The sequence below is a fragment of the Paenibacillus sp. FSL R7-269 genome (genome assembly GCF_000517865.1).
In the GTDB taxonomy this organism is placed as follows: domain Bacteria; phylum Bacillota; class Bacilli; order Paenibacillales; family Paenibacillaceae; genus Paenibacillus_AQ.
Genome location: NZ_ASPS01000028.1, coordinates 57672 through 115342, shown reverse-complemented (window position 1 = coordinate 115342; position 57671 = coordinate 57672). Strand labels below are relative to the sequence as shown.

Sequence of the window (57671 nt, the reverse complement as noted above, 5' to 3'; positions counted from 1 at the left end):
GGCGGAACCATTATTACAGCGGACAAAAAATCAGGCTACGATGATCCCAAGACCATTGAAGCGCTTGATTTCTATATCGGCCTGGTACGTGAAGGATTGTCACCTGAGGTCTACGGCGATGCCGAGCGTGCCGATCTGCTGAAGAACGGTAAGGCGGCCATGGGTCTGTTCGGCTCCTGGAACCTGAGCGGCTTCACGGAGAATGAGTATATGGCGAAGAATTTCGATGTGGCGGTGCTGCCGAAGAAGGAGAAGCAGGCCTCGATCTATAACGGCCTCGGCAATGCCATTGATGCCAAGACCAAGCATCCTGAAGAAGCTTGGAAGTTCGTTGAATACCTGAGCTCCAAGGCAGGGCAGGAGCGGCAGGCAGAGCTTGGCGTAGCGATCTCCGCATACACAGGCGCAGCCGACAAGTGGGTGGATTCCAACAAGACCTTCAACATCAAAGCCTTCGTGGATATGGTCAGCTATGGCGTGATCCGTCCATATTCCAATACAACGGCGGTCTGGGAAGACAAGGCGTACGAAGCACTCAAGCCTGCATTCTCCGGCAAGGTGCCGGTAGAGGAAGCCGCGAAGAATGCGGCTAAGGTGATGAATGAGAGCTTAGCGGAAGAGAAATAAGCTTGAGACATAGGATCGCGGCGACCTGAGGGTGGCCGCGGGTTTGACTGGAAATATAACGATGCGTCCCCTACAAGGACTGCAAATCCTTTTCTGCTTGAGAGGTGAGTCCATGAATCAACCCGTGAAAAGAAGAATAGGAGCTGCTACCCGGAACGAATGGTACTGGGGCTGGCTGCTGATCGCACCCACCATGCTTGGTCTGCTGGTGCTGAATTTTATTCCGATTATCCAGACCGCGTACCTGAGCTTCTTCAAGAGCGGGGATTTCGGCAAAGGCAACATCTACATCGGGTGGGACAATTACAACAAGCTGATTCATGATCCGCAGGTGTGGCATGCTGTAGGCAATACCCTGCTGTATACCCTGCTGGTCGTGCCTGCTAGTGTGGCTATCGCTATGCTGGTGGCCGTGCTGCTGAACGGCAAGCTGGCCGGCCGCTCGCTGTACCGTACGATCTACTTCATTCCGATGGTCGCTGCGCCCGCAGCGGTCACCATGGTCTGGCGGTGGATGTACAACCAGCATTATGGTCTGATGAATTATGGACTGTCCAGAGTGGGCCTTCCGGCTGTCAATTGGACGACTGATCCGCGTTTTGCGCTGATGTCCATCGCCATTATCGGCATCTGGAGCGTGATCGGCTACAATATGGTGCTGCTGCTCGCCGGTCTGCAGGAGATCCCGAAGGACTTTTATGAAGCGTCTGATATTGACGGGGCCAGCAGAGTGCGGCAATTCTTCATGATTACCCTGCCGCTGGTCTCGCCAACCCTATTCTTCGTGGTGGTGACCTCGGTCATTCAGGCGATGCAGGTCTTCGATGTGATCTACATGATGATCGATGTGACCAACCCGGCTTATGATCATACCGTATCGCTGGTGTATCTGTTCTATAATAATTCGTTCAAATACTCGAACAAGGGCTATGGCTCGGCGGTTGTACTGGTGCTGCTCACACTGATTATGATCATTACGTTCTTTCAGATGCGCGCGCAGAAAAAATGGGTCAACTACATGTAGGAGGGTACAACATGGATAATCCGAAGCGTTATAACCGTATTCTGTCCCACACTGTGCTCCTCCTGGGAGCGGCCGCAATGATTCTGCCCTTCGCCTGGATGCTGCTCACCTCATTCAAGACAGCGACGGAATCGACCTCCATGAATCCTTTCGTATTCATTCCAAGGACCTGGAGATGGGAGAATTACATAGAGGTGTGGCGGCAGAACAACTTTTTGATGCTGTACTGGAATACGTTTGCGATGATGGCTCTGCGGGTGCTGTGCGCGGTGATGTTCAGCGCGATGGCAGCGTATGCTTTTGCCAGACTAAGATTTCCGGGGCGTGACTTCTGCTTCAGTCTGGTGCTGTTCCAGATGATGGTGCCGACCCAGATCTTCATCATTCCGCAATATCTGATGGTGGATGCGCTGGGGATGCGCAATACGATCTTCGCTCTGCTGTTCCCCGGGCTGGTCAGCGCCTTCGGCACGTTCCTGCTGCGGCAGTTCTTCATGGGGCTGCCGAAGGAGCTGGAGGAGGCGGCGAAGATCGACGGCTGCAATATCGGCCAGACCTTCGCCAGAATCATGCTCCCGCTGGTCCGCTCCGGGCTGGTTGCGCTGGGCATCTTCACTGCGCTCTTCTCTTTCAAAGATCTGATGTGGCCAATGATCGTCAACACCAGCTCGGATGCAGCGACTCTCTCTTCGGCTCTGGCGAAGATTCAGAGCGCCTTTGCCGTAGACTATCCGGAGCTGATGGCGGCTTCCGTGCTGGCGATTTGGCCAATGCTGCTCATCTACATCTTGTTCCAGCGGCAATTTATCGAAGGCATTGCCACCTCAGGCGGCAAGCTCTGATGACCCGTTGACGGGAAGCAGCGGTATCCGTCAGAATAGAGGGAGAACGGCTGAAGGAGGGAGGGAAGCCCATGATGGCAAGAAGAATCGGAAGACTGTGCGCCGCTGCAATGCTGCTCTTCGCGCTGGCTGGCTGTGATGCACAGGAGCGCACGGACGCCTCCCTTCTGTCCAGCCAGCTGCCCGGTGAAGATGAACCTGTCACCCTCCGCTACTCCAGCTATCTGCTGGATACGGCCCAGGCGGGCAAGGTGTATTTCGATGCGATTGCCGAATTCGAACGGCTGCATCCCGGGATTAAGATTGAAGCCGACTTCATTCAGAACAACAATTACACAGCCGGAATCAAGATCAGGCTGTTGGGCGGCGAGAGGGTGGATGTATTCGATACGTGGTCGCCCAGCCTGTTCGAGGAATTCCGCGCCTTGCGGAGCGATATGTACCTGGACCTGACGGGAGCTGAATTTCTTAAGGAGTTCTACCCCAATTCCCTGCTCCCGGTCACCATTAATGGCAGGGTATACGGTGCTCCTGAAGTCATGCACAGTGACGGGCTGCTCTACAACAAGACCCTATTCGATGAGCTGGGACTGGCTGTCCCTCGCACCTGGGACGAGTTCCTTGCGCTCTGCCTGAAGCTGAAGGAGGCCGGGGTGATCCCCGTGGCGATGGATGCGGAATGGTCTACGGCCCAGTTCTTCTGGGGTTCAATCATGTCGGACAACGGGGCGGATGCCGCCTGGACAAAGAAGCTGGAGAGCGGGGAGGTCACAATCAGTGATCCGGTGTTTGTCGATGCGATCAAGAAGCACCGGGAGATTATTGACCAGGGGCTGGTGCCGCCGAACTGGAAGAGTCTGAAGCATGAGCAGGCGAAGGATTTGGTGGGCACAGGCCGGGCAGCTATGATCATTACCGGAACCTGGGATATTCCCAGCATCAAGGAGCGGAATCCGGCGCAGGATATCCGCTTCATGATGGTGCCGGGCAGTGTGCGGACGGTGCCGAACATCAATGTCGGCACGTACCGGGTGATCAGCTCCCGGACGGAGCATCCCGAGGAGGCCAAACAGTTCGTGGCGTTCATGAACGGCAGGGACACGCAGGAGAAGCTGGCCGCAGGCGCTCTGGCTGTGCCATCCGTCATCTCAGCGCCGACGGACCGGAGCGATTCGGTCTCGTCCATTGCCGCTGCGGTGACGCGCGAGGATGCAACGCTCTATTGGCCGCATACGGTATCGACCGAATCACTCCAGGTGAAGATTCTGGAGGGGGTCAATCAATATTTGGCCGGACAGCCGCTGGAGACCGCTCTAGCTGGCATCCAGCGGGCGATTGATGAAGCCGCTGCGAGGCGGCAGGCCGCCAGGTGACCGGCAGGAGGATATCGGGTATGCTTCGCAGAATACAATCAATAACGCAATTAAATATATAGACTGGAAGGATTGGACCCATGGTTAACTATAGAACAGCAGCTCCGCATGAGCGCGAGGCGTACATAGATTTGGCCAATTATGCATTCCGCCTGGATTTTGAGACATTGATGCCTAAGGCGTACGACAAAGGGCTGGATACTTCAGCGCTGCATAAGGTGGCGGTGGATGAGGCGGGCAGGCTGCGCGCACAGGTGGCCGTTTTTCCAGAGTTTGTGACAATATGTGATCATACCCTGCGAACCGGTTATTTGGGTACCGTCTCGGTTCATCCGCGGGCTCGCGGCGAAGGGCATATGAAGGCACTGATGAACCTGTGGCTGGAAGAACTTCGGGGTACATGTGATATGGTTGTCCTATACGGACAGCGCCAGCGTTACGAATATTTCGGCTTTACGCTGGGCGGTGTGAAGTTCAAGTATTCCATTGGAGAGGCCAATGTGCGTCATGGCTGGAGGGAAGTGGACGCGGCTGGAATCACCTTCAGCCCGTTATTCAAGATTGAAGGCGGAGCAGAATTTGCGTACAGCATGAACACCTCGCGGCTGGCTTATGTAGAACGTGAGATGGAGCAATTGCCGCTTATATTCAGCTCACTTCATCAGAATGCCTTAGGCGTTCTGGATCAGGATAAGCTGATCGGGTATCTGGTTGTCAACGAAGCAGGTGATGAAGTATCTGAATTCGCGGTGGAGCAGCCTGGCGATATTGCACGGACTCTCAAGGCTTACCGGGAGTATAGCGGGGTGGAAAGGATAACTGTAGATACGCCGGAATATGATCTTCCGCTGAATACGGTGCTTGGCAGCATTGCCGAAGACTTCGTAATCGAGAATTCGGATATGTATCATATTCTGGATTTCGCTAACGTCCTGAAGGCGTACCTTACGCTGAAGTTCAAGACCACAGGCATTGCCTGGGGGGAATTCTCAGCAGTGATGGACGGACAGCCGGTGACGGCGCGGGTGGACGCGGAGGGGGTTACAGTTGAGCGGTCAGCCCGGCCGGATGCCGTGATTCTTGACCGGCCGGATGCCCAGGCGCTGCTGCTTACGCAGCACAGCCGTTATATGGCCGTACCTGCACCCGCAGGCTGGTTCCCGCTCCCCCTGTTCTGGTACAAGATTGATAAATACTGAGCCATCGCTCTGTGATAATCCCGACCCGTTTCCCCCTACAGTGACTTGCGGAATTCCGCCGGAGTGATGCCGGAGAAGTTACGGAACAGCTTGATGAAGTAGCTGACGTTGTCATAGCCCAGCTGCTCCGCGATCTCCACAATGGTCAGGTTCGTCTGATTCAGGAGATCGCGGGCCTGTTCCATTTTCACCCTCGTTACATACTCAATGAAGGTCAGTCCGGTCTCCAGACGGAATAACCGGCTGAAATGGGTGGGGTTCAGACCCAGGCGCTTCGCCATCTCCTCCATTCCAACCTTCTCGCTGATATGATTCATTACATAACGTTTGGCTTCGGCTACCTCTTTGCGCACATTCTGCTTCCACATGGAGCTTAACATGAGTATCTTATCCTTCAGGAATTCCTCCAGCCATTCCATGAGCTGCTCCAGCGTCTCGAACTCCTGGATCGAGCGCTGAAGCCGCTCACTGTTGAAGTTGTTGACGAAGTTCTGCATGACTACATATTTCAATTCCAGCTCCATCACCATCTTGAGCAGCCAGCTCTTCACACTCTCCACCGGATATTTCCGGTCCCCGATATACTGCTTGATCTCCCTGACCTTGGCCGCAATCTGCAAGCTGTCCTCCTGCTGAATGCAGTCCCTTAGCTGCTGGAGAATCTCCGAATAATGCACGAACAGGTCCTCGCCGCTGGTCTGGACAGGCGCATACTTCATAATCGCTCCCTCGGCAGTATAGAAGCGGAGAGCATGGGAATCCAGCAGCGCCTGAATCTGCTTCTTGATGTCGATCAGACTTGGAGTAGCCTCCCCGTAAAAGAAGGAAATCCCCATCCGCAAATGCAGCTTCGCCATTCTCTGGACATGCCGGAATTTATCACGGAACTCCTCATAAAGATTGCGGACGAGGATATGCGGCAAAGGAATGAACAGGATGAACTGCCGTTCCGTCAGCGCGAACTGGATAATGCCGTCAATCTCCAGGAATTCCTGCAGGACATTATCCATCACGAACTGCAGGTTCACCACTCCGCCGAACCGCCGTTCCAGCTCATAGGAGCGCTCCGGGACGGCCAGTACGGGCAGATACGGGGTGCCTTGGTGCAGGCTGATGCCCATCGCTTCGGCTTGTCCGAACCACTCGGCTTCATCCCAGACCGGCTGCTCCACGAACATGCGGATGAACCTGGTCCGGATGGCGGCGTGGTTCTGGCTGACCAGCTTCTCCATCTGGAGATAGTGGTTACGGGATTTCAATTTCACCTCCAGCCGGGTCACCGCCTCCGTCAATACAGCAATCACCTGATCGATCTGCAGGCTCTCCTTCAATATATATTCGGCTACATTCAGCTTCACAGCCTGCTGGGCGTATTCGAATTCCCCGTGGCAGGACAGGATAATCGTCTGCAGCTGAGGGTTCATCTCCCGCGCCTTCTGGATTAATTCCAGTCCATTCATCGCCGGCATGCCGATATCCGTAAGGAGAATATCCGGCTGATGCAGCTGGCAGGCTTCCCAGGCCTGTCTGCCGTCCGAGCAGCAAGCCGACAATTCAAGGCCGAGGGTGTCCCAGGGAATCGCAGCGCTTAAATACTCCAGGACAGGATAATGATCGTCTGCTAGTACTACTTTATAGGTCATGAATATCTGCTCCTATCCGCTTCACGGGCATGATTAACTGTACGGCGGTGCGCTGCCCGTGAATGCTCTCAATGTTCATCTCGAAGCGCTCCCCGTAGATTAGCTTGAGCCGCTGGTAGACGTTGATTAACCCGATGCCGTGAGCGGACTCTGCCACGGGCGTCCCGTCAGCACTCAAGGCGCCTATCTCCGCATCCTTCTGCCTGATGTGCTGAAGCAGGGCGGCGAGCGTATGCTCCTCCATGCCCGTGCCGTTGTCCTCGATGTGAATGGTCAGTCTGGACTGAACGAGTCCGATGGTGATCACCACCCGTCCTCCGCCCAGCAGGAACCCGTGTTTGTAAGCATTCTCAATAATAGGCTGCAGGATGAACCTTGGCACCGTCTCCAGCAGCAGCTCTTTGTCCACATGCACCTCATATTCCGTAGGATATCTCATCGTGAACCGCATTAACTCCATATACTGCTTGGTGAAATCAAGCTCACTGGCAATGGAGACGAATTCCTCCCGGCTGGAAAAGCTGGCCCGCAGCATCGCGGAGAGGGAGCCGACAATTGCAGCATTCTCCTCATCCTGTTTCATTAGCAGCTTCAACCGGATCGAGCTAAGAACGTTGAATAGAAAATGCGGGTTAATCTGGGCCTGCAGCATCGCAATCTCCGCCTGGCGCTTCAATTCCTGCTCCGTCTCCACCTGCCTGAGCATCAGCTGCACCCGGTCCAGCATGTTATCGAAGGAGTGCCCGAGGCTGCCGATCTCATCGGTTCCCCGGATACCCGAGCGCACCATGAGATCTCCGTCCTCCACCCGGCGCGCCGCCTTGCCCAGGACAAGCACAGGTTTGGTGAATCTCCGCAGCAGAACAGTAAGCGCGAACAAGAAGCTGACCGCAAACACCGTCTGAATAATCAGGCCGGTCCGGTTCATCCCGTTCAACCGTTCCGTAAGCTGCTCATAGGGAGCGACACTGATCAACCTCCACTTGGCATATTTCAGCGGCAGCGAGAGGAGGAGCTGGTTCTCCCCCTTGAACTTGACGATGTCAGGGAAGGCCAGCTCTTCTACTGGCAGCAGATTGTCAAAGCTAGTGCCTATCAGCTCCTGGTTCCTGTTCGACAGAATGTTCTCCTCTTCATCCAGCAGATACACATCCTCTTCCAGTGAAGCAAACCGCTCACGGATCGAAGCCTCGCTGCGGCTGACAATCAGGTAAGCGTAGGGGGCGGCAGTCGTTTCTTCTCTTAAGGCACGCGCTGTCATGAAGATATGCGGCTGCTCAGCCTTCAGGGAGGTCAGATAATTGTCCTCTGCTCCCATAAATAAGGTGTCATACGGCGGGAGCTGCTCCAGGATAGAGAACCAGCGCCGCTTCAGAAATTGCCGGGGATCATAATCATAGAAGGAATAATCGGAGTAGGCATGTCCTTCCTTGTCCAGCAGGGTGATCCGCAGATCAATCGTGTCTCCGGCCACCTGCTCCAGGCGGCTGGTCAGGGTCCGCGCAGCTACGGGATTGGTCTTGGCATCCTCCAGCAGGGTCTTGATCTCCGGATCGAAATGGACGAAGTTCGACACCGACACCATCTCTTCGAAGATCACATCAATCTGCGACTGGACAATTCTCAGGGACTGCGTGGATTTCTCCAGGGAATGTTCCCGGATAATCAGCTTGGAATAGACATTGGTAATATAGAGCATCCCCAGTGCCGGAATGACCAGGCAGGCGATGGAGGTAAGGATTAGCTTTTGCCGGAAGGAGAGCTGACTGAGCCTGTGCTTTTCTTTCATTAATATCCCTCCCGTAGTAGACCTTCACAGACTTATGGTACTTGATTCTGCGGTTCGGCTCATCCAATAATTTTTTCAATTTAGAAAAAATAATGCTATACAAAGTTTTCGCCACAGATAAATTCGTTGCATGTGCTATGAAATTTGCCCTTCTATAATAAAGCTACAAACATAAAAAGAGGTGGATAAAGTGGAGGTTATTACTGAAGAGGGAACGGCAAAACGGTCCGGCAGCCCCGGGATAAGCAAGATGCGCAAGCAATCCTTTTACGACAATATTGCAGGGTATTTATTCATTGCCCCCATGCTCATTCTGACCGTAACGCTGGTAATTATTCCGATTCTCCTATCCGGTGTGATCAGCTTCTCGAACTGGAACTTTGTATCCGGGCTGGACGGGTTTCAATTTGTCGGTCTGGATAACTACAGCCGGCTGGTGCAGGACGAGTCCTTTCACCGCTCGCTCTACAACAACCTGATCATGATCGGCGTCGTTCCGGTTGCGATGTTCCTGGCGCTGGTGCTGGCGGTGCTGATCAACAAGGCAACGTATTTCAAAACCTTTTTCAAAGTGATCTACTTCATGCCCTTCATCTCAAGCTTCGTGGCGATTGCCCTGCTCTGGAGAGTGCTCTATCACCCGAACAACGGGCCGATCAACGGCTTCCTCAGATCTATAGGGTTCGAGCATCCGCCCATGTGGCTGGCTGATCCCAAGTACGCCCTGATCTCGGTCATGATTATTATGGTGTGGACTTCACTCGGCTTCAATATGGTAATCTATCTGGCAGGCCTGCAGAATATCTCACGGGATCTGTATGAAGCCGCCGATGTGGACGGGGCCTCACCGCTCAGACAATTCTTCAGAATTACACTGCCGATGCTGTCGCCTACGTCCTTCTTCCTGCTTATCACAGGAGTTGTCGGGTCCTTCAAGGTCTTCGATCTGATTATGGTGTTAACCGGCGGCGGTCCGGCAGGCTCAACCTCAGTTATTGTTTACTATCTATACGAGGTGGCGTTCGTGAATCTGGAGTCGGGCTATGCTTCGGCGATGGGCATTATTCTGCTGATCCTCATCCTGCTGGTGACCTTGTTTCAATGGGTCGGACAAAAGAAATGGGTCAACTACTAGGAGGTATACACATGCGATCGATCAAGCTTAACCGTGTTATTGTCACCGTCTTCATGGCGGTTGCGGGAATTCTGTTCATTATGCCATTCTTATGGATGCTCTCCGCTTCCTTCAAGCCCGAGCTGGATGTCATGAAATATCCGATAGAGTGGATTCCGGCGAAATGGAATGCGGTGGAGAACTATAAGCAGGTATGGGCGGGAGCCGTGCCGTTCACACTCTACTACTGGAACACGACGAAGGTTACCCTGATGTCTACAGCACTGTCGCTGATAATCTCCGCTATGGCGGCTTACGGCTTCTCCAAAATCATTTTCAAAGGGCGGGATATTCTCTTCCTGGTTGTCCTGGCCACCTTCATGATTCCAACGCAGGCCATTCTGGTTCCGCAGTTCATGATGTACCGCTGGCTTGGACTGTTCGACAGCCATTTCGGGCTGGTGCTGCTTGCCGCCTCCGGGGTGCTTGGAACCTTCCTGCTGAGACAGTTCTTCCTGGGAATCCATGATGAAATTATTGAATCGGCGCGGATTGATGCAGCGGGCCACTGGACGATCTTCATGCGGATTGCCATGCCACTGGTGCAGCCAGCCCTTGCTACCTATATGATTCTCCGCTTTATCTGGACCTGGAATGATTACCAGAATCCGCTGATCTTCCTTCGTTCCGATTCATTGTTTACCCTGCAGCTGGGCATCAGGAAATTCGCTGATTTCAGCGGCGAGTTCTACTCGTTGATGATGGCAGGCGCTGTATCGGCCATTCTGCCGTTGTTAATTATTTTCATGATCGGCCAGAAGCAGGTGATTGAGGGAGTTGCGATGGGCAGTGTCAAAGGCTAGACTAATTACATTACAGGGGGTCGTATCATGTCAAAAGTAAAACGCAATCTATTCATCGCTGTACCGCTGTTATCCCTGCTGGTATCCGGGTGCGGAGGCGCCGGCAAAGCAGAGAAGGAGCCGGCGGCAACGGGTGCCGGAGCAGGTGCAGAACAAGCGGTGACCATTAAGCTGAGTAACTGGTATGCCAAAAAAATGGACAACTGGGATGTCGTGATTGCCGAGTTCGAGAAGCAGCATCCGAATATCAAGGTGGAATTCGCCTCTGCGGAGGATAACAACTCCAACGAATATTATAAGAAGCTTGACCTGGCGGTGGCCGGCGGCGACGATCTGGATATCCTCATGTTCAGTAACATGACCTTCCTGTCCCAGCGGGCAGGGCTCGGCATGATCCAGCCGCTGGATGATTATCTGGCTAAGGACGGCATTAATTTCAAGGATGAATATACAGCGGATACCAGCATTGACGGCAAGGTCTATGGACTGCCCGGCAAGTCCTCACAGGGTCTGGTGATCATCAACGAGGAACATCTGAAAGAGGCTGGACTTGAGCTGCCTAAGGATTGGACCTGGGATCAGTACATGGATTACGCCAAGGCGATGACGAAGAAGACGGGCGATAAGACCCGGTATGGAACCTACTTCCACAGCTGGATTCAATATGGATATGTGGCGCAGACCTTCGGCCAGGCGGTGAATGCGAATCTGACTACCGATGATGGCAAGACCGCCAATATTGACAATCCATTCATGCGCAAGTCGCTTGAGCTGCGGCTTCGGGGAGAAACGGAAGGCTCCGCTACCCCTTATTCCGAAGTGGTCAGCCAGAAGCTGAACTACAGACCGCAATATTTCAACCAAGATACCAGTATGCTTGTCACCGGCTCCTTCCTGATCCCGGAGACTGGCGGAACAGAGACGATTCCGGCCAGCTTCAAGACCGTGTTCGCTCCGCTGCCGAAGATGAAGATCGAAGATCCGATGTCCTCGAACGTGAGCGGGGATGTCCTGAGCATCTACAGCAAGTCCAAGCATAAAGACGAAGCCTACACCTTCATCCGCTGGTTCTCCACCGAGGGGATTGTGCTGCAAGGGAAGAATATTCCGTCCTGGAAAAAAGCTGACTTAAAAGATGTGGTGGACCGGATTATCGCAGGCAGCAAAACCCCGGAAATGATCGACAAGGCTTCGCTGCTCTATGTTCTGGAGAATACTATACCGACTACGGCAGCTACAGCGGTGCCTTATCACGCTGAGCTGGAGAAGGTGCTGCTGGAGGAATTCGATAAAATGATGCTGTCCGGTCAAAGCATCGATGATACTATCGAGCACGCACAGACCAAAATACAGAAGATTATCGATTCCAAATCCTAAGCAGCAGATATTACAGATTAGATAGGAGTGCTGACCGTGCTGTATCCAATAATGACGGAAACCCGCAGTCTGTACGATCTGGGCGGGATATGGAATTTCAAGCTGGACGATGGCTCCGGCTGGGAGGAGAACTGGCAGGCCTCCAAGCTGACAGATACAATCCCTATGGCGGTGCCTTCGGCTTATAATGATCTGGGCGTAAGCCCGGAGATTCGCAATCATGTCGGCTGGGTGTGGTACGAGCGGGAGCTGACGCTCCCTTCGAGCATCCTGAATGAGCGGCTGGTGCTGCGCTTCGGCTCGGCCACCCATAAGGCCAAGGTATATATCAACGGAAGCTTGGTCATGGAGCATTCCGGCGGATTCCTGCCCTTCGAGGGCGTGATTAACGGCTATATCCGGCCGGGAACGAACCGGTTGACGGTAGCTGTTCATAACGTCGTGGATTACACCACATTACCTGTTGGCCTGTACACGGAGACCGAGGGGCCGGACGGGAAGATCAAGGTGAAGAACCAGCCGAACTTCGATTTCTTCAACTTTGCCGGACTCCAGCGGCCGGTGAGAATCTACTCCACCCCGCAGATCTTCGTTCAAGATGTCACTGTCGTAACTGACTATGCGGGTGAGCAGGGGATCGTCCGGTATAGTGTAGACATTACGGGCGAAGCCGATATCCGGGTTACGGTACAGGATGAAGAGGGGAACACGGTCTGCTCAGGGACGGAGCGGTCCAGTACACTGGATATTCCCTCTGTTAGACTATGGCAGCCGTTGAACGCTTACTTGTATATCCTGAGAATCGAACTGCTGCAATCCGGGCAATTGGTAGATGTCTATGAGCTGCCGTTCGGTGTGCGGACGGTAGAAGTGAAGGACGGGCAGTTCCTGATTAATGGCGAGCCCTTCTACTTCAAGGGCTACGGCAGACATGAGGATACTCCGTTCCATGGACGGGGCCTGGATGAAGCGGCGAACATTATAGATTTCAATCTGATGAAATGGTCCGGGGCCAACTCCTTCCGTACGGCGCATTATCCGTATGCCGAGGAAGTGATGCGGCTGGCCGACCGTGAAGGCTTCGTCGTGATCAATGAGACCCCGGCAGTAGGCCTGGACCTTAATTTCCTCGTGATGTTCTCAGGGGGTTCGAAGAAGGATACCTGGGCAGAGGTCCAGACCTTCGGGCATCACCAGCAGGTGATCCGGGAGCTGATCAACCGGGATAAGAACCATGCCTGTGTGGTGATGTGGAATGTAGCCAACGAACCGGCATCTTATGAGGACGGAGCGTACGAATACTTCAAACCGCTGATCGAGCAGCTGCGGGAGGAAGATCCGCAGCACCGTCCGGTGACCCTGGTGACGCATATCGAAGCCTCACCGGCTAACGATAGAATCTCTGAGCTGATCGATGTCCTTGCCTTCAACCGGTATTACGGCTGGTATGTGGACGGGGGAGACCTGGAGTCTGCGAAGGTTAAGCTGCGGCAGGAGCTGGAAGCGTGGAGCCAGCGGTGCCCGGGCAAGCCAATGATGATGACTGAATACGGAACCGATACCGTGGCCGGACTCCATGATGTGGAGCCGATCATGTTCACGGAAGAATATCAGGTGGCGTTCTACCGGGCGAATCATGAAGTCTTCGATGAGTTCCGTGAGTTTGTGGGCGAGCAGGTATGGAATTTCGCCGACTTTGCCACCAGCCAGGGCATCATCCGTGTGCAAGGGAACAAGAAGGGCATCTTTACCCGTGACCGCAAGCCCAAGGCGGCAGCCCACGAGCTGCGCCGGAGATGGACGGAGATCCCGGATTTTGGCTATAAGAAGTAATTTGAACCGCCATGTACAAGCAAGCCTGCAAGCCTTCTGTTAGGGGAGGCTTGCTTTTTTATATGTCCTCCTAGTAGACCGGCAAGCCTTTTGATGCAGAGTTGAATGATTTTAGTGATATATTATAATGCAGAGGGTGGCATAATAATCTTCTACTCTAAATGAGGTGTACAATGAATCGGATTTTACTGGTCGAAGATGATGAGAACTTGGCATTCGGTATTGAATATACGATAACAAGTGAAGGATATACAGTTATTGCAGCAGTTAGTATGGAAGAAGCCAGAAGAGCATTAAAAACAAATACAGTCGATTTAATCTTGTTGGATGTCAATCTGCCTGACGGTTCAGGGTATGACCTGTGCAGAGAGATCCGGGCAACCTCCCAGATTCCCATTATATTCTTGACTGCTCTGGATGAGGAAGCCAACGTTGTTGCCGGTCTTGATTTGGGGGCAGATGATTATATGACTAAACCGATTCGAACCAAAGAACTGATCTCCAGAATGAAGGCTGTATTGAGGCGCAACCATAGGTCTAAGGATGAGGTAAGGGAATGGAGATCCGGTGATATTGAAGTTCGAGTCTTTGAAAGAGCTGTTCTTAAGCATAATCAAGAGCTGTTGCTGACAGGAATGGAGTATCGCTTGGTATTGATGTTAATGACACACCCTAAGAGAATTTGCAGCAGAAGCAGCCTTCTGAATCACCTGTGGGATATGTCAGGTGAATTCGTTGATGACAATACCCTTTCGGTTCATATTAGAAGATTAAGAGAGAAGATTGAAGATAATCCTGCAATACCGAAATATATAATTACTGTTCGAGGGGTTGGATATAAATGGAATGCAGAAGTCATCGGACGATAACTCATGATTGAATTATTCCGTAATCCAGAGTGGAAGTCCATCGCCGTTAAAGTCATCGTGCTCCAAGTTTTGTTTGCGGTTTTCATGTTCTTTTTTATGAGTGATCAAGTCAACCATATCCATAAGGCTTTGGTTAATCAAAATGCCGCACTGATTGGATATGTGTTGAAGCAAGACCCACAGTTAGAGGATGGTATGATTCACTATATTACTCAGGGGGCGAAGGAGAATGAGATTGCAGCGGGAAAACAAACCTTAGCTCAATATGCCTACAAAGAAGATATGCCCATAGGTGATCAGCCTTTACTTTCAGGTACCGCTATACCTATGAAAACCTCAGCGCAAGTATTGCTGTTTGGCATCCCTGTGCTGCTGTTAATACTTTGGGAGTATCGCAACATCTTTGCTAAGATTCGAGCCATTTCCTTCGCAGCGGATCAAGTGGTGGAACGACATGTGGACGAGCCGCTCCCGGATAACATTGAAGGTGACTTTGGCACCTTAGGCCGTAGTTTCAATGCGATGGCTGAAAGGCTGCATAACAGTCTTAATCAGCTTCAACATGAAAAAACATTTCTTCGTAATTTGCTCTCAGATATATCGCATCAGCTCAAAACACCGCTGGCATCCCTCATCGTTTTTAATGAGAATATGCTGAATGATCCCCATATGAATCTGGACATGAGATCGAAATTTCTAGAGCGGAGCACGAAGCAGCTTGAGCGAATGGAATGGCTGATTATCAGTTTGCTGAAGCTGGCACGGGTCGAAGCCGGAGCAATCATGTTCCGCAAGGAAGACATTCGAGTGAAATCAATCATGGTTCATGCCGTACAATCGTTGCGAATGTTAGCCGATCAAAGGATGCAGCAAATTGATATTCATGGTAATGAAGAGATGTCCGTTCGGGCGGATGAAGAATGGCTGGGAGAAGCCTTTATCAATTTGATTAAAAATGCACTGGAACACTCTCCGCTTGGAGGCGAAATTTCGATTACATTAGAAGACAGCTCATTGTTCCGGACAGTTATCATTCAAGATCGGGGGGAAGGCATAGCCCCAGAAGATTTGCCTCATATTTTCGAACGCTTTTATAGAGGGAAAAGTACGGCAAAACCTCAAAGTATTGGCATTGGCCTGCCGTTAGCCAAGTCCATTATAGAAGAGCAAGGCGGTATGATTACCGTTTCCAGTCAGCTAGGGATAGGAACGGAATTCAGAATTTCGTTTAATAAAGGAGATAAGTGAAGGGGAAGCTTACAATAATGTAAGCTTCCCCTTCACTCTATTGTAAGCTTCGAGATTTATAATAACCAATATACAATGTGAAGCATTAGTTTGAGGAGGCGGCAATAAGATGGAAATACTAAAGACTATAGATTTATGCAAAATCTACGGAAATGCAGAAGCGAGAGTTGAAGCTTTGAAAAATATTAATTTTTCTGTTCAACAAGGGGAATTTGTCGCTATTGTAGGGGTTAGCGGATCAGGGAAAAGCACCTTGATGCACCAGTTAGGTGGTGTGGATCGTCCGTCCAGCGGACAGGTCATCATCGATGGTACGGATCTCTATACCAAGAGTGAAGAGGAACTCGCTGTATTCCGAAGACGGAAAATAGGATTTATTTTTCAATCCTATAATTTGATCCCGGTCCTATCTACGGAGGAGAATATCAAGTTACCATTGCTGCTGGAGAATAAAAAGGTAGATGAGAAATATGTTCAGGAATTAATGGGATTACTAGGGCTTACAGACCGGAAGCATCATCTTCCCTCTGAATTGTCAGGCGGACAACAGCAACGGACGGCGATTGGCCGTGCGTTAATCAATAAACCGTCCATTATTTTAGCAGATGAGCCTACAGGAAATCTGGATAGTAAAAGCAGTAAGGAAATCATGGACCTGCTTACATTCTCCGTTAAAAAATATCATCAAACCTTGATTATGATTACACATGATTTAAATATTGCTAAAATGGCAGATCGAATCGTAAGAATCGAAGACGGGGTCCTTCAACAGCCAAATGAGGTGAGCCGTATTGAATAGTTACACTGGACTTACCGGGAAATATTTAAAGGGGCAGAAAAAAAGATCCTTACTTACGATCTTTGGTATTATTTTGTCGGTTACGCTCCTAACATCCATTGGAACCATTGGAATGAGCTATAGAGACAAGTTAATCAGACAAACCGTGCAAGATTTCGGGGATTACCATGTCTCGATTAATGATATTAAGGGAGAAGCTGTTCCGAAAATCAAAAATAATTCATCCGTAGAGAGTACAGGTATAGTTAGCAGAGAAGGATATGCTGTTATTAAAGAGACTGAAGAGAAGGTGAAGCAGGAAGATCCATACGCTGCACCTTACCGGTATTTGAATGTTAAAGGATATGATGCGGAGGCAATGAAGATGCTTCAAGTTCAGCTGGATTCAGGCAGATTGCCGGAGAACAAGGCTGAAATTATCCTGTCCTCCTCAAGTCTGAATTACTTTCCTGCGCAGCCAAAGCTGGGCGACAAGGTTAAATTAGAGCTTGGGCTCCGAAAAGTGAAGTCAACGGGTGAAGTGAAAAAAATAAACGGACTTGGCGATTTTGGCTGGGATCTTGACGAACTTTTTCAGGGGCAATTTCAACGGGAATATACTGTAGTCGGCTTCTTGAAATCAACGAGGTCAAGTACATGGAGCTCGAGGTATATCTTTCCTGCCATTACATTCCAAGATTATAAACACATCGAGAATCAAAAAAAGTATTTTATGTATGTCAAGATGAAATCTATGAACGGCATCCAGGAGAAAACAGAAGCTATGATGTCCTCTTTACAGCTGGGTCAGGTCGATTATGATGCCGCTAAGCAGCTGGATAAAGATAACTTTTTTAAGAATGTGCGGATCGAATACAATAATGAATTGCTTAGATTATATGGTAAAAGCATTTATCAAGGCGTGAATACCAGCTTAATTCTGGCATTTGCTGCTGTCATTGTGATTATTATGATCTGCACCATTGCCGTGATTTATAATACGTTCAATATCTCTATATTGGAACGGATATCACAATTCGGCATGCTGAGATGTATTGGTGCTACACCCGCTCAAATTCGCAAAATTGTCTTGCAAGAAGCTGCTCTGCTCAGCTTGATCGGCATACCCGTCGGAATTCTCACAGGCACCCTGTTTATGAGGGTATTGTTTTATAATATCAGCTTGTTAGCATTAGGTTTCTTGAATGATATGAGAATGGTCATTTCCGTACCGATTCTAGTCGCTGCGGGTCTATTAGGCTTGCTGAGCGTATTTCTGTCCGCTATTGGACCAGCCAAACAAGCAGCTCGCGTATCTCCTTTAGAAGCGCTACAGAATTCGGGGAGCACAAGGATCGATCGGATCACAACGGTCAAGAAGTCCCTGTTCGTTACAAATTTGTTTGGTATCGTAGGGCAATTCGCCAGCAGGAACTTGCGCCGAAACAAGAAACGTTTCCGGATTACAGCCTTTTCCATGATTGTCAGCATCATTATTTTTATTGTCTTTAGCGGTTTGGTGAATTTCATACAGCAAGCAACACGAGTCTCAGGCGCTGAGTATTCGTACTCACTTTCCTATGAGGGTCCTTCAAAGCGGATAGATGATAAAGTGTATCAGCACATTGCTAAGGTGGAGGCTGTTCAACAAGCTTACAAATTTTACAATAGTCAAGTGACGGCTATTATCCCTAAGGACAAGATTAACCCGAAATATTATGAATTAAATAAAGAACGATACGTTGTTGCTGAAGGGGACGGGTATAGAACAGACAATAATTTCCTTATGTCCTTTGGGGATAATGGATTAGACGCTATGCGCTCCAAGCTGATCTCAGGGGCGATCGACAAGGAGACAATGAACCAGGAGAACGGCGTTATCGTTCAACAAAAAATAAGCATGACCACACAAAAAGGCCAGGAGCTGATTATCGACCAAACCCAATTTAAAGTGGGGGATCATATCAATATCCGCACTGTTGAGGGAGGCCATCACAAATATCAAACAGTAACCGTGGCTGGAATCGTGGACGAAGATTTGTTATCAAATGGATATACCGAGAGTCACGTTGTTACATTCTTCACAACGTCTAAAGTATATTCCAAGATTACAGGTAACGATGCATATTCAAGAATGTTTATTCTTGCTGATGCTGATCAACCGAATCAAGCCATTACGGATTATCTTAAAGCATTAGTTGAAAAAGACGCGGGATTTAACTACCAGGATCGGGTAGCGGAGCTCACTGAGGCCAAAAACGACGCAGTGACTTTCAGCATCATCCTTTACGGTTTTATCGGTGTCATAGTGTTAATTGCATTCTTGAACATTGTAAATACCGTGAGTACGAATCTTATTCTTCGCACGAAAGAGTTTGCTGTCCTTAAGGCCATTGGCATGACCCAAAAAGAAGTCAGGAAAATGATTGTTCTAGAAAGTATATTTTACGGTTTGTTTGCCTCCGTTGTTGGAATCACCTTAGGTACGGCTCTTAGCTACAGCATTCAAATGCTCTTCGCGGGTGCTGTGAGTACAGCTTGGACGATCCCGTGGTACAGTATCGGTATTGCTTTTGCAGGTGCTATACTGACAACGCTTCTCGCAACGATTTGGCCAATGTATCAGTTAAATAAAGTGAATATCGTGGAGGCCCTCCGGAGAGAGAATTAGAGGAAGGTGCCTTGCTTGGCATATCTGCCCGGGGATACTCCAGCTACCTTGGTGAAGCTGCGGATGAAATTAGCGTAATCGCTGAAGCCGGATTGATAGCAGGCCTCGGTAAGGCTAAGCCCGTCGCGGAGGTAAGCCTTGGCTAACGAAATCCGACGGTCCAGTATGTAGGAACGCAGCGTCAGGCCTGTGTGTTGTTTGAACTGGCGGCTGATATAGGTGCTGTTCAAATGAAAGATACCGCTAAGCTGCTCAAGCGTGATGGCCTGCCCCAGATGGGCATCAATATACTCCATCGTCCTGCGCACCAGCTCCGGCATGATATCCGCAGGAACGATGCTCGTTCTATGAAACACGGTGTTGGCCAGCACCAATATTTGAGCAAGCATGCTGTTGGCGAGGATATCTGCCCCATACGCATCCGATGAGAGGACCAGCTCCAGATCACCGGTCAACCGGAGAATCTGCTGAAGCTCGGCTTCCTCCAGACGAACGATGTTGCCCTTCCCCTTCGGGCGGTAATCGAAGCACCAGGATAGAGGGGTAGCCGGAGTAGACAGGCGGTGCAGATAAGATTTTTGGAGATTGATCGTAATCCGTTCATATTCCGCTTCATCCTGGCTGAAGGAACGATGCATTTCTTCCGGATTCAGTACAAGCAGATCTCCGCGCTGCAGGTGGTAGCAGCTGTTCTCAATATAGAACTTGACGTTGCCGCGCAGAAATAAGTACAGCTCATACGCTTCATGGCGGTGATAGAAGGTTCCCATATTATAGGTGGTTGTCCTGTGCAGGTAGAGGTAATCTTTATGGATAGGGTCATAGCGAAGCTCAAATGGCTCGTTCATGGGTAACCTCCGGATCATTTCGCGCAATAATAACAGCGGAACCAGCAATGATTCTTCTCTGGAATTACTTTAAAATGACATTATCCTAGCATGCAGGAATATGATTTGCAACCCTTTTATCGTATTACAACAGACTGGAGGACAGGATAGTGGAACTGATTATAACGGCAAGAAGCAAGACTCAGGAAGATTCTGAATATACCGGATTAAACGGGCATGGACTACATGCCTCTGTAGAGATAACAGGCGGGACAGGCAGTGCACAGCATCCCTTTCAGGCTCATGTACAGCTCACGAATCTGAACAGCACGCCCTGGTTAGGCGTCATTCACGTGGAACTGCCGTTCGCCAAGGCGGATCCGCGCTTTTTTCTTCCTGCGTTTATGTATGGCCGCAACCGGGGAGAAGCTCCGCAGAATGTTCCGAACGAATTCCCGAGATTAAGGGAGGGCCAACCCGCGCGTCCTTCATCTTCCTGGTGGATGGTGCGCAGCGACCGGCTGTCACACCCGGCAGCGCTTGTATATGACACCGGCAAAGTGTACGGATTATGCGCCAGCCCTTATTTTATATACAGGGCGGATGAGAAGATCCAGTGGAAGCCAGGGCTAGAGGAAGAGTTCTTCCAGTACGGCGGCTTCACCTGCTCGCTTGCCAAGGGAACGGTCGGGTATACGCTGGGGTATGAGAATGCTCCGCTTTTGTTCATCAAATCGCGTCTCGTTAAGGAACGGGCACCGCTGGAGGAGAACTGCTTCGAACTGGCAGCTTCGGAATCTGTAGCGTTCACATTGGATCTGTATGATTACACGGCCGAGTCAGAGCTGGGCATCCATGCTGCGCTGGAAGAGATCTATTGCCGCTATCATCAGCCACCAAGATCCGGCAGTGATAGGCGGACCTCAGCGGCCGACCTGTCGAAGGCAATCTATCAATATGCGTGGCTGCCTGAGGACCGGAGCTATACCACTTTTGTCTATGAGGACAAGGAGACAGGCGGGTACCGGTACAACAAAATCATTTCCACCAGCTGGACAAACGGACTGACTGTAGCCACTCCTATGCTGATGGCTGCGCTGCGGCTGGGAGATGAGCCTATGCGCAGACAGGCGCTCTCCTGCATTGAGAATATCATCAGGAACTCCCTGAACCCGGCTTCCGGTCTCCCTTACGAGGCCTATCAGGACGGGAAATGGAGCATTCACGGCTGGTGGTTTGACGGGATGCGTACGCCGGGACATTCCGCCTATCTGTGCGGACAGGCCTTATTCTATATTATGAAGGCCTATGAATACGAGAAACGGCTCAACCATGTCATCCACGAGGACTGGGTGGACTTCGTGCGTAAGATTCTCCCTGTACTGGAGAGAAGCCGGAATTCGGATGATGAATACCCTACGATTCTCTCCGAGAGAACCGGCGCCGGGCTTGAATACGATTCCTTCAGCGGAACATGGATCATGGCTGCCATAGCCTACTATAGCTGGCTTACCGGAAACCGGTCGCATCTGGACAGCCTGAAGCGCAGTGAGCGGCATTATTATGAGACCTATGTGAGACGGCTGGAGTGTTATGGAGCACCGCTTGATGCGGATAAAGCGGTAGACTCTGAAGGGATTCTGGCGTATATCAGGGCGGTCCGGTATCTGCATGCCCTCACCGGGGATGAGCTGTATCTTGATCATATGAGAGATGCCCTTGCTTATGAGTTCACCTTCAAATTCGCCTATAATTCACCGGTTAAGGTGCCGCCGCTCAGTACATTGGGCTGGTCCAGCTCCGGAGGGAGTGTGACCTCAGTCGCCAATCCGCATATTCATCCCATGTCGAGCAGCGTGGTAGATGAGCTGTATTATTATGTGAAGCAGCGTGAAGATCCGTATGTGAAACAGCGGCTGCTGGATACCGTGGGCTGGGGCTGTCAGACCTACAACAGATATGACCGGGAGTTCGGTCACGGCTTGACGGGTTGGATGTCCGAGCGCTTTTGTCATTCCGAGGGACTGGTAACAGAGACTTACAGTGACGGTTCTCCGGCAAGCACCTGGTTCTGCCTGATGCCCTGGGCCAGCAGCAGTATTATTGAAGGTCTGGTTGGCGATTACTGGGAGGCGGACAGCGAGTAGCGCTGTTAATTCTCAAGGTTGATATTTTGTCCAAAAATAAGGGGCTGTCCCAAAAGTGACAGCCCCTTTTATTGTGGGAACGAAAAACAGCATACATTTTTCTGATGCGCAGGTAATATCATCGAGGGGAACAACGTTCTGGTGCGGAGCGTCCCCCTCTCCCAAGTGCTCACGCTGAATCCCCTCTAGCATAAAGAGCTATCCCAAGCAGCCGTTTCATGGCTTCTAAGACAGTTCCAATTAAGCTATCGTAAATTTCATACCAGCCGTCTGCACTACATTTCCTTGAATTTCAGTGGAAGCATCTTCTACGAAGACCGGAATTTCAAGTGCTGATATCAACTTAGTCCAGAACTTAACAGCTTTTACATTCGATTTGAACATCCCTACCTCGTACCGGCCCGAATACAGTTTGAAGATTTGCATGACACATCTTTGGCTATATTCGTGCCTCTGTATTTGGGCAATACAAATAGCTCCTGCACTGAATAGTCCACTTCCTTTGCAACAAAAGGAGGGGAGGTAACCAGAATAAAGCCAACGATTTTTTCATTAAACGTGATGAAGTAAGGATATAACCGTTCGTCCCTATAATACGGCGAGATATCTTCCATTTCGAATGTACCTTCTGCTCCAATATCCTCCTGTGAGTAAGCAGAAAGCTCATAGAGATAATAATTAAATAAGTTTTCAAATTGTTCTTTGTTTGTATCTGTTATTTGCTGAATTGTCGCCTTCATCTTATTAACCCGACCTATGCTGCCCTAACGATACAGTATCACACATTACGTCGAACGTAAGGTGAAAAGACAGCTATAATTAACGTTACCTTTTTCAAAAGAATGCCCGGGCACTCAGGACAGCATACTGGCCCGGTATCTGCCCGGGGACATGCCGGTCACCTTGGTGAAGCTGCGGATGAAGTTGGCGTAGTCGCTGAAGCCGGACAGCTCGCAGGCGGCCGCGACGCTCTTGCCGGAGGTAAGGTGGCTCATGGCCAGAGAGACGCGCTTGCCCACAATATAGGAGCGGACGGTAAGTCCCGTGTGCTCTTTGAACAGCTGGCTTATATATTTGCCGCTGTAATGAAATTCCTGCTCCAGCTGAGCGGAGTAGATCGGTTCGAGCAGATGTTCCTCGATGTAAGCCATCGTCTGGCGGACCAGCTCCGGCATGAGATTATGCGGCAGGGCGGCAGAAGACTGCTGCAGAGTGTTGATGAACACAAGCAGCCGGGTGGCATAGGAATCGGCCAGCAGATCCTGTCCGTACTCCTCGGAGTGAAGGCTACGGATCAATTGGTCCGCCAGTCTGGAATAGAAGGCGCACTGGTTGCGGGAGAGCCGTATCAGTGTATTCAGCCCGGAGGGAAAGGCGTTGAAGCAGGCCAGCAGGTTCGTACGGCTGCTGGATAGCCGCCGCAGGGCGGATCTTCTCAGGTTCAGCCCGATCCGTTCATAGGTCTGATTGTCGGCACAGACACAGCGGTGCATCTCACCGGGACGGATCAGCAGCAGATCGCCGGGGGAGAGCTTGTAGCAGGACTGCTCTACATACATATAGGTATTGCCTCTCAGGAACAGGTAGATTTCGTAGGCATCGTGCCGGTGGTAAGGCTGAGCCGGGCTGAGCTGCTCTGTGGTGGTTGATTTGTGGAAGCAAACCATTTCTTCGGTGATCGGGGTGAACTCATACTGGGCAAGTTGTTCCATGGCATCCATTCCTTTAATTGGATATATAAGGAGTATTGGTATCCGCGCAATATAGTATCGCTGATATGCAACGACGATATATCAACTATTTAATATAATACAGGAATAGGAAGCGCTTGCAAGTGTTGCAAGGATAAAGGACAAGCCTGTACAGGGTACAGCTGCCGCTTCGATTAGACAGGAGGTGCGACCAGAGGCAGGATTCGGCAGAAATGTTGTGCGGAAATCATAAAAAAGGAGATGAAGCAATGAAATCAACGTTTAAAAAATCATTATGTACCTTGCTGGCAACGGTTACTATGTTGTCAATGCTGGTGGTGCCGCCGCCGCCCAAAGTTTCAGCAGCCAGCGATGTGACGGTCAATCTGTCCGCCCAGAAGCAGGTGATCCGCGGATTCGGGGGCATCAACCACCCGGTCTGGATCGGCGATCTGACGGCCGCGCAGCGGGAGACCGCCTTCGGTAACGGAGCGAACCAGCTGGGATTATCCATTCTGAGAATCTCTGTGGACGATAACAAGAATAACTGGTCTAAGGAGCTGGATACGGCCAAGGCGGCCGTTGCCAAGGGAGCCATCGTCTTCGCCTCCCCCTGGAATCCTCCTGCAAGTATGACGGAGACCTTCAACCACAATGGGAATACCTCAGCCAAGCGTCTCAAATATAACCAGTACGGCGCATACGCCCAGCATCTGAATGACTTCGTGACCTATATGAAGAATAACGGGGTTAACCTGTATGCGATCTCGATACAGAATGAACCGGACTATGCCGAGACCTGGACCTGGTGGACACCTGCCGAAGTCCTGAACTTTATGAAGAATTATGCCGGTTCGATCAATTGCCGGGTTATTGCTCCCGAGTCCTTCCAATATCTGAAGAATATGTCCGACCCGATTCTGAATGATTCCCAGGCGCTGGCCAATATGGACATTCTGGGGGCGCATTTGTATGGAACACAGGTGAACAACTTTGCCTATCCGCTCTTCAAGCAGAAGGGTGCAGGCAAAGAGCTGTGGATGACCGAGGTCTATTACCCTAACAGCAATAACAACTCGGCCAACCTGTGGCCGGAAGCACTGGAAGTAGCCTATCATATGCACAATGCACTGGTGGAAGGGGATTTCCAGGCTTATGTATGGTGGTATATCCGCCGTCAATACAGCCCGATGAATGAGGACGGCAGTATCAGCAAGCGCGGGGACAGCATGGCCCAGTTCTCCAAGTTCGTCCGCCCGGGTTATGTAAGAGTGGACGCGACCAAGAATCCGAATACCAATGTCTATGTCTCGGCTTACAAGGGCAGTAACAAGGCAGTTATTGTCGCTATTAATAAAAGTACTTCGGCGGTCAGCCAGCGGTTCGTCCTGCAGAACGGCACAGCCTCCAGCTTTGCTTCGTGGATTACCGACGCCAACCGGAAGGTGGCTGCCGGCTCTAACATTAATGTGTCGAACGGCGCTTTCACCGCCCAACTGCCTGCGCTTAGTGTAACTACCTTCGTAGCCACACTCGGAAGCAGCAAAAGCTCGGTAACGGATGCAATCTATGACATTGAAGTAGATCCTGCCTTGGCTGATGAAGTTTTTGCCGAGTAGAATACAGCCGCAGCATTTATGACTTAACCGCAGATAGACCCAGCATCCCGGCCTGTAAACCGCAGCTTGCATAGTGCGTTTACGGGCCGGGATTTTTTTGGAAAATAAGGAGGGGTATCATGTTCAAAGTGTTGCTGGTAGACGATGAGGTGTATGTTCGTAAAGGGCTGCTGGAAATCATTCCTTGGGAAGCGTTGAAATTCAGCGTTGTGGGAGAGGCCAATAATGGCGCTGAAGCGCTGGAGATGATTGAACAACTGGAGCCTGACCTCGTGATTACGGATATCCGTATGCCCACTCTGGATGGGCTGGATCTGATCCGCAGTGTGTATACACAGGCCGGACTGCCTATGATATTCATCATAATCAGCGGCTTCAACGATTTCAATTATGCACAGCAGGCCATGCGCTATGGGGTTCGCGACTACATCCTCAAGCCCATAGACGAAGAGGAGATGACTGCTGCGCTCCGGAAGCTGTCGTATGCCATGGGCCGGAAGCGGATTGCCGCGCTGACCAATGATGACTTAACGACAAGTGCAATTATGGAAGCACTGGTGCAAGAGAACCTCCAGCCGGAGGAAGCCGAACCTTATGCAGCAGCCTTGGGGCTGGACAGGCAGGCACAAATATGCCGAGAATACTGGGGTCATTACATATGCGCAGATTAGGGAGAAAGCACTGTACGTGTTTGATATGAGTCCGGTACTGGCAAACAAGCTGATCCTGGAGCTGGAGGAGGGCAACATGACAGACTATCAGCAGACGGTGAACAACATATTCACCTTATTCCAGGAACAGCGCTTCACCCCGCAAGCCGTGACCGGCTCGCTCGCCCGGTGTATGACGGGCATTCTTGGCGTGATTACAGCGATGGACGGCAACGAGGCGGAAATCCTCCGGCTTAAGGGGCTGGCAGAACAGGGCCATGGGCAGTGGAGCCTGCCCATGCTGCAGGAGCATTTCCTGCAGGCCATACATGAAGCGGCGGAATATATGGTGCGGCTCCGCAGAGAGAATAGCCTGGGGGGAATCAAGCCGATCAAGCAATACATAGACACTCATTACCACGAGAATATCAGCCTTAAGAGTATAGCGGCCATGTTTTATATGAATGCCGTTTATTTGGGACGGCTATTCCGCAAGACCTATGGCGTCTATTTCAATGAATATCTCCTGGAGCTTAGAGTGCAGGAAGCCAAGAAGCTGCTGCGGCAGAGCGATCTGAGAATGTACGAGATTGCAGGCAGGGTCGGTTTTCAGAATGCTGATTATTTCGTGACCCAATTTGAAAAGCTGGAGCAGCTAACGCCGTCGGAATATCGGAATCTGCTGATCGGCAAAGAATAGCGGGGTGGTCCTATGAAGAGGTTCCTGAATTATTTGAAGCTGCGCGATAAGCTGCTGCTGATGTATGTGCTGTCGGTCTTTTTTCCTATCGTGCTGACGAATATCGTGTTCTATAATGTGACCACTTCTAATATACGAAATCAAAAAATCCGTGATGCAGATATGGCGCTGAGTAATCTGAAAAACGACCTGCGTGTGACGATTGATCAGGGGGTCGGCCTTTCGTATTCGCTGTATACCGATGCCATCTTCAACAAAACCATTACCCGCAAATTTGCCAGCCAAAAGGAATATGTGGACACCTTCAATTCTTATCTGAGGGGCGCGCTGGCCGATCAGAATATGCAGGGGGTCCGCTGGTATCAGGTGTATACGGATAATCCCACCATCTTAGCCTCCGGCTATATGGAACGGTTAACCGGCGAAATCCGAAAGTCCGGCTGGTATACCCGGTCCCTGGCCTCCTCTGCTTCCTATCCAACCTTTGTCTATGCGGACCAGAAGTTCAGCCTGGTTCAGCGATTGAATAATTACAATTCCGGCGGCTTCGAGCAGCTTGTCAAGATCGACCTGAATATGGAGCAGATACACCAGATCTTTTTTGGAAACGGATTCGACGGCAAGGTCTATCTGGTGGACCCTCAGGGCAGAGTGCAGTTCGGGAATGTGACGGCCAATCTTACGAAGGATATTTACTTTCATGAGATCAGCTTTCCCGATAGCTCGCTTATCTTTGATGAAGCGTACAGTGGCATTAATTATCTGGAGGGCTGGACACTGAAGGGCGTGATGGACGAGGAAAGCGTGCTGAAGGAGGTCCGTGAGTCGCGGGCTTTTCTCATCTGGCTGGCCTGCATCAACTTTGTATTGCCTACGATTATCATAGCTGTCATATCAAGGTCCATTCACGTGCGGCTGGTGCGGATTCTGAGGCATATGAAGAAGGTGAAGGCCCAGAACTTCCAGACGATTCCCCCTGAAGACGCCAGAGATGAGATCGGGCAGCTCACCGCCGAATTCAACCGGATGACCGAAACGATCCACAGTCTGATTAATGAGGTCTATGTTGCAGATATTCAGAAGAAAAATCTGGAGCTGAAGCAGCAGCAGGCCCAGCTTCATGCCCTGCACAGCCAGATCAATCCCCACTTTCTGTTCAATTCGCTGGAATCGGTCCGCATGCGCAGCATCATCAAGGGGGAGAAGGAGACCGCGAGGATCATTCAGCATATGGCCCAAATGTTCCGCAAATCCCTCTCCTGGAGCCATAACGATGTTACCGTCCGCGAGGAGCTGGAGCTGATTGAGAGCTTCCTTACGATCCAGCAATACCGCTTCGGCGAGAAGCTGGATTATAGCATCGTTGCTGATCCGGCGGCGCTTGGACAGCGAATTCCCAAGATGATTCTGCTGCCGTTTGTGGAGAATGCCAGTATCCATGGTATTGAATCAAGCCCGGATAAGGGGATTATCGTAATCTCAGTTACCGTGCAGGCGGACAAGCTAATCTTCAGCTTCGAGGATAACGGGATCGGCATGGCCCCGGACAAGCTGGAGGAACTGATTCGGTATCTGGAGGATAGCGATGATATCGGTGAGCGTGTCGGGATGAAGAATGCGTACTGCCGCCTGAAGCTTTGTTACCCCGCAGGCTTTGCTTTTACAATGAATGCCCGCAGCGGTGAGGGGACATCGATTGAGATTATTCTTCCCTTACAAGAAGAGGGCTCGTCAGAAACGGGATTGGGTATGCTTTTCAAAGTATGAGGTATGGTTTGTTGGGTAATCAAGAAAGCGGTTACTTGTTATATTGAAAGAGCTTTCATTATTGAAGGATTTTAAGAATCGTAAGGGGGATTTAGTCGAAATGTTAAAAAGCAAGATTATGACCGCTAGTTTGGCACTCGTTATGGCGGCGGCTTTGGTAGGTTGTGGTAACGGAAACTCGTCTGACAGTGCGGCGAACAGCAAGGAGGATCAAGGAAAAGAAGATACCTCAGCGGTTACGTACAAGTATTTCAGCTTTGGCGGGCCGAAGAAGCAGGTCCTGGGCAGTGAAACTACGATCGGGAAAGAGCTGCAGACACAAACCGGCGTGGACTGGAACATAGAATATCTGGTAGGCGATGGCGATACGAAGGCTGGAGTTATGATTGCCAGTGGTGATTATCCTGACATTATTGATTCCAGTGGCCAAATGGCCAAGCTGATGGAAGCAGGAGCCTTCATTCCGCTGGATGATCTGATTGAGAAGTATGGACCCAACATCAAGCGTGTCTATGGCCCTTATTTTGATAAATTCAGACAGAAGGACGGTAAACTTTACTTCTTCCCTTATGGTGCCAATATCGGCTACCTGTCCGAGCCTAATTTCCAGACGGGATTCTATCTTCAGCGCTCAGTATTGAAGGAATTCAATTACCCAAAAATCACCACTCTGGATGAATATTTCGACCTGATCAAGCAGTACAAGGAAAAGCACCCTCAGGTGGACGGCAAGGATACAATTGGTTTCGCTACCCTTGCGGGTGAGCAGGGCAGCTTCTATACCCTCCAGAATCCGGCTATGCACTTGGCAGGCTCTCCAAATGACGGCAGCTCCATCATAGACATGAAGACCCATGAAGCCAAGCTGGTCGCGGGCTCTGAATACCAGAAGCGGTGGATCGGGAAGCTGAATGAGGCCAATGCCGAAGGCCTGGTTGATCCGGAGTCCTTCACCATGAACAAAGACCAGTATTTGGCGAAGCTGACCTCCGGACGCGTACTCGGTTATTTCAGCTACTCCTGGCAGGTTGGGGATGCAACCAACAATCTGAAGAAAGCCGGCAATGATGATAAACGGTATGTATCATTGCCAATCGTGTTCGATAAAGGAACTAAGGATCAATATATTGACCCTCCCGGCTTTGTCAACAATTACGGGGTAGGCATTACCGTCAAAGCCAAAGATCCGGTCCGCATTATCAAGTACTTCGATAACCTGCTGAAAGAAGAAAATCAGATTCTGGTCCAGTGGGGCATCAAAGACCAAAGCTATGCAGTTGATGAGAACGGCCGCTTCACGTATGCCAACGATGAACAACGGCAAATGCACGAAGATCCTGAAAAGAGTATGAAATTCGGGTTCGACTACTTCAATTACAGCTGGCCTCGTTACGGAAACAGCTCCATTCTGCAGGACGGCAACGCCTATGGTCCCGGCAGTCAGCCGGAGGTGGCAACCTTCAGCTACACGGAGGGTGACAAGAAGCTCCTTGCTGCATACGGTGTGAAGACCTTCAGTGGGCTGTTCAGCAATCCGGATGAGCGTTCATGGTTCCCGGCGTGGTCCATCGCCCTTGAGCAGGGGTCACCTGAGCAGATGTTCATCACCAAAGCGGATGATCTCCAGCGGAACCATCTGCCTTCGATGATTCTGGACACACCGGCCAACTTCAACAAGAATTGGGACGACTACATGAATCAGTTAAACAAGCTGGACAAGAAGACGTACGAGAGTTTCATTACACAAAAGGTACAGGACCGCGTCGCAGGTAAATGGTGATCTAGAGATCATATAAGTTGTTAGAGGCCCGGGGTCGTAAGTGAGTTGTCACTTTCGACCTTAGGCTTTAAACACCAAGGAGCCGGAAGGGAGTAAGATTAAGTGGAGAAACCAGTGAGTTCTGTAACCCCAGCCCACAACAACAATGGGGTGGGCTTAAATAAAACCAGATTATTCTTCAACCGCCTTATCCAGCAGAGAACGCTGGCATTTATGTGTATACCATTCGTAATCTGGGCTTTTGTGTTTAAATACCTTCCCATTTGGGGTTGGACCATGGCTTTTCAGAACTATAAACCGGCCAGAAGCTTTTCCGAGCAGGAATGGGCGGGGTTGAAGCATTTTCGGATTCTGTTTGAAGATAGCACCTTCTACCGGGTACTGCGAAATACGCTGGTGATGAGCACCCTTCAACTGATACTGGGCTTCGTAACCGCAATTACACTGGCCCTTTTACTGAATGAGCTTAAACATATTGTATTTAAACGTGTGGTTCAGACGGTTAGTTATTTGCCGCACTTTATCTCATGGGTTGTGGCGTCGAGTATAGTGCTGACCGTGTTATCTCCGGACGGAATCGTTAATCTGCTGCTGATGAAGCTGCATCTTCTGGACAAACCGGTGCTGTGGATGGGGAAAGGAAATTATTTCTGGGGGATTCTCGCGGGAGCCCAGGTATGGAAAGACGTAGGCTGGAACACGATTATCTATTTGGCGGCAATTACTTCAATTGATCCTTCCCAATATGAGGCGGCTGAAATCGACGGAGCGGGCCGCTTTCAGCGGATGCTCAATATTACGCTTCCCGGACTCAAGCCGGTGATCATTATCCTCCTGATTATGAACTTGGGTAATATTCTTGAATCCGGATTTGAGCCGCAATATTTGCTGGGGAACGGGATGAATTTGGAATACTCGGAGAACCTGGATATTTTCGTTCTGAAGTATGGTTTGGGAATGGGCAGCTTTTCCTTAGGGACCGCGGCAGGCATATTCAAAACCGTAGTCAGCTTTATCTTCCTTTTCTCCGCCAATCATATTGCCAAGAGAATGGGAGAAAGCAGATTATTCTAAAAGGAGGTTTATGTCATGCAAACAAGTAAAGCGTCCCGCTTACGGAACTCCAGTCTGGGGGACCGGGTATTTGATATCTGCAATGTAATCTTTATGATTTGTCTGATGGTTGTCACGATGTATCCCTTTGTTAATATGATTGCCGTGTCCTTCAATGATGCCAATGATGCCGTGAGAGGCGGTATTTATTTGTGGCCGCGCGAGTGGACCTTTAACAACTATAAATATATCTTCGGAGAATCGGAGATTTATCACGCGACCTTAATATCACTGCTGCGTACGGTGATTGGGACTGCAGTATCGGTCTTCTGCACGGCAATGCTGGCCTTCACCGTCAGCCGCCAGGAGTTTGTGCTACGCAAGTTTGTCACCCTATTCTTCGTAATTACCATGTATTTCAGCGGAGGCTTGATTCCAGGATATCTGCTAATCCGCAATCTGGGCATGACAGACTCCTTCTGGGTCTATATTGTTCCGGGGGTGATCGGCGTGTTCAACATGATCATTATCCGCTCCTTCATCGAAGGCCTTCCCGAAGGGATTCTGGAATCGGCCCGGATAGACGGTGCGGGAGAATTCACTACCTTTATCCGCGTTGTACTGCCGTTAACCATTCCCGCAATGGCAACCGTATCCTTGTTCGTTGCGGTGGGACAATGGAATTCATGGTTTGACGTCTTTCTGTACAACTCCTCCAATGTCAAATTAAGTACTCTGCAGTACGAATTAATGAAAATCCTGCAGACCACGAACACCTCTGCAACGGCAGGGGCGGTAGACGCCTATCAATCTGCTGAGAATGCTGTTAGGGTAACGCCTACTTCGCTGCGGGCAACGATGACGATCATAGCCAGTGTTCCAATCCTGGTGGTCTATCCGTTCCTGCAAAGATATTTCGTGCAGGGGATGACGGTTGGCGGGGTAAAGGGCTGACTGAAAAGGATCCAAAACGTATGGCAGCGATTCTCTCGTCAATGGAGAATCGCTGCCTTTTTCTTCACTTGCTGATGGACGATGAGCGAAGTTCTCATATCGTTAAAAATTAAAGTGTTTTAGTGTTATTTTAAAATGAATCGTGCATCCTTCTTCTACAAATGTACAATCTGATTTGGTAGGATATTACCAGGCAAAACCAATGTAAGCGCATACAAGAGGAGGAATCTCTAGGATGAGCAAAAAGATCAGGAGAAAGGCACTCTCAGTTTCAATGGCTGGAGTGCTGCTGCTATCCGTCATTACCCCTATGCCATTCTCTAACCCGCTTCAAGCTGCTCCGGCTGCTGCCGTGCAGTCTGCTATTGCTCAGGCACAGGTAACCGCCGATTGGTACAAGAGTTATCAGACGATGGATGGTGTAGGAGCCGCCTATGCGTATACGGATTCCGTGCATATGCTGCAGCTCGCTTCGGCCGGCCATCAGGATACGGTCCGGCATCTGCTGGATCTGACCTTCAGTGAACAGAAGGGTACAGGCCACGACATTGTCCGGGTGATCATCGGTGACAACGGCGGCCTGACGACTTCCGGGGCTACTGCGGCAAGCCCAGGGTTCAACCCGCTCACCAGTCTCCTGGCTGATGTGAATAATCCCGGCTTTGACATTGAGGGGAATGCCATTCCCCTGCGTGGAACAGCAGGACAATACGGCTACAAGATCGAAGCGGAGAACCGCTATTACGACGGAAATACCGACAGCATTTGGCCGGTTGAACCGGAGCATGCTCCTGGAACGCTTGTACCTGTGCAAGACTTTGTATGGGATTATCCCTCCTGGAATCAGCCGAGCGGCAATGACGACGGCGGCCCGACCAATCTCCTCAGTAAGCCCGGTGAACAGCCTGTAGTCATCAAGAATTCCCCGCGTACCCGCAAAGAGCTGTTCGATATCGATCAGGTCTGGACCATGCGCCAGGCACAGCAGTATGGTGTCAAGCAATTCTACGCCTGCACCTGGACTGTACCCTACTGGATGAGCCAATCCAACACCAATTCTCCCAGCAAAATTGTCCGCGGCGATATCGCCACAATTGGCGGAAAACCCGTCAAAATATATTATCAGGCCTATGCAGATTATCTTGTCAATTATATCCGCGGCATGTGGGAGCAGTGGGGGATTCCGGTTACCCACATCAATCCCTTCAACGAAGTCGATCTGGCGGGCGGTTCAGCCGCTTACGTTACGGAACTGATTAACGGCTATATCGGTCCTGCCTTGAAAAAATCGATGCAGCCCGGCGGCGACCTCTATGATATTAAGAACCCGGAAGGCAAGCTCATTGACTTCGTTCCCCAGCTTGCCGCAGTGGACGGCACCAATCTGGGCGCTTCCTTAAGCAGAGGCGGCGAGGTGTTCTCGCAGACCGACCCGGATAATGCGCTCGACAAGAATCCCTATCTCGATGTATTCACCACCCATCTCTACGGAACTGTTGGCATTGGTACGGATGAGAACAAACTGTACCACACCGGAGATTTCTCCAAGAGTCCTCTGGATTACACCAAGGATGGAAGCAAGTATCCCGAATATCTGACCAAGTATAAGCTCTGGCAGGCAGAATTTATGAATCAGGACACCGGTGACGGATCGGCTGGGGCGTATACCCAGCGCTACGGCAATCAGAATATTAATGATGCTGTGCGCTGGTCCAATCTGATGACCAATATGTTCACCAGTAATCCGGGCTTCACCGGCTTTGTCTGGTGGAGCATGTGGGACAGCAACGGCGCAGACGGCTCTGACCTGATCCGCTTCGTGACAACCAACTCCCAGCAGGAGCCGGGACGGATCAGCACACTGACCGGTGAATACCGGTTGTTCAAGCGCTTTTACAGCTACGGGCATTTCTCCCGGTTCATGAATCCCGGCGATGTGCGCTTTGAGGTTACACGCGTACCGGCGCCTGATCTGAATGTGGTCGGCTTCAAGAATCCGGCTACGGGTGATTTCTCGATGACGGTATCCAACGCGAACAACGATGCCAGTGTCCAGCCGCTGGAATTCAATCTGAAGGACTTCCCGGCAGGAACGGACAGTGTGACGGTGTTCCGCACCTCGGGAAGCGAGAACCAGAAGAAGCTGGGTACGATTCCGTTATCGGGCGGCAAGTTCGTTATTGACATTCCGTCCGCCAGCATCGTGACAATCGTTCCGTCCAAGGGAACCTTTGCCACCTATCAGGGACTGGACGGGGAACGCGATGTCTTCTCCACGCTGGAAGCAGAGGGGAATGATAACCGTGTGCCCGGCGACAGTGCAGGCCAGGCGGGCCGGGCCAATGAGGCAGTGAAGCTTGGGACAGGCGGAACCCTCGCTTACAACAATGTGAACTTTGCAGACGGCTCGGCGAACGGCGGTGTAGTCCGCAGACACTTGCTATACCTTACTGCCCAGACGAAGTCGGCCCAGGGAGGCAAGCTTGCCGCATACGTCCTTCCGGTGGGAACGGCTGTCGGCAGCAGGACCGATATTCAGTCCCAAGGTACGCGGGTCGCAGCGATTGTGGTACCGGCCAACGATAGCTACGGCAAATTCCAGGCTATGGTCGATACTGGTGATCTCAGTGCTTACGGGCATAAGGATCTCTATATTGTGGCTGAGCCCAATGGGGCCGAGGGTACGATTACCGTTGACCGCTTCCTGTTCGGCGCAGGCGATTCCGACTGGAGTGCGGCTGCCAATAACTCGGTTGTGACGATTCCAGGGAACCTGCTGCTGAATGGAGATTTCGATACAGCTACAGGCGTAAGTACCGATCACTGGTCGGCAGGCCGTTACAATAACGGCAGCTTCGAGCCTGCTGTCACTGGACCTGTACTCACGGCAGATACAGTGCAGAGTTACTCGGGACTCTCCCGTTATCTGAAGAACAGCTCTACCTCCAAGGTTGCCGGGTCCGGGAAGCTTGCGGGCCGCACAGCAGCTGCGGAGCAGTATGACGGCATCTGGCAGGATGTGACCGGCAAGCTGAGCCAGGGAGAGAGCTATAACTTCAAGGGCTATTTCCTCTCGATGATGAGCCGCCCGGACAGTTATGATGTCGCTGCGGAGCAACCGGGGGATGTGGAAGTGGCGCTGGTGTATTACGACAAGGATGGAGTTCAGCTTGGCATGGACCCGGTTAATGGGCGCGATATGCCGGAACCCTACGCTGCCCGTGAAGCTGGCGATCCGGCTTACTGGCAGAACGGGAAACTGATTGGGCGTATTCTTGAGGGCGGCCCGCTTGGCCTCAGCTCCTTCCAGCCTGTGGATGTGAAGGTGGCGGACTGGCATGAGACGCCTAATCAACCATTCACGTATGAAGAACCCGCAGGTACAGCAAAGGTGGTACTGGCGGTGTATGCGAAGGATGCCAACATCCTGTATGCGGACCAAATGTCGCTTACTCCTGAGGCGGTTGTCTCCCGCAACCTCTTTATCGATGGCGTTCAGCCGTCTGATTTTGACGAAGGGAAATATGAATATAAATATACAGTAACCGGGAACGCCATTCCGAAGGTTACGGCGGTAACCAGCGAACCGGCTGAGCTTGTGAGCATCTCGCAGGCAGACAGTGCGCAAGGCACGGCAGTGGTCCGGTTTATCAAAGGCGAACAAGTGAAGACCTATAAAATCTTCTTCAGTACGAACGAGGTGGTTGATTTCTCGAATGGCCTTCCGGCAGGCTGGGAGGTGGTAAATCCGGCTGATCCGCAGACTGCACTCCGCTATAGTGCGGATGGTGCAGAGATTCAGACCTTGAAGAGCGATACGGACTATCCGGGCAGCCATAATATGCTGCAGCTTCCAGGCTCCGCTGAAGGGAACTGGACGCTGACGGCGAAGCTTACCGTTGACAAACCGCTGAATGATCCATCGATGGGCGAGAACTCCCAGGTTGGGCTTGGCATCAGCGGCAGTTCAAGCGGAGAATTTTACCGGATCAATGCAAGGAAGGTCAGCAGCAATATCAAAGTAAATAATTCAGGCAAAAGCGGCACCCAGTCCTTCACCAACAATACGAATCAGACCAATCTGAGCGGGACTACCTATTACTTGCGGATTGTAAAAGAAGGCAATGTGGTGCAAGGCTATTTCTCGACCAACAGCGGCTCTTCCTGGACCACGATGGGCAGTCCGTCCACGTATACTCCGGAATTCTTCAAGGCTGCCAAGGTACAATTGTATGGAACCAATACCAGCGCTGTAACGGACTTCAAAGTCACCTTCTCGGGGGTTACCCTGGTGAAGACCCTGGGAGAGACGGGGGAAATTACTGCAGATCAGCAGGCGGTAGAGGAAGCGGCGACCTTGATTGGCACCCGGATTACCGTTCCTAATGCAGTAGAGGGTGAAGATAACGCTAAGCTGATGGCCAAAGCACAGGCTGTTCTGGATGGGAATGAAGCGCTGAAGCAACTGGGAGTGAAGACCGTTATTACCCTCCAGGGAGGCGGATTTACGCTGACTGTTATTAAGGGAAGTGTCAGTGTAAAGGTTAGCCCGTTCACTATTACAGCAGGGATGAAGGCGGTAAGAGATTTCGAGGATGGGACCGTGCAAGGCTTCCAGCCAAAGGGAAGTGCTGGCGTGAAGCTGGAGGTGACCAAAGAAGCTAACCATACAGCGGGCGGCGCATATGCTCTGAAGGTCACAGGCCGTGCCGCCAACCCGGACGGACCTTCGGTCCCGGTCAAGGATGCTGTCACCGTTGGTAACGAGTACAAGGCAACAGTCTGGGTGAAGCTGATCAGCCCGGCAAGCGCACAGCTCAAGCTGACGGCACAGGTCAATGCGCCAACGCCGTACTATGTCAGTCTGGCTACACAGACGCTTAGTGCAGGCGGAGACTGGGTGAAGCTGGAAGGCACCTACCGTTATCTGCACGATGATGTCACTTTATATGTGGAGAGCCCGAACAGTATGGTTGCGTCTTACTATATTGATGATTTCAGCTTCACAGACACAGGGCTGGAGAGCATTCTTCCACTCCAGGAGGTGTATAAGAACGACTTCCTGCTCGGCAATATACCCGGCACTAATGATCTTAATCCGGGCAACGGACAGAATGCGTTCTTCAATTATCACTTCAATGTCGTGACCTTCGAGAACGAGATGAAGCCGGATGCGCTGCAGAAGATCAAAGGCACTTTTACCTTCAGCAAATCAGACGATATGGTTGCCAAATCCCGGGCGATTGGAGCGGAGGTCCATGGGCATGTGCTGGTATGGCATAGCCAGACTCCGGCGTGGTTCACGCAGCAGGTAGATGCCTCAGGCAATGCCGTGAAGGATGGGGCGGGGAATCCGGTCTATCTTAGCCGCAGTGAAGCACTGGCAAATATGAGAACCCATATCCGTACTGTCATGGAGCATTACAAGGATTCGGTGATCTCTTGGGATGTGGTCAATGAGGCGATGCAGGATGGTCCTCCCGCCGTAACGGACTGGAAGGATGCGCTGCGTAAGTCACCTTGGTACTATTCTGTCGGCCCTGACTTTGTAGAGCAGGCATTCCTTGCCGCCAGGGAAGTGCTGAATGACAATCCGGCGTGGAATATCAAGCTGTATTACAATGACTTCAATGATGATTTCCCGGAAAAGCGGGATGCCATCTATGACATGGTCAAAGAGATCAATGACCGTTATGCGCTGGCCCATCCCGGCAAACTGCTGGTTGACGGCATCGGGCTGCAGTCCCACTACGATATGAGAACCAAGCCTGCCAATGTGGAAGCGGCGATTGAGAAATATGCTTCGCTGGGCGTGGAGCTCTCCATCAGCGAGCTGGATGTGCTGGCAGGCATGAATTATTCCCTCTCAGCAGAGTGGGCAGAGAAGCAGGCGAGCCTGTATGCCCAATTGTTCCAGATCTACAAGAAGCATGCGGATGTTATTGCGCGTGTCACCCTTTGGGGATATGCGGACAGCGCGAGCTGGAGAGCGGGCCAGAATCCGTTACCGTTCATCAGTTCGCTGGCACCGAAGCCGGCATATTATGCCATCCTTGATCCTGAGAAGTATCTGGCCGGTCATCCGCTCTATGTGACTCCAGAGACTAAGAGCTCTACGGCGCTGTATGGTACCCCTGAGATTGATGGAAGCATAGACGGCCTCTGGGCGAATGCGCCGGAGATCCAGATTGATAATCATCTTATGGCGACAGCGGAGACCACAGGAACCGCCCGGACGCTATGGGATGAAGAGAATCTCTATGTACTGTTCCAGGTCAAAGATACGCAGTTAAGCAAAGCCAGCACGGATAAGACGAAGCAGGACTCCGTGGAAGCTTATGTGGACGAAGACCGTATGAACGCCTGGCCGTACCGCGAGGATGACGGGCAATACCGGGTCAATTATGCCGGTGAGCAGTCCTTCAAGTTCCTCAGTAATTCGACACCGGCGGTCTCACCGGGATTTGCATCGGCGGCGGTAACCGAAGGAACGGCTTATACGGTGGAGATGAAAATTCCGTTCCGCACGCTGAAGCCGGAGAACGGGACACAGATCCGGTTCGATGCACAGGTGAACAACGCAACCGGGTCCAGCCTGATCGGCGTAGCCACCTGGAATGATCTGCTGGGCCGGGCTGCAAAATCAACAGAGGTGTTCGGCAGCCTTACTCTCAGCGGCAAGGGAGACGCAGTACCGCCCGTGTGGGCTGAGGGAAGCAAGCTTGCAGCTACCGATATTACGCGTACAGGGGTTACCTTATCGTGGCCGGCTGCAATGGATAATGTGGGCGTTACCGGCTACCGCATCTACAACGGGATCGATGCTGAGCCGGTGCTTGTAACCGGCAATGAACCGGTGGAGACCGTAACCGGAGCCGTATATCGTTATGAGGTAGCCGGACTGCTGCCGAACACGCCGTATACCTTCAAGGTAGAGGCAGGCGATGCTGCGGGGAACTGGAGTAAGGACGGACCGTCCGTTATAGTGACCACCCTTCAGGGTCAAGACGTCACGCCGCCGGTCTGGGCGGAAGGAAGTACGCTTGCTGCTTCCGGTATCACGAGTAACGGGTTGACGCTGACCTGGTCGGCTACGGCCACTGATGACAGCGGCATCTACGGGTACCGGATTACGAACGGAACCGGAGATAAACCGATTACGGTTACAGATGCTGTGTATACGGAGACCGTAACGGGTGCTGTATACAGTCATCAAGTAACGGGACTACAGCCGGGTAAGCCGTATACGTTCAAAGTGGAAGCAGGAGACACGGGCGGCAATTGGAGCGAGAGCGGGCCTTCTGTGTCAGCCACCACGCTGCCTGCTACGGACACCACACCTCCGGTCTGGATGGAGGGAAGCAAGCTTGAAGCTTCACGGATCACTGCATCCGCTCTGACACTAACGTGGACGCGGGCTGCTGACGACAAGGGAGTGACAGGCTACAAAGTCTATAGGGGAGCAGAGGAAATCGCTGCGTTGTCTGGAACAGAGCAGCGGTACGAGGTAACCGGGCTTGCTCCGGGAACAGAGTATCATTTCTCGGTGCAGGCCGGGGATGAAGCCGGGAACTGGAGCAAGAATGGTCCTGCCCTCTCTGTAACTACGCTAAAAGACAGCGGCGGTCCGTCTGAGCCAACACCAACACCGACACCGACACCAACACCGAAACCGACACCGACGCCGACGCCAATATCTACACCAGCGCAGACATCGATGCCGTCATCTGCACCAACGCCTACCCCTGTGCCTGGAACAGTAGTGTCGCCAGCGCCGTCACCAGGCTTGACTTCAGCACCGACACCAGCGCCTGTCAGCCCATTCCGGGATGTGCAGGCCAAGTATAGCTGGGCTTCGGAGGCGATTGACACGCTATACGGGCTGGGTATAGTCACTGGAACCTCTGGTACGACCTTTAATCCAGGGGAAAACATCACGAGAGCGGATTTCGTGCTGATGCTGGTGAGAGCTCTGGGACTTGAAGCGGAGGCAGATTCCAGCTTCACAGATGTCAGTCAGGGAGCCTATTATTATGAAGCATTGGGCATTGCCAAGAAGCTCGGAATCATCCAGGGAGTAGACGGAAGCAGTTTCAATCCGAAGGGAGAAATCACCAGACAGGATATGATGGTGATCGCTGCCAGAGCACTGAAGGCGGTGAACAAATTAACCGTTAGCGGCAGTGCCGGAGATTTAAGCGGCTATACGGACAGCAATAAGGTAGCGAAGTATGCCGTAAATAGTGTAGCCGCTCTGGTCAGAGATGGCATCGTGAGGGGAGACGGCACATCCGTTCATCCCGCCGCAGCCACCACCCGGGCGGAAGCCGCCGTCATGATTTTCCGCATACTGAAGAAGTAACTCGGAGAAGCACAACCCCGCAGGTAAAAGCATAGAATTACATCAAATACCCCTCACGGCCGCGAGCGTCCACCCATCGGAAGATGGGCCGGATGCTGGCTGGCCGGAGGGTATTTTTGTTGGATAAAGTACACTTGCTGATGAGCGAATGGACACTACTGGATAGTACCCGGGCATCCCGCAACTCTGGGTCTTCCCGCCCAGCTCTGCCGCTACGTGTTCGCCTTGCGGTTATACCGGAAGTACTAATATTTCCTGTATAGCTTCTTTTTTACAAATAATTAGTTTATCATTGCTTCATTCCAAAGATTAGGAGGATTTACTATGCGTCGAGTAATAAAACATATAAGCCGGTTGTGTGCGGGGCTTATGCTGCTGGGTGCTGCATCATATGCGGGAGGGGGGCGGGTACTGGCTTCGCCTGTCGGGAGTGAACAGGTTATCAGGACAGAGGTTGCGGCTCCGGCTGCTGTGGACGTCAGTTCTTCCATTGCAGTGCTGGGCAGCCCGTTCAAGAAAGCGGCTTATGCGCGTAATGTCTGGGACATGCAGCTTTTTGGCGGCAAAATCTATCTGGGCCACGGCAACAGCAGCAACAATGCGCCTTCGCCCAATGCGGGGCCGGTTCCAATCTATTACTGGGATCTTGCCCAGAATAAATTCTCTGTCCAGGATGTTACGTATACGAACCCGGCGACAGGCAAGGTGACTACCAATGTCTATGTCATGGATGAGCAGATCGATACCTTCAAGGTGCTGAACGGAGAGCTGTATATTCCCGGGCATGACTCCAGAGTACCGGGGTGGGCTTACGGGAATTTTTACCGGCTGAACGGGGATCACTGGGATCAATACATGAACATTCCCGGAGGTATTCATGTGTACGACATGGCATACTACAAAGGCAAGCTGTACGCAGCACTGGGCGCTAACGAAGGGCCTTTGATTTACGTGTCTTCGAACAAGGGAGCAACCTGGACCCGCCTCGGCTCGGTCTCCCAGTACGGTATTATGCGTGCGTACAATCTGTTCGAGCTGGGCGATACACTGTATGCTTCCTCAGCCACGGCTGGGAAGACCCAGGGAATTGCCAATGAGAAAGGGTATATGACCTCCATCAAGCAGAGCACAAGCGGGGGGATTCAGACGTCCAAGCTGACTTTTACCAGTACCCAGTTGTTCCCAGGGCTCAGCTTCGTTACCAAACCCGGTGAAGTGAATGTTCCCGGTGTCAGCGGACAGCCTTGGCTGAAGCTCCTGCGCACGACCCCTGTGAACGACCGGCTGCTCTATATTGCAGGGGTGATCTATAACGATCATCAATCGATCCCGCAGGGACTGTTCTCGGCCGGAGCTAACTTCCAGAATGTGCGCAAGGAACGGTTGCCTGACTCTGCTGTAGTGCCAATGGATATTCTGGAGCGCGGGGAGACGGTATATGTGCTCGGTTACGTGAAGGAAGCTCCAGGACAATATACGAATGCTGTTTACCGCAAAAATACTGCCAGCTTCGCAGCCAGCGGGGAAGGCTGGAGCGAAGTCTTCCGCTTCAGCCGGGATACGTTCGCCCGTTCTTTCGAGGAACAGAATGGCGATTTCTATTTCGGACTGGGGAGTTATGCGGATGTCATTCCGGCTTCCACCGGCACGATTCTGAAGCTGAGCGCCGGGGCTTATTAAAGGCTACTCCCCAATAATCGCAATATTCGTGTTGATCCATTGGGCGGTATCTACCCCCTTGGCCTGTAAAAGCAGCGTGTTGATGATATCCTCGCCCCAGTTCTGCTCGTTCTGTGAGATGACCCGGGTAATCTGGCCGTTATCCAGCGCCTGCTGCAAGGCAGGGGTCAGGCCGAGGGCAAGGTTATAACGCTTTAGCCCCTTGGCCTTCCAGACCAGGACAGAGCTGGTGCCGGAGACAAAATCCAGATTGACCAGCGCGCTGAAATGGGGATGGTCCGAGATCATCTGCTCCAGCTGCCCGGCAGCCCGCTCCTCACTGCCGTCATTGTGGCGGATCTCCAGTACATCAATGTCCGTATGCTTAGTCAGGTAGGTCTCAAGTCCAAGCAGGCGTTCCCGGGTGCTCTGCATCCGGGACATCCCGGACTCCACCAGAATCATTCCTTTACCGCTTAGCAGACGTTCTACCGTCTGTCCCATCACTGCACCGGTTGCCCGGTTATCCGCCCCGATATAGGCTGCTCTCCGGCTGGCAGGCGAATCCGATTCGAAGCAGACCACGGGAATCCCTTGGGCGGCCGCTTTGTTAATCATGGCGGTTAGCGCCTGCGAATCCACCGGAGCAATCGCAATGCCGTCTACCCCCCGCTTAATCATCATCTCCATGATGCGGATCTGCTGCTCCAGATTGGCTTCATCGGGAGCTTGCACCAGCAGTTCCACATTATGCTTCTTGGCAACCGCTTCCGCTTTTTCGGTGATCATCTCGTAAGTGGCATTCACCATAGGGTAGATAATGCCGAATGTCAGCGGAGGTTCTTCGCCTGCACTTAACGGAGAATCTCCCGCTGTCTTCTCGGGAGTATCCGCTGCTCCGGCGGACTGTAGGCAACCGCCAAGCAGGAAGCCTGCCGTCAGCAGCAGAAGAACCACAGACCATCCCCGAAGCCTGTTTACGCTCACGCATTTCCCGCCCCTCTTGGGATCGTGTGCAGCTGCTCCCCGGTATTTCCCTGCCTGCGGAATTCCATGGGCGTCATCCCCGTTACTTTTTTGAACAGGTTGGAGAAATAATGCTGATCGTTATAGCCGACCAGATAGGCGATTTCAAAGGTTTTGTGCCCCGTGGATTTCAACAGCTCCTTGGCCCGGTCCATACGTGTAGCCGTCAGGAATTCCGTGATGGTCTGCCCGGTAGCCTGACTGAAGGTCTTGCTCAGATGGCTGGGACTGACCCTGACCACCTTAGAAATGTCATTCAGGGAGAGCTGCTCCTTGTCGTATTGCTCACGGATATATTCCTTCACCCGGTCAATCAGCTCACGGTGCTTGTCTGCTCCTTCGGAACGCCATTCCCATAGCCGCTCGTATAACTGCTTGAGATACTGAAGGCCATCCTCACTACTGGAGATTTGCTTCAGCTGTGTCTGCAATTCCTGGAGTATGCCGGCGTGGCCCGCAGCTGCGCGGAACCCGTTCTTCGCCGTCTGGACCAGCTCCAGGGTGATATCGTTCATCAGGTAACAGGCATATCCTGAGCTCCAGTTCATCTGTTCAAGCTCCTTGGACAGCTCCAGCAGGAAGCCGGACATCTGCCTGTGGTCGCCCGACTTCAGGAACTGGACCAGCCGGCTTCTGTCGAGTAGAACCCCATGGGCGCTAGGGTCATAATACGCCTCAAGCATGGCGGCGGAATGCATTCTGGACATCTGCTTGAACATCCGGTCATTCTCGGCTTCCAGATAGGAGAGGTGAATGCCCTGCAGACGTTCGCAGACCTTGCCCCGGCTGACGGACAGCTCCAGCCCGCAGCCTTCCCTCAGCCGCTGCTTCGCTGCCGCGCACAGGTCATCCAGAGTCTGGTTCATCTTGGCCGGATCACTGCCTTTATAGATCAGGACCGTCTCCGTGCGGCTGCGCTTGTAGATGAAGCTGTCGGCCGCCTCCTTGAGCAGGCCTGCTAGCATTGCCTCTGCATCCGGTGAAGCGGGGGGAGGCTCTGGAGAATCCTCCATATTCTGCGGCTGCAGAGTAAATACAGCGGCGGCGTAGTATGGAGCTGTTAACTGCAGCTCAAGCTGGGCCGCCGCTTCGTAAGCGGCAGCGGTGCTGATCAGGCCTCCGCACAGATCCGCGAACAGATTCTCGGGGGTGTAAGCATATTTGTGCCTGATCCTTAGTTCCTCATCAATCCGGGCGCTGACGCTACGCAGGAGCTGTAGCAGGTCGGCAGCGCTGAACGGCTTCAGGCAGTAGTCCTCCACCCCCAGACGCAGCGCCTTCTGGGCATACTGGAAGTCATCATGACCGCTTAGAATGATGATTTTGATCTGCGGGAATTTCTGGCGGACGACAGAGGTAAGCTCCAGGCCGTTCATGAACGGCATTTTGATATCGGTAATCAGAATGTCGGGCAGCTGCGCTTCAATGATAGGGAGCGCCAGCTCCCCGTCGGGAGCGTCACCGCAATAGAGGAAGCCCTCTTTCTCCCAATCGATGCATTCCCGGATATTCTCGCGGATCAGGATCTCGTCATCCACCAGCATAATCTTCTTCATCACTAGACCCCCCTGTTCTTGGGTATGCGAACCGTAATCTGTGTGCCATAGCCTTCCGAGCTGTCCAGACGGATACCATATTCGGGCCCAAAATACAGCCGCAGCCGCTGATGCACATTCTGCAGGCCGAAGCCGCCCTGACCGATGTCCTCGGGTTCCTCCGACTGGATGGGATGCTCGACCGATTCCCGCAGCGCCGTAAGCCGCTCGTCGGGAATGCCGATGCCATTATCCGAGACCGTAAGCATAATGGTGCCGCCGTCGGTGTAGCCGCCTATGCGGATTAGCCCCATGCCCCGCTTATTCTTAATTCCGTGATACAGGGCGTTCTCAACCAGCGGCTGCAGAGTCATATTCAGTATCGGATACTCCTGCAGCTCCTCCGCCACCTCCACCTTGAACTCCAGGATATCGTGGTAGCGCATCTGCTGGATAATCAGATAGCTCTGCACATGGGCAAGCTCAGAGCGGATCTGTACCCAGTCGCGCCCGTTGTTGAGGCTAAGCCGGAAGAACGCGGATAACGCCTTCACCAGCCGGATCACGCCATCGTGATTCCCCGCTTCTGCCATCCAGACAATAGAATCCAGCGTGTTATACAGAAAATGAGGGTTAATCTGCGCCTGAAGCGTCCGCAGCTCTGCCTTTTGCAGCTGCTGCTGCTTACGGATGCTCTGGGCCAGCAGCTCTTTGATCTGCTCGACCATAATGTTGAAGCTCTGCCCGAGATCGGCGATCTCATCGGTGCCGTCCGGCTTGACTTTGGCCTCCAGATAGCCACTTGCGGTCAGGCGCATCTTGTGCTGGAGCAGCTGGATGGGCCGGGTCAGCCGCCGGGTGAGCAGATAATGGAGCGTGATCGCAAAAATAATGCTTAGTCCCACGCTGATAATAATCAGCTGTCTGATCCGGTTCGCCTCGGCCACAATCTCCTGCAGCGGGGCTATGCCAATAATCGTCCAGCCTGTTGCCAGTGAGGAGGTATGGACGATGAACCGGGGCGGTCCGCCCGTCTGAAGCACGAAGCTGCCGCTCCTGCCCCGTTCCCCCGCAGGGATCAGATTGTCCTGAATAACGGCCAGCTCTCCCGCCCGCACAGGAGGAACATAGAGGGGATTGTTCTGCTCATCCAGCAGGTAGAAGAATCCGGTAGTGCCGATCGTCACCTTGTCGCAGAACTCTTTAATGAAGGAATCATTCAGATCCACTATGATATAGCCGATGACCTCATGCGTAATCCGCTGCTTGACCGCCTTCATAATCGAGATCACGCCCTCATTCCTGTAGGTGAAGCCGTCTACCCGGTCATAGCCGGTGATCAGCGGCGGGGGCACCCGGAGGATCAGCTCCGGATTCTGGGATAATGCCTGAAAATGCGGATTGCGCAGCGGGTTGCTGGCGGACTGGAAGATTCCCCGGCGTTCGCTGATGCCTTTGCCGTACAGATTAATGAGACTGATGTTGAGGACATTCTCATACTTGTAGGTGTCCCGGTAGAGGGTGAAGGTCTGCAGAATGTCCTTGGCCTCCTGATAGGTCTCCGACTGCGAGAACAGAAAGTGGATGACCTGTGGATTATTGCTAAGCTCCAGCAAACGCTCGGTATCCTTGAACAGGTTGTCCATATTCGTTCCCAGCATATCGGCCTGAAGCATGCTTGAAGCCTTGCTGTGACTGGAGATGGATTGGTAGGATTTCTGGTAGGAAATAAGGCCGACGGCAATCAGCGGTATGGTGGACAGCACTATGAACAAAGCCAGCAGTTTGGCTCTAAGACTGGAGGAGATCCAGCGTGTAATCCGCATTATCGGGAATTCCCTTTCACAAGTAGAGTAGATGCCGTTCCTAGCTCTATTTTATAACAAATATTGGAATACCGAAACAGAAAAGAAAGCGCAAACAAAATATCCACTTTTTGAATAAAAAAGTACACCAAAATACCTATTCGGAGGGAATAAACCCAAAATTAGAAAGCAAACGCCAAAGACTGCCCGTATAATGCCCTTTTGTAAGCGTTCTATAATGAGCACAACACCGGAACATGGTGAACGTCAAGGGGGAGGAATAAGGAGATATGAAGAAGCTTGGAAAAGTGGGGGCTGTGCTTGCCCTGACCCTGTCCATGACCCTGCTGGGGGCATGCAGCAGCAATAACGGCGGGAACACGGCGGCGGATGCGGGCAAGACTGACAGTGCAGCAACGAAGGCGCCGGCGGCCAATGCCACCAAGGAGGCCAAGGACATTACGCTCGGCTTCTCGCAGGTCGGGGCGGAGAGCGGCTGGCGCAGCGCGAATACGAAGTCGATTCAGGATTCAGCCAAGGAAGCGGGCTACACGCTGAAATTCTCGGATGCCCAGCAGAAGCAGGAGAATCAGATCAAGGCACTGCGTTCTTTTATCCAGCAAAAGGTTGATGTCATCTCCTTCTCTCCGGTAGTGGAATCCGGCTGGGATACGGTTCTGAAGGAGGCGAAAGCGGCGGGCATTCCGGTTGTTCTGACAGACCGTGCGGTAGATTCCAAGGATACCTCACTGTATGTTACCTTCCTGGGCTCCGATTTCGTGGAAGAAGGACGCAAGGCAGGGAAGTGGCTGAGCGAGCAGTATAAGGATGCTTCCGAGGACGTTAATATTGTAGAGCTGCAGGGAACTACAGGCTCTGCTCCGGCCAATGACCGGATGGCAGGCTTCGCCGAGACTATTAAGGATAACCCGCACCTCAAGGTCATTGCTTCACAGACCGGCGACTTCACCCGCGCCAAGGGCAAAGAAGTCATGCAGGCCTTCCTGAAGGCCAATAAGAAAATTGATGTGCTGTATGCCCATAACGACGATATGGCGCTGGGGGCTATTCAAGCGATTGAAGCAGCAGGCCTCAAGCCGGGCCAGGATATTAAGATTATCTCTGTCGATGCCGTGAAGGACGGAATGCAGGCTGCCAGTGAAGGGAAAATCAACTTCATCGTCGAGTGCAACCCGCTGCTTGGACCTCAGCTGATGCAGGTGGTGAAGGATGTGGTGGATGGCAAGCAGGTAGAAGCGCGGATCGTGACCGAGGAGACCACCTTCACTTCCGAGCAGGCCAAGGAAGCATTGCCTAGCCGCCAGTATTAATCAGCAAGCCAAAAGAAACCTTGCTCCGGCGGTCCTTGAACCGCCGGAGCGGTTGTCTAAGGAGAATAAGGAGTGGATATAGCCTTGAGCACACAGCAGCCCATACTGCAAATGACCCGGATACATAAACGGTTTCCGGGGGTGAAAGCCCTGACAGATGTGAGTCTGCGCCTGTTCCCCGGCGAGGTGCATGCCTTGATGGGCGAGAATGGCGCCGGTAAATCCACCTTGATCAAGGTGTTGACCGGCGTCTATTCGATTGATGAAGGCCTTGTGGAGATGGAGGGCACAGCCATCTCCATGCGCAGCCCGCAGGAGTCACAGGCTGCGGGCATCAGCACCGTGTATCAGGAGGTGAATCTGTGCCCCAACCTGACGGTCGCCGAGAATATCTTCATCGGCCGGGAGCCGCGGCGGTTCGGCTGTATCCAGTGGAAGCAGATGAATCTGCGGGCAGAAGAGCTGCTCCGGGAACGGATGAATCTGCACATTGACGTCACCCTTCCCTTGCAGAGCTATTCTGTTGCAGTTCAGCAATTGGTTGCTATAGCCAGAGCACTGAATATCTCGGCAAAGGTGCTGATTCTGGATGAGCCGACCTCAAGCCTGGATCAGAACGAAGTGGATCAGCTGTTCCGCATTATGAGGAAGCTTCAGCAGGAGGGGCTGTCGATCCTGTTTGTGACGCATTTTCTGGACCAGATGTATGAAATCTCCGACCGGGTCACCATTCTGCGCGGCGGCGAGCTGGTCGGTGAATACATGGCGAACGAGCTGAGCCAACTGGATCTCGTACTCAAGATGATCGGCAAGGAGCTTCATCTGCTGGATGAGCTGCCAACGCTTGCGGCACAGGACAAGAACAGCCTGGGCGATGAGCTGCTGAGGGCGGAAGGGCTGGGCCGCCGGGGCGGAATCGAGCCGTTCGATCTGGCGATCCGCAAGGGAGAGGTCGTCGGACTGGCCGGACTGCTGGGTTCCGGGCGGACGGAGGCGGCCCGCCTGTTGTTCGGTGCCGACAAGCCGGATTCCGGGCAAGTGATCCTGCCGTCATCCGGCGGCGGGGTGCACTCTCCCCGGGAAGCCATAGGACGGCGGATCGCTTTCTGCTCGGAGAATCGCAAGACCGAGGGGATCATCGGCGATCTGACGGTAAGAGAGAACATTATTCTGGCGCTCCAGGCCAAGGATGGAATGTTCAAGACGATCCCGCGTGGGCGGCAGGAGGAGCTGGCTGGAGAATACATCCGCATGCTGAATATCAATCCTCCCAGCCCGGACCATCTGATCAAGAACCTCAGCGGCGGCAATCAGCAGAAGGTGCTTCTGGCCCGCTGGCTGCTGACGGAGCCGGAGCTGTTCATCCTCGATGAGCCGACGCGGGGGATTGACATCGGAGCCAAAGCAGAGATTCAGAAGCTGGTGCTGACGCTCTCCCGGCAGGGAATGTCGTTCCTGTTCATCTCCTCGGAGCTGGAGGAGGTGCTGCGGGTCAGCGACCGGATCGCCATTCTGCGCGACCGCCGCAAGGTGAAGGAAATTTCAGAGAAGGACATGAGCCAGCAGCAGATTATGCAGGCGATTGCGGGAGGCTGAACCAATTATGAGCGTAGTAATGAAGCATCATTTATTCTGGCCGCTGTGCGTACTGGCTGCACTGCTGCTGTTCAACCTGTGTTATTCGCCGGATTTCTTCTCCATCACCGTCCATGACGGGCATTTATACGGCAGCTTGATCGACATACTGAACTTCGGTGCGCCGCTGATCCTGGTAGCTATCGGGATGACGCTGGTAGTGGCTACCAAGGGGATCGACCTGTCGGTCGGTTCCATAGTAGCCATCTCGGGCGCTATCGCCTGCCTGAGCATCAGCAGAGGAGCGGACCAGAACAGTATGGGGCTGATCCTGACCTCGGTGCTGCTGGCCGCAGGCCTGTCCCTGATGCTGGGGGCCTGGAACGGACTGCTGGTCTCCATGGCCGGAATTCAGCCGATTATAGCCACACTGATTCTGATGGTAGCGGGAAGGGGGATCGCCCAGCTTATTACCGGCGGACAGATTATTACAGTAACCAGCACCAAGTATGCGTATATCGGGTCCGGTTCACTGGCTGCGCTGCCCTTCTCTATTTTTGTCGTAGCGCTGGTTCTGGGGATCGCCCTGCTACTTACCCGGCGGACGGCCCTCGGCCTGTTCATCGAATCGGTGGGCTGTAATCCGGCAGCCAGCAAGATGTCCGGCATCCGTGCCCACTTAGTCATACTGGCCGTCTATGTGTTCTGCGGCTTATGCGCCGGAATCGCCGGCCTGCTGCTCAGCTCGAATGTCTCCAGCGCTGACGGCAACAATGCCGGTCTCTGGTATGAGCTGGACGCTATTCTGGCCGTGGTCATCGGTGGGACGTCGCTGAACGGCGGCCGCTTCTATCTGACCGGCACCGTGATCGGAGCGCTGATTATCCAGACGCTGACCACCACCATCTATATGATCGGTGTGCCGCCGGAGATTACGCTGGTTGTTAAGGCCTGTGTCGTCCTGGCCGTCTGCCTGATCCAGTCGGACACCTTCCGCGCCGCGGTTGCCGCCCGCTGGAAGTCGCGGCATTACCCCGCTGAGAAGGAGATGAGCCGTCATGCCTCTTAACCGTAAGTATATTCCAATAGTAGTCACCATTCTGCTGTTCATCGTCATGTTCACCGCTGGCTCTTTCCGTTACACAGGCTTCTTCTCCCTTCAGGTGCTGATGAATCTGCTGGTGGACAATGCCTTTCTGCTAATCACGGCGGTGGGCATGTCCTTCGTCATCCTATCAGGCGGCATCGATCTGTCGGTCGGCTCGGTGATTGCCTTATCCACAATGGTCTCGGCAAGCCTCGTGCAGCAGCAGGGCTGGCCGCCCGCCGTTGTTATCCCGCTTGTACTCCTGATGGGTGCCGTATTCGGTACGGTCATGGGCGCGATTATCCATTATTTCGCCATCCAGCCATTCATCGTCACACTGGCCGGAATGTTCCTGGCCCGGGGCTTATGCTATGTCATCAGCATCGATACCATTACCATTGATAACGCCTTCTACACCGCCATGGCCCAGACGCGGATTCCCCTGCCGGGCGGCAGCTTCCTCTCCATCAGCGCTGTTATCGCTATACTTGTCGTAGCAGCCGCTATCTTCACGGCTCACTATACCCGGTTCGGGCGCAATGTGTATGCCCTTGGGGGCAGTGAGCAATCGGCGCTGCTGATGGGGCTGCCCGTGGCGAGAACCAAGGTGCTGGTCTATACGCTTAGCGGACTATGCTCAGCGCTGGCAGGCGTGGTGTTCACCTTTTATATGCTGTCGGGGTACGGGCTGCATGCCGTCGGCTTCGAGCTGGATACGATTGCGGCGGTCGTCATTGGTGGCACGCTGCTGACCGGAGGGGTCGGATATGTGCTGGGTACCTTTTTCGGGGTACTGATTCAGGGTGTGATTCAGACGATTATCAGCTTCGAGGGCACGCTTAGCTCCTGGTGGACGAAGATCGTCATCGGCCTGCTGCTGTTCATCTTCATCCTGCTGCAGCGGGTGCTAAGCTCCAGGCGGCTGACCTTAAAAGAATAAGCACTACGCATGGAGAGACAATTTATACTTGTCTCTCCATTTTTTTGAAATATAATAATGTATAGGTTTCACGCTATACATTATCGTTCTATTTCTCACCGAAACGGTACCGTCCTTTAAAAGGATGACAAAGCCGTTTCCACTTGCTATATAATTGTAATCGCTATCATTCAGAAGGGGGAATCTGCTTGCGAACAGTAAAAGAGTGCCTGGTGCTGCTGTGCATCGTCCTGACACTAATGCTGCTGGGCGGTTGCACGGGTGGCGGGAATAACGGCGGGCCACAGGCGCTGCCTATGCAGGGGCCATCTCCTGCGGCACTTACAGGCCTGCTGCCCTCCGCAGCAGAGATTGCCGCAAACAAGCCAGTAGTGCTCGGCTTCTCCCAGCTCGGATCGGAGAGCACCTGGCGGGAAGCGAACACCGCATCGATCCGCGAAGCTGCCGGGGAGGCGGGGATTACGCTGCTGCTGAAGAACGCTGAGCAGGATCAGCAGAAGCAGTTCGAGGCCATCCGTTCTTTTATCCGCAGCGGGGTCGATGTGATTGCCATTGCGCCCGTGGTGCAGACCGGCTGGGAGCCGATTCTGCTGGAGATTAAGCAGGCTGGAATTCCGGTGATTATCCTGGACCGTTCAGTGAATGTACCGGACAGCTCGCTCTATGTCACGTTCATCGGCTCTGACTTCTATGAAGAAGGAGTGAAGGCGGCTAAGTATGTGAGAGACAAGATGCGTCATCACAACGGGGAGATCCGCATTGCAGAGTTGCAGGGAACCGTAGGTTCAACGCCGTCCATCGACCGCGGGCGCGGGTTCCGCAAGATGCTTGCCGATCAGCCGAACCTGCAGATTACCCTCAGTGCTCCGGCAGATTTCACGCGCAGCGGCGGTCATGAGGTGATGAAGACCTTTCTGCAGCAGCCAAAGGAGCAGTGGCCTCAGGTGCTTTATTCTCATAATGACGATATGGCAATTGGCGCGGTGGAGGCTATTAAGGAGGCCGGACTTGTGCCGGGAGAGGATATTATTATTGTGTCGGTGGACGGCACGCGGCGGGCATTCGAGCAGATGGTGGCGGGCAGCATCAACGCTGTGGTCGAATGTAATCCGCTGCTAGGGCCGCTGCTGATGCAAGCCGTGAAGGAGATTATGGCCGGCCGGACTCTGCCGAAGCGGATGGTGACCCCGGAGGATATATATACCCGGGAGCTGGCCGCAATGGAGATCAACAACCGCAAATATTAAGACATAAAAACCAAAAAATTTCAACTTTTCAAACAAAAATCTACATTGTTCATTGGGCAGAAGTATATTAAGATGAACTCGAATAACAAATATTAGTAGATTCATTCAAGTAATTCAATAGGAGGGGAGGATTGTGAGCTTCCGGCATAAGTAACGCATCCGATTGAAAGGGTTTACAAAAAATGTAATGGAGGAGAATGCCGATGTTCAAAAAGCTCTCGGTGCTTGCGATGACCTTTGTTCTGCTGCTGGGCTGTCTGCCTATGCTGTCTGCTCAGGCGGCAGGAAATGCCACAGCCAAACAGCCGGGAAATTCCAATCCGCTGATGGACCACAAGCTGGGTGCCGATCCCTTCGCATTGACGTATAACGGAAGAGTCTATATCTATATGTCGAGTGATGCCTATGTCTATAACAGCAACGGAACAGTGAAGGATAATGATTTCAGTGCACTGAACAAAATCAATGTCATCTCTTCGGCAGATATGGTGAACTGGACAGACCATGGTGCCATCCCGGTAGCCGGAGCCAATAATGTCAATGGTTCTGCGGGCATTGCCAAATGGGCCTCGCTCTCCTGGGCGCCTTCAGCAGCCGTGAAGAAAATCAACGGACAGGATAAATTCTTCCTGTACTTCGCCAACGGCGCGTCAGGCATCGGGGTACTGACAGCCAACTCTCCGGTTGGCCCGTGGTCCGATCCGCTGGGCAAAGCACTGGTGACAGGCAATACACCGGGAATGTCCGGGGTAACTTGGCTGTTTGACCCGGCGGTTCTGGTCGATGACGACGGCAGCGGCTATCTATATGCGGGCGGGGGCATCCCCAACACTTCGGACCCGGCATCTGTTGCCAGTCCCAAGACAGCCCGTGTGCTGAGACTCGGTGCGGATATGACAAGCATTGTTGGAAGCGCATCCACAATTGATGCTCCCTATATGTTCGAGGATTCGGGCATCCATAAGTACGGCGGCAAATATTATTACTCGTATTGCTTCAACTTCTCCGGCACGCACCCGGCTGCCTATCCGGCAGGTGAAATCGGGTATATGGTCAGCAACAGTCCGATGGGACCTTTTACGTACACCGGACATTTCCTGAAGAATCCTTACACCTTCTTCGGGGTAGGCGGCAACAACCACCATGCGGTATTTAACTTCAATAACGGGTGGTACGTAGTCTATCACGCCCAGACTGTGGCGAAGGCTGTCCTTGGTGACGGCAAAGGCTACCGTTCTCCGCATATCAACAAGCTGGTCCATAATGCGAACGGAACCATCCAGGAGGTTCAGGGAGACATGGCGGGCATCGCCCAGATTGCCAATCTGAATCCGTACACCCGGGTGGAAGCCGAGACGATCGGCTGGAATGCAGGCATTACAACGGAACGTACGCAGGCTGCGGGCGGTCCTGCCAGCAATATGAATGTGACCAATATTAACAATGGAGACTGGGTTGCCGTGGGCAATGCCGATTTCGGCTCCGGCGCTTCCAGCTTCAAGGCGAATGTGGCTTCCGCCACAGGCGGCGGTAAAATCGAAATCCGGCTCGACAGCGCAACCGGCCCGTTGGTCGGCACGCTGAATGTTCCTAATACAGGAGGAGCGCAGTCCTGGCAGGAGGTACAGACTACGGTCAGCAATGCGGTAGGGGTGCACAGACTCTATCTGGTCTTCACCGGATCAGGCTCCGGTAATCTGTTCAACTTCGATTACTGGCAGTTCTCTACGGGCGGCGATGGCGGCACGACACCTCCTCCGGTAAGCAAGGTGGAAGCGGAGGACATGACGCTCAGCGGAACCTATGCGGGGAAGATTACTTCTCCTTTTAGCGGAGTGGCACTGTACGGAAATGATGACGCTGCTGCGTTCAATCAGTATTATGCCTATGGCACGCACAATTTCTCAGTGCGGGGGGCTTCTAACAATTCCTCTGCGGCGCGGGTGGATCTGCTGATCGGCGGAGTGAACGTTGGCTCCTTCAATTTCAGCGGAACAACCCCCTCGGTACAGACGTTGACCAATGTGGCCCATGCCACCGGCAATCAGGAGGTCAAGCTGGTCGTTACCACGGATAATGGAAGCTGGGATGCCTATGTGGATTATATTGAATGGAACCAGTGACGAGGGAAGCATACGGAAGGAGGGATGCTATGGCAAGTAGAAACGGCTTTGCCGTCCTTTTAAAGAACGGTATAGTTTCAGCGGGAAATAGAAGGATAGGTTATCGTGTGCAACATATAAATTCTTCTATTTTTAAAAAAGCAGGGTTGTACCTGCTGGCATTCTCGCTCACGCTCGGTATCCTGTTCAATCCTTCTACGGCTGCTGCTGCGACCTTTACCAATCCGTTTATTTATGCAGACGCCCCGGACAATGACGTCATCAGGGTAGGCAATGTGTATTACATGACCAGCACCACCATGCATATGACCCCCGGTGTTCCTATCATGAAGTCCTATGATCTGGTGAACTGGGAAATCGTGAATTATGTCTACGATACGTATGCGAACGGCGATGCACAGAATCTGAACAACGGACAGAATGAGTATGGCAAGGGCTCCTGGGCAAGCAGCATCCGGTACAATAACGGGATCTATTATGTGTCCTTCGGGTCCAACTCAACCGGCCGGACTTATATCTATCAGACCTCGAATATTGAAAATGGCCCCTGGACCTCATCGGTCCTGGGCAGCTACTATCACGATGCTTCACTGCTGTTCGACAATGGGCGTGTCTTCCTGGTGTACGGAGTTGATAATATCAGCCTGATTGAGCTGACGGCAGATGCCAAGGCCATCAAGTCCGGCGGGATCAGTCAGGTTATCATCCCGAATTCCAGCAATATTGCCGGTTCGAACTTCATTGTGAAGGCCGAGGGCGCGCATATCCAGAAGATCAACGGCTATTATTATGTGTTCCTAATCTGCTGGCCTTCGGGAAGCGGACGCACTCAGTTGACCTACCGCTCCACGAGCTTAACCGGGGGCTATACAGGGCAGGTGTCACTTAACGACTCGGGCATTGCCCAGGGCGGCATTGTGGACACGCCATCCGGTTCCTGGTATGCGATGCTCTTCAGGGATAGCGGGGCGGTTGGACGGATGCCGTATCTGGTGCCGGTAACCTGGACCGGGAACTGGCCGGTCTTCGGAAGCGGGGGCAAGGCACCGCGAACCCTGAACCTGCCTGTTGAAGGGTATCCGGTGAAGAAGGTGTACGCCTCCGATGAGTTCTCCTCATCTTCTGCCGCTGCTGCAACCGTTCGGGATGATGTATACGCTTACTTGGCTGTGCCGGATGCCGTGATTGACCAGACATATTCCGCAGCGGAGGAGGAAACTTTTGCAGGAGCGATCTCGGCAGGAACAGGGCTGGCCAAGGTCTGGCAGTGGAACCACAATCCTGATAATACGAAGTGGTCTCTGTCCCAGCGTCCCGGATTCCTGCGGCTGACCACCGGCAAGGTAAGTACAAGCCTGCTGAATGCCCGGAACACACTGACCCAGCGGACGTTCGGTCCGAAGAGCACAGGCGTGACGGCCCTGGAGACGGGCGGAATGAAGGACGGGGATGTTGCCGGACTGGCTGCTTTTCAGGCTAAATACGGGTTCGTCGGTGTGAAGATGTCCGGCAATTCCAAGTCCATTGTGATGGTCAATGCCAGCTCCGGGTCAATGACTCAAGTGGCCAATGTGCCGCTCAGCCAGAACAGAGTCTATCTGAAGGTACTCTGCGATTTTACTAATCAGACGGATAAGGCGTACTTCTCCTATAGTCTGGACGGCAACAACTGGACATCCATAGGGAATACGCTGCAGATGTCCTATACAATGCCTCACTTTATGGGCTACCGGTTTGCGTTGTTCAATTATGCGACGAAGTCAGCGGGCGGCTATACTGATTTTGATTATCTGCGTCTGGAATAGGCGCGCTTATATCCAATAAGAAGAAGGAGATGTATTTCATTGAAGAACAGAATTAAAAAGGTTGTGGGCGGGCTCGCCCTAGCGAGTGTCCTGCTCACCTCTGTGATGGCAGGCAATGCCAGCGCAGCAATTACCAATGGATCGAAGTTCCTGGGGAATATCATTGCAGGCAGTGCTCCAAGTAACTTCACCACCTACTGGAATCAGGTCACCCCTGAGAACGGTACCAAATGGGGCTCCATCGAAGGCAACCGCAACCAGATGAACTGGGGCAATGCGGACATGATCTATAACTATGCCATTAGCAAAAACATCCCGTTCAAGTTCCATACACTTGTCTGGGGAAACCAGGAGCCTAACTGGGTCGCCGGCTTATCGGCAGCGGAGCAGAAGGCGGAGATCAGCTCATTTATTACTCAGGCAGGCCAGCGTTATTCCGCAAAGACTGCTTTTGTGGATGTCGTTAATGAACCGCTGCACGCCAAGCCTTCGTACCGCAATGCCATCGGCGGTGACGGAAGCACCGGCTGGGATTGGGTCATCTGGTCCTTCCAGCAGGCCAGAGCCGCCTTCCCGAACGCCAAGCTGCACCTCAATGATTATGGCATTATCGGTGACCCCAGCGCAGCCGACAAGTACGTGAACATTATCAATATCCTGAAATCCAGAGGACTGATTGACGGAATCGGCATTCAGTGCCACTACTTCAATATGGATAACGTCAGCGTCTCTACCATG

At 52.4% G+C, this 57671-nt stretch carries 38 protein-coding genes and 1 pseudogene (2 of these 39 cut by a window edge); 31 read left to right on the top strand and 8 right to left on the bottom strand.

Annotation, left to right across the window (positions count from 1 at the left end; genetic code table 11):
- From C162_RS14700 to C162_RS14680, 5 genes are all read left to right on the top strand, one after another.
- Positions 1-627, top strand: partial view of an ABC transporter substrate-binding protein gene (locus C162_RS14700; protein WP_036695229.1) — the 3' portion only. It extends 708 nt beyond the left edge of the window; only the last 627 of its 1335 coding nucleotides appear in the window; the start codon falls outside the window, past its left edge; its stop codon occupies positions 625-627.
- Between the two features lie 112 nt (positions 628-739).
- Complete coding sequence (locus tag C162_RS14695) at positions 740-1651, top strand: carbohydrate ABC transporter permease (RefSeq protein ID WP_036695228.1); 912 nt, start codon at positions 740-742, stop codon at positions 1649-1651.
- Between the two features lie 11 nt (positions 1652-1662).
- Complete coding sequence (locus C162_RS14690; RefSeq protein WP_036695227.1) at positions 1663-2493, top strand: carbohydrate ABC transporter permease; 831 nt, start codon at positions 1663-1665, stop codon at positions 2491-2493.
- A gap of 71 nt (positions 2494-2564) precedes the next feature.
- Positions 2565-3866, top strand: coding sequence for an ABC transporter substrate-binding protein (locus C162_RS14685; RefSeq protein WP_036695226.1), 1302 nt, complete (start codon positions 2565-2567; stop codon positions 3864-3866).
- Between the two features lie 80 nt (positions 3867-3946).
- The gene (locus tag C162_RS14680; RefSeq protein ID WP_036695225.1) at positions 3947-5065 is read left to right on the top strand and encodes a GNAT family N-acetyltransferase; all 1119 of its coding nucleotides are present in this window, start codon (positions 3947-3949) and stop codon (positions 5063-5065) included.
- 35 nt (positions 5066-5100) lie between these two features.
- Here the strand turns inward: C162_RS14680 and C162_RS14675 are convergent, their stop codons facing one another.
- Positions 5101-6708: a response regulator transcription factor gene (locus C162_RS14675; RefSeq protein WP_036695224.1), complete on the bottom strand. Its 1608-nt coding sequence runs from the start codon at positions 6706-6708 to the stop codon at positions 5101-5103.
- Entirely contained in the window at positions 6698-8497 is a 1800-nt protein-coding gene (locus C162_RS14670; RefSeq protein ID WP_036695223.1) for a sensor histidine kinase, read from the bottom strand. The genes C162_RS14675 and C162_RS14670 overlap by 11 nt, the downstream gene beginning before the upstream one ends.
- Positions 8498-8747: 250 nt before the next feature.
- On the opposite strand from C162_RS14670, the gene C162_RS14665 reads away from it, so the two are divergent.
- The 8 genes from C162_RS14665 to C162_RS14630 all read left to right on the top strand — a co-directional run bounded on the left by C162_RS14665 (position 8748) and on the right by C162_RS14630 (position 19250).
- A complete protein-coding gene (locus C162_RS14665; protein ID WP_084648931.1) occupies positions 8748-9632 on the top strand; it encodes a carbohydrate ABC transporter permease in 885 nt (294 codons plus the stop codon).
- A gap of 11 nt (positions 9633-9643) precedes the next feature.
- Positions 9644-10474, top strand: coding sequence for a carbohydrate ABC transporter permease (locus C162_RS14660; protein WP_036695221.1), 831 nt, complete (start codon positions 9644-9646; stop codon positions 10472-10474).
- 27 nt (positions 10475-10501) lie between these two features.
- The gene (locus C162_RS14655) at positions 10502-11851 is read left to right on the top strand and encodes an ABC transporter substrate-binding protein (RefSeq protein ID WP_051493512.1); all 1350 of its coding nucleotides are present in this window, start codon (positions 10502-10504) and stop codon (positions 11849-11851) included.
- Positions 11852-11887: 36 nt separating this feature from the next.
- Positions 11888-13684 carry a beta-glucuronidase gene (gene uidA / locus C162_RS14650; RefSeq protein ID WP_036695219.1) on the top strand — a complete coding sequence of 599 codons (1797 nt, stop codon included), beginning with the start codon at positions 11888-11890 and terminating at the stop codon, positions 13682-13684.
- A 173-nt stretch (positions 13685-13857) separates the two neighbouring features.
- Positions 13858-14553: a response regulator transcription factor gene (locus C162_RS14645; protein WP_036695218.1), complete on the top strand. Its 696-nt coding sequence runs from the start codon at positions 13858-13860 to the stop codon at positions 14551-14553.
- 3 nt (positions 14554-14556) lie between these two features.
- Positions 14557-15801 (top strand): HAMP domain-containing sensor histidine kinase, encoded by a 1245-nt coding sequence (locus tag C162_RS14640; RefSeq protein WP_036695217.1) that lies wholly within the window; start codon positions 14557-14559, stop codon positions 15799-15801.
- A gap of 109 nt (positions 15802-15910) precedes the next feature.
- Positions 15911-16600, top strand: coding sequence for an ABC transporter ATP-binding protein (locus tag C162_RS14635; RefSeq protein WP_036695216.1), 690 nt, complete (start codon positions 15911-15913; stop codon positions 16598-16600).
- Complete coding sequence (locus C162_RS14630) at positions 16593-19250, top strand: ABC transporter permease (RefSeq protein ID WP_036695215.1); 2658 nt, start codon at positions 16593-16595, stop codon at positions 19248-19250. Before C162_RS14635 ends, C162_RS14630 begins: the two co-directional genes overlap by 8 nt.
- On the opposite strand, the gene C162_RS14625 is transcribed toward C162_RS14630, so the two are convergent.
- On the bottom strand, positions 19247-20098 hold the full coding sequence (locus C162_RS14625) for an AraC family transcriptional regulator (protein WP_036695214.1): 852 nt from the start codon (positions 20096-20098) through the stop codon (positions 19247-19249). The two genes, C162_RS14630 and C162_RS14625, sit on opposite strands and share 4 nt — an antisense overlap.
- Positions 20099-20247: 149 nt before the next feature.
- On the opposite strand from C162_RS14625, the gene C162_RS14620 reads away from it, so the two are divergent.
- Entirely contained in the window at positions 20248-22224 is a 1977-nt protein-coding gene (locus C162_RS14620) for a hypothetical protein (protein WP_036695213.1), read from the top strand.
- 386 nt (positions 22225-22610) lie between these two features.
- Here C162_RS14620 and C162_RS14615 read toward each other — a convergent pair whose 3' ends face one another.
- Both C162_RS14615 and C162_RS14610 read right to left on the bottom strand, forming a co-directional pair.
- A complete protein-coding gene (locus C162_RS14615; protein WP_036695212.1) occupies positions 22611-22964 on the bottom strand; it encodes a GNAT family N-acetyltransferase in 354 nt (117 codons plus the stop codon).
- 114 nt (positions 22965-23078) lie between these two features.
- A complete protein-coding gene (locus C162_RS14610) occupies positions 23079-23936 on the bottom strand; it encodes a helix-turn-helix domain-containing protein (RefSeq protein ID WP_036695211.1) in 858 nt (285 codons plus the stop codon).
- Positions 23937-24184: 248 nt separating this feature from the next.
- On the opposite strand from C162_RS14610, the gene C162_RS14605 reads away from it, so the two are divergent.
- From C162_RS14605 to C162_RS14570, 9 genes and pseudogenes are all read left to right on the top strand, one after another.
- Complete coding sequence (locus tag C162_RS14605; RefSeq protein WP_036695210.1) at positions 24185-25534, top strand: glucuronoxylanase; 1350 nt, start codon at positions 24185-24187, stop codon at positions 25532-25534.
- Positions 25535-25653: 119 nt separating this feature from the next.
- Positions 25654-26205, top strand: a complete 552-nt coding sequence (locus C162_RS36905; RefSeq protein WP_051493511.1) for a response regulator — start codon at positions 25654-25656, stop codon at positions 26203-26205.
- A 352-nt stretch (positions 26206-26557) separates the two neighbouring features.
- Positions 26558-26884 (top strand): annotated as a pseudogene (locus C162_RS37610) (helix-turn-helix transcriptional regulator); the annotation flags it as partial.
- Between the two features lie 12 nt (positions 26885-26896).
- Complete coding sequence (locus C162_RS14595; protein ID WP_036695209.1) at positions 26897-28651, top strand: sensor histidine kinase; 1755 nt, start codon at positions 26897-26899, stop codon at positions 28649-28651.
- A 100-nt stretch (positions 28652-28751) separates the two neighbouring features.
- A complete protein-coding gene (locus tag C162_RS14590; protein WP_036695208.1) occupies positions 28752-30431 on the top strand; it encodes an ABC transporter substrate-binding protein in 1680 nt (559 codons plus the stop codon).
- Between the two features lie 114 nt (positions 30432-30545).
- Entirely contained in the window at positions 30546-31505 is a 960-nt protein-coding gene (locus C162_RS14585; RefSeq protein ID WP_036695207.1) for an ABC transporter permease, read from the top strand.
- 15 nt (positions 31506-31520) lie between these two features.
- Complete coding sequence (locus C162_RS14580) at positions 31521-32438, top strand: carbohydrate ABC transporter permease (RefSeq protein ID WP_036695206.1); 918 nt, start codon at positions 31521-31523, stop codon at positions 32436-32438.
- Positions 32439-32673: 235 nt separating this feature from the next.
- The gene (locus C162_RS35975; RefSeq protein ID WP_051493505.1) at positions 32674-40800 is read left to right on the top strand and encodes an endo-1,4-beta-xylanase; all 8127 of its coding nucleotides are present in this window, start codon (positions 32674-32676) and stop codon (positions 40798-40800) included.
- Between the two features lie 324 nt (positions 40801-41124).
- A complete protein-coding gene (locus tag C162_RS14570; RefSeq protein ID WP_036695205.1) occupies positions 41125-42480 on the top strand; it encodes a hypothetical protein in 1356 nt (451 codons plus the stop codon).
- Between the two features lie 3 nt (positions 42481-42483).
- Here the strand turns inward: C162_RS14570 and C162_RS14565 are convergent, their stop codons facing one another.
- From C162_RS14565 to C162_RS14555, 3 genes are read right to left on the bottom strand one after another with little or no spacing between them, the layout of a single operon-like run.
- The gene (locus C162_RS14565) at positions 42484-43446 is read right to left on the bottom strand and encodes a sugar ABC transporter substrate-binding protein (RefSeq protein WP_063829021.1); all 963 of its coding nucleotides are present in this window, start codon (positions 43444-43446) and stop codon (positions 42484-42486) included.
- A complete protein-coding gene (locus C162_RS14560) occupies positions 43443-45041 on the bottom strand; it encodes a response regulator (RefSeq protein WP_051493503.1) in 1599 nt (532 codons plus the stop codon). The genes C162_RS14565 and C162_RS14560 overlap by 4 nt, the downstream gene beginning before the upstream one ends.
- A gap of 2 nt (positions 45042-45043) precedes the next feature.
- Positions 45044-46846 carry a cache domain-containing sensor histidine kinase gene (locus C162_RS14555; RefSeq protein WP_036695203.1) on the bottom strand — a complete coding sequence of 601 codons (1803 nt, stop codon included), beginning with the start codon at positions 46844-46846 and terminating at the stop codon, positions 45044-45046.
- A 269-nt stretch (positions 46847-47115) separates the two neighbouring features.
- On the opposite strand from C162_RS14555, the gene C162_RS14550 reads away from it, so the two are divergent.
- From C162_RS14550 to C162_RS14515, 8 genes are all read left to right on the top strand, one after another.
- On the top strand, positions 47116-48156 hold the full coding sequence (locus tag C162_RS14550; protein ID WP_036695202.1) for an ABC transporter substrate-binding protein: 1041 nt from the start codon (positions 47116-47118) through the stop codon (positions 48154-48156).
- A 72-nt stretch (positions 48157-48228) separates the two neighbouring features.
- Positions 48229-49752, top strand: a complete 1524-nt coding sequence (locus C162_RS14545; protein WP_327196380.1) for a sugar ABC transporter ATP-binding protein — start codon at positions 48229-48231, stop codon at positions 49750-49752.
- A gap of 7 nt (positions 49753-49759) precedes the next feature.
- On the top strand, positions 49760-50800 hold the full coding sequence (locus tag C162_RS14540) for an ABC transporter permease (protein ID WP_235218436.1): 1041 nt from the start codon (positions 49760-49762) through the stop codon (positions 50798-50800).
- Positions 50790-51758 (top strand): galactofuranose ABC transporter, permease protein YjfF, encoded by a 969-nt coding sequence (yjfF, locus tag C162_RS14535; protein ID WP_036695201.1) that lies wholly within the window; start codon positions 50790-50792, stop codon positions 51756-51758. Before C162_RS14540 ends, yjfF begins: the two co-directional genes overlap by 11 nt.
- 188 nt (positions 51759-51946) lie before the next feature.
- Complete coding sequence (locus C162_RS14530) at positions 51947-53005, top strand: ABC transporter substrate-binding protein (protein WP_235218435.1); 1059 nt, start codon at positions 51947-51949, stop codon at positions 53003-53005.
- Between the two features lie 203 nt (positions 53006-53208).
- Positions 53209-55128: a carbohydrate-binding protein gene (locus C162_RS14525; RefSeq protein ID WP_036695200.1), complete on the top strand. Its 1920-nt coding sequence runs from the start codon at positions 53209-53211 to the stop codon at positions 55126-55128.
- Between the two features lie 107 nt (positions 55129-55235).
- The gene (locus C162_RS14520; RefSeq protein ID WP_235218434.1) at positions 55236-56933 is read left to right on the top strand and encodes a glycoside hydrolase family 43 protein; all 1698 of its coding nucleotides are present in this window, start codon (positions 55236-55238) and stop codon (positions 56931-56933) included.
- Between the two features lie 39 nt (positions 56934-56972).
- A protein-coding gene (locus tag C162_RS14515) for an endo-1,4-beta-xylanase (protein WP_235218433.1) crosses the window boundary here: on the top strand, positions 56973-57671 show its 5' portion. The gene runs 384 nt beyond the window's last position; 699 of the gene's 1083 nt are visible here — the first part of the coding sequence; the start codon lies at positions 56973-56975; its stop codon lies off the right edge, out of view.

Bases quoted from the DNA above. Each gene is read 5' to 3' on its own strand.
- C162_RS14690 (WP_036695227.1), top strand. From the start codon at position 1,663: ATGGATAATCCGAAGCGTTATAACCGTATTCTGTCCCACACTGTGCTC.
- C162_RS14640 (WP_036695217.1), top strand. From the start codon at position 14,557: ATGATTGAATTATTCCGTAATCCAGAGTGGAAGTCCATCGCCGTTAAA.
- C162_RS14670 (WP_036695223.1), bottom strand. From the start codon at position 8,497: ATGAAAGAAAAGCACAGGCTCAGTCAGCTCTCCTTCCGGCAAAAGCTA.
- C162_RS14555 (WP_036695203.1), bottom strand. From the start codon at position 46,846: ATGCGGATTACACGCTGGATCTCCTCCAGTCTTAGAGCCAAACTGCTG.
- C162_RS14625 (WP_036695214.1), bottom strand. From the start codon at position 20,098: ATGAACGAGCCATTTGAGCTTCGCTATGACCCTATCCATAAAGATTAC.
- C162_RS36905 (WP_051493511.1), top strand. From the start codon at position 25,654: ATGTTCAAAGTGTTGCTGGTAGACGATGAGGTGTATGTTCGTAAAGGG.
- C162_RS14610 (WP_036695211.1), bottom strand. From the start codon at position 23,936: ATGGAACAACTTGCCCAGTATGAGTTCACCCCGATCACCGAAGAAATG.
- C162_RS14685 (WP_036695226.1), top strand. From the start codon at position 2,565: ATGATGGCAAGAAGAATCGGAAGACTGTGCGCCGCTGCAATGCTGCTC.
- C162_RS14645 (WP_036695218.1), top strand. From the start codon at position 13,858: ATGAATCGGATTTTACTGGTCGAAGATGATGAGAACTTGGCATTCGGT.
- C162_RS14675 (WP_036695224.1), bottom strand. From the start codon at position 6,708: ATGACCTATAAAGTAGTACTAGCAGACGATCATTATCCTGTCCTGGAG.
- C162_RS14560 (WP_051493503.1), bottom strand. From the start codon at position 45,041: ATGAAGAAGATTATGCTGGTGGATGACGAGATCCTGATCCGCGAGAAT.
- C162_RS14660 (WP_036695221.1), top strand. From the start codon at position 9,644: ATGCGATCGATCAAGCTTAACCGTGTTATTGTCACCGTCTTCATGGCG.
- C162_RS14540 (WP_235218436.1), top strand. From the start codon at position 49,760: ATGAGCGTAGTAATGAAGCATCATTTATTCTGGCCGCTGTGCGTACTG.
- C162_RS14615 (WP_036695212.1), bottom strand. From the start codon at position 22,964: ATGAAGGCGACAATTCAGCAAATAACAGATACAAACAAAGAACAATTT.
- yjfF (WP_036695201.1), top strand. From the start codon at position 50,790: ATGCCTCTTAACCGTAAGTATATTCCAATAGTAGTCACCATTCTGCTG.
- C162_RS14655 (WP_051493512.1), top strand. From the start codon at position 10,502: ATGTCAAAAGTAAAACGCAATCTATTCATCGCTGTACCGCTGTTATCC.
- C162_RS14635 (WP_036695216.1), top strand. From the start codon at position 15,911: ATGGAAATACTAAAGACTATAGATTTATGCAAAATCTACGGAAATGCA.
- C162_RS14590 (WP_036695208.1), top strand. From the start codon at position 28,752: ATGTTAAAAAGCAAGATTATGACCGCTAGTTTGGCACTCGTTATGGCG.
- C162_RS14680 (WP_036695225.1), top strand. From the start codon at position 3,947: ATGGTTAACTATAGAACAGCAGCTCCGCATGAGCGCGAGGCGTACATA.
- C162_RS14525 (WP_036695200.1), top strand. From the start codon at position 53,209: ATGTTCAAAAAGCTCTCGGTGCTTGCGATGACCTTTGTTCTGCTGCTG.
- C162_RS14595 (WP_036695209.1), top strand. From the start codon at position 26,897: ATGAAGAGGTTCCTGAATTATTTGAAGCTGCGCGATAAGCTGCTGCTG.
- C162_RS14695 (WP_036695228.1), top strand. From the start codon at position 740: ATGAATCAACCCGTGAAAAGAAGAATAGGAGCTGCTACCCGGAACGAA.
- C162_RS14570 (WP_036695205.1), top strand. From the start codon at position 41,125: ATGCGTCGAGTAATAAAACATATAAGCCGGTTGTGTGCGGGGCTTATG.
- C162_RS35975 (WP_051493505.1), top strand. From the start codon at position 32,674: ATGAGCAAAAAGATCAGGAGAAAGGCACTCTCAGTTTCAATGGCTGGA.
- C162_RS14550 (WP_036695202.1), top strand. From the start codon at position 47,116: ATGAAGAAGCTTGGAAAAGTGGGGGCTGTGCTTGCCCTGACCCTGTCC.
- C162_RS14665 (WP_084648931.1), top strand. From the start codon at position 8,748: ATGCGCAAGCAATCCTTTTACGACAATATTGCAGGGTATTTATTCATT.
- C162_RS14605 (WP_036695210.1), top strand. From the start codon at position 24,185: ATGAAATCAACGTTTAAAAAATCATTATGTACCTTGCTGGCAACGGTT.
- C162_RS14580 (WP_036695206.1), top strand. From the start codon at position 31,521: ATGCAAACAAGTAAAGCGTCCCGCTTACGGAACTCCAGTCTGGGGGAC.